General features: G+C 66.2%; 61 protein-coding genes (2 of these 61 only partly in view). 48 read left to right on the forward strand and 13 right to left on the reverse strand.

Annotated elements, in window-relative coordinates; translation table 11 throughout:
* Together BOS5A_RS06065 and BOS5A_RS06070 are read left to right on the forward strand one after the other, a co-directional pair.
* On the forward strand, positions 1–449 hold the 3' portion of the coding sequence (locus tag BOS5A_RS06065; protein WP_151954257.1) for a phosphatidylserine decarboxylase. The gene continues 292 nt to the left of window position 1, outside the view; only the last 449 of its 741 coding nucleotides appear in the window; its start codon lies beyond the left edge, outside the window; the stop codon is at positions 447–449.
* Positions 446–1,261, forward strand: a complete 816-nt coding sequence (locus tag BOS5A_RS06070) for a CDP-alcohol phosphatidyltransferase family protein (protein ID WP_151954258.1) — start codon at positions 446–448, stop codon at positions 1,259–1,261. Before BOS5A_RS06065 ends, BOS5A_RS06070 begins: the two co-directional genes overlap by 4 nt.
* Here the strand turns inward: BOS5A_RS06070 and BOS5A_RS06075 are convergent.
* Entirely contained in the window at positions 1,206–1,433 is a 228-nt protein-coding gene (locus BOS5A_RS06075; protein WP_151954259.1) for a hypothetical protein, read from the reverse strand. The genes BOS5A_RS06070 and BOS5A_RS06075 overlap by 56 nt on opposite strands.
* Positions 1,434–1,747: 314 nt before the next feature.
* On the opposite strand from BOS5A_RS06075, the gene rpsB reads away from it, so the two are divergent.
* From rpsB to BOS5A_RS06155, 16 genes are all read left to right on the forward strand, one after another.
* A complete protein-coding gene (rpsB, locus tag BOS5A_RS06080) occupies positions 1,748–2,572 on the forward strand; it encodes a 30S ribosomal protein S2 (protein ID WP_151954260.1) in 825 nt (274 codons plus the stop codon).
* 181 nt (positions 2,573–2,753) lie between these two features.
* Positions 2,754–3,692 (forward strand): translation elongation factor Ts, encoded by a 939-nt coding sequence (gene tsf / locus BOS5A_RS06085; protein WP_151954261.1) that lies wholly within the window; start codon positions 2,754–2,756, stop codon positions 3,690–3,692.
* A 155-nt stretch (positions 3,693–3,847) separates the two neighbouring features.
* Positions 3,848–4,594: a UMP kinase gene (pyrH, locus tag BOS5A_RS06090; RefSeq protein ID WP_151954262.1), complete on the forward strand. Its 747-nt coding sequence runs from the start codon at positions 3,848–3,850 to the stop codon at positions 4,592–4,594.
* Positions 4,581–5,138, forward strand: coding sequence for a ribosome recycling factor (gene frr / locus BOS5A_RS06095; protein WP_151954263.1), 558 nt, complete (start codon positions 4,581–4,583; stop codon positions 5,136–5,138). Before pyrH ends, frr begins: the two co-directional genes overlap by 14 nt.
* Positions 5,139–5,166: 28 nt before the next feature.
* On the forward strand, positions 5,167–5,904 hold the full coding sequence (locus BOS5A_RS06100; protein ID WP_151954264.1) for an isoprenyl transferase: 738 nt from the start codon (positions 5,167–5,169) through the stop codon (positions 5,902–5,904).
* Between the two features lie 50 nt (positions 5,905–5,954).
* Entirely contained in the window at positions 5,955–6,704 is a 750-nt protein-coding gene (locus BOS5A_RS06105; RefSeq protein ID WP_151954542.1) for a phosphatidate cytidylyltransferase, read from the forward strand.
* Positions 6,701–7,858 (forward strand): 1-deoxy-D-xylulose-5-phosphate reductoisomerase, encoded by a 1,158-nt coding sequence (locus BOS5A_RS06110; RefSeq protein ID WP_151954265.1) that lies wholly within the window; start codon positions 6,701–6,703, stop codon positions 7,856–7,858. The genes BOS5A_RS06105 and BOS5A_RS06110 overlap by 4 nt, the downstream gene beginning before the upstream one ends.
* A complete protein-coding gene (gene rseP, locus BOS5A_RS06115) occupies positions 7,855–8,988 on the forward strand; it encodes an RIP metalloprotease RseP (protein WP_151954266.1) in 1,134 nt (377 codons plus the stop codon). The genes BOS5A_RS06110 and rseP overlap by 4 nt, the downstream gene beginning before the upstream one ends.
* A gap of 61 nt (positions 8,989–9,049) precedes the next feature.
* Positions 9,050–11,812 (forward strand): outer membrane protein assembly factor BamA, encoded by a 2,763-nt coding sequence (bamA, locus tag BOS5A_RS06120; protein WP_151954267.1) that lies wholly within the window; start codon positions 9,050–9,052, stop codon positions 11,810–11,812.
* Positions 11,812–12,465, forward strand: a complete 654-nt coding sequence (locus BOS5A_RS06125; protein WP_151954268.1) for an OmpH family outer membrane protein — start codon at positions 11,812–11,814, stop codon at positions 12,463–12,465. Before bamA ends, BOS5A_RS06125 begins: the two co-directional genes overlap by 1 nt.
* Positions 12,462–12,941: a 3-hydroxyacyl-ACP dehydratase FabZ gene (fabZ, locus tag BOS5A_RS06130; protein ID WP_267903814.1), complete on the forward strand. Its 480-nt coding sequence runs from the start codon at positions 12,462–12,464 to the stop codon at positions 12,939–12,941. Before BOS5A_RS06125 ends, fabZ begins: the two co-directional genes overlap by 4 nt.
* A gap of 94 nt (positions 12,942–13,035) precedes the next feature.
* The gene (gene rpmE, locus BOS5A_RS06135) at positions 13,036–13,266 is read left to right on the forward strand and encodes a 50S ribosomal protein L31 (protein WP_151954269.1); all 231 of its coding nucleotides are present in this window, start codon (positions 13,036–13,038) and stop codon (positions 13,264–13,266) included.
* Positions 13,267–13,789: 523 nt separating this feature from the next.
* Positions 13,790–15,040, forward strand: coding sequence for a lipoprotein-releasing ABC transporter permease subunit (locus BOS5A_RS06140; protein ID WP_151954270.1), 1,251 nt, complete (start codon positions 13,790–13,792; stop codon positions 15,038–15,040).
* On the forward strand, positions 15,033–15,758 hold the full coding sequence (locus BOS5A_RS06145; protein ID WP_151954271.1) for an ABC transporter ATP-binding protein: 726 nt from the start codon (positions 15,033–15,035) through the stop codon (positions 15,756–15,758). The genes BOS5A_RS06140 and BOS5A_RS06145 overlap by 8 nt, the downstream gene beginning before the upstream one ends.
* Entirely contained in the window at positions 15,755–16,348 is a 594-nt protein-coding gene (locus BOS5A_RS06150; RefSeq protein WP_151954272.1) for a GNAT family N-acetyltransferase, read from the forward strand. Before BOS5A_RS06145 ends, BOS5A_RS06150 begins: the two co-directional genes overlap by 4 nt.
* On the forward strand, positions 16,345–16,824 hold the full coding sequence (locus BOS5A_RS06155; protein ID WP_151954273.1) for a glutathione peroxidase: 480 nt from the start codon (positions 16,345–16,347) through the stop codon (positions 16,822–16,824). Before BOS5A_RS06150 ends, BOS5A_RS06155 begins: the two co-directional genes overlap by 4 nt.
* Before the next feature lie 22 nt (positions 16,825–16,846).
* Here the strand turns inward: BOS5A_RS06155 and bfr are convergent, their stop codons facing one another.
* From bfr to BOS5A_RS06190, 7 genes are all read right to left on the reverse strand, one after another.
* Positions 16,847–17,335: a bacterioferritin gene (gene bfr, locus BOS5A_RS06160; protein ID WP_151954274.1), complete on the reverse strand. Its 489-nt coding sequence runs from the start codon at positions 17,333–17,335 to the stop codon at positions 16,847–16,849.
* A 33-nt stretch (positions 17,336–17,368) separates the two neighbouring features.
* Positions 17,369–17,539: a (2Fe-2S)-binding protein gene (locus BOS5A_RS06165; protein WP_151954275.1), complete on the reverse strand. Its 171-nt coding sequence runs from the start codon at positions 17,537–17,539 to the stop codon at positions 17,369–17,371.
* Between the two features lie 56 nt (positions 17,540–17,595).
* Entirely contained in the window at positions 17,596–18,831 is a 1,236-nt protein-coding gene (locus BOS5A_RS06170; protein WP_151954276.1) for a DUF418 domain-containing protein, read from the reverse strand.
* A gap of 25 nt (positions 18,832–18,856) precedes the next feature.
* A complete protein-coding gene (locus BOS5A_RS06175; protein WP_151954277.1) occupies positions 18,857–19,336 on the reverse strand; it encodes a hypothetical protein in 480 nt (159 codons plus the stop codon).
* A gap of 207 nt (positions 19,337–19,543) precedes the next feature.
* Positions 19,544–20,092: a 30S ribosomal protein S9 gene (gene rpsI, locus BOS5A_RS06180; protein WP_151954278.1), complete on the reverse strand. Its 549-nt coding sequence runs from the start codon at positions 20,090–20,092 to the stop codon at positions 19,544–19,546.
* A gap of 3 nt (positions 20,093–20,095) precedes the next feature.
* Complete coding sequence (gene rplM, locus BOS5A_RS06185; RefSeq protein ID WP_151954279.1) at positions 20,096–20,575, reverse strand: 50S ribosomal protein L13; 480 nt, start codon at positions 20,573–20,575, stop codon at positions 20,096–20,098.
* 116 nt (positions 20,576–20,691) lie between these two features.
* Positions 20,692–21,744, reverse strand: coding sequence for a COX15/CtaA family protein (locus BOS5A_RS06190; protein ID WP_151954544.1), 1,053 nt, complete (start codon positions 21,742–21,744; stop codon positions 20,692–20,694).
* Positions 21,745–21,931: 187 nt separating this feature from the next.
* Here BOS5A_RS06190 and BOS5A_RS06195 point away from each other — a divergent pair, with 187 nt between their 5' ends.
* From BOS5A_RS06195 to BOS5A_RS06225, 7 genes are all read left to right on the forward strand, one after another.
* Positions 21,932–24,130: a S9 family peptidase gene (locus BOS5A_RS06195; protein WP_442800502.1), complete on the forward strand. Its 2,199-nt coding sequence runs from the start codon at positions 21,932–21,934 to the stop codon at positions 24,128–24,130.
* 209 nt (positions 24,131–24,339) lie between these two features.
* On the forward strand, positions 24,340–25,368 hold the full coding sequence (locus BOS5A_RS06200) for an aspartate-semialdehyde dehydrogenase (RefSeq protein ID WP_151954281.1): 1,029 nt from the start codon (positions 24,340–24,342) through the stop codon (positions 25,366–25,368).
* Between the two features lies 1 nt (position 25,369).
* Positions 25,370–25,810 carry a GFA family protein gene (locus tag BOS5A_RS06205; RefSeq protein ID WP_151954282.1) on the forward strand — a complete coding sequence of 147 codons (441 nt, stop codon included), beginning with the start codon at positions 25,370–25,372 and terminating at the stop codon, positions 25,808–25,810.
* Between the two features lie 79 nt (positions 25,811–25,889).
* Positions 25,890–26,609 (forward strand): CoA transferase subunit A, encoded by a 720-nt coding sequence (locus BOS5A_RS06210; protein ID WP_151954283.1) that lies wholly within the window; start codon positions 25,890–25,892, stop codon positions 26,607–26,609.
* Positions 26,606–27,682, forward strand: a complete 1,077-nt coding sequence (locus tag BOS5A_RS06215; protein ID WP_234419224.1) for an HAD family acid phosphatase — start codon at positions 26,606–26,608, stop codon at positions 27,680–27,682. The genes BOS5A_RS06210 and BOS5A_RS06215 overlap by 4 nt, the downstream gene beginning before the upstream one ends.
* A 13-nt stretch (positions 27,683–27,695) precedes the next feature.
* A complete protein-coding gene (locus BOS5A_RS06220; RefSeq protein ID WP_151954284.1) occupies positions 27,696–28,331 on the forward strand; it encodes a CoA transferase subunit B in 636 nt (211 codons plus the stop codon).
* Positions 28,331–29,242, forward strand: coding sequence for an alpha/beta hydrolase (locus tag BOS5A_RS06225; RefSeq protein WP_151954285.1), 912 nt, complete (start codon positions 28,331–28,333; stop codon positions 29,240–29,242). Before BOS5A_RS06220 ends, BOS5A_RS06225 begins: the two co-directional genes overlap by 1 nt.
* On the opposite strand, the gene BOS5A_RS06230 is transcribed toward BOS5A_RS06225, so the two are convergent.
* On the reverse strand, positions 29,187–30,428 hold the full coding sequence (locus BOS5A_RS06230; RefSeq protein WP_151954286.1) for an MFS transporter: 1,242 nt from the start codon (positions 30,426–30,428) through the stop codon (positions 29,187–29,189). The genes BOS5A_RS06225 and BOS5A_RS06230 overlap by 56 nt on opposite strands.
* Positions 30,429–30,577: 149 nt before the next feature.
* Between BOS5A_RS06230 and leuC the strand changes: the two genes are divergently transcribed.
* The 13 genes from leuC to BOS5A_RS06295 all read left to right on the forward strand — a co-directional run bounded on the left by leuC (position 30,578) and on the right by BOS5A_RS06295 (position 41,347).
* Entirely contained in the window at positions 30,578–32,008 is a 1,431-nt protein-coding gene (gene leuC, locus BOS5A_RS06235) for a 3-isopropylmalate dehydratase large subunit (RefSeq protein ID WP_151954287.1), read from the forward strand.
* A 148-nt stretch (positions 32,009–32,156) separates the two neighbouring features.
* A complete protein-coding gene (gene leuD / locus BOS5A_RS06240; protein WP_151954288.1) occupies positions 32,157–32,786 on the forward strand; it encodes a 3-isopropylmalate dehydratase small subunit in 630 nt (209 codons plus the stop codon).
* Positions 32,749–33,750 carry an NADPH:quinone oxidoreductase family protein gene (locus BOS5A_RS06245; protein WP_199857232.1) on the forward strand — a complete coding sequence of 334 codons (1,002 nt, stop codon included), beginning with the start codon at positions 32,749–32,751 and terminating at the stop codon, positions 33,748–33,750. Before leuD ends, BOS5A_RS06245 begins: the two co-directional genes overlap by 38 nt.
* A gap of 70 nt (positions 33,751–33,820) precedes the next feature.
* A complete protein-coding gene (locus BOS5A_RS06250; protein WP_151954289.1) occupies positions 33,821–34,144 on the forward strand; it encodes a DUF1476 domain-containing protein in 324 nt (107 codons plus the stop codon).
* 6 nt (positions 34,145–34,150) lie between these two features.
* Entirely contained in the window at positions 34,151–34,384 is a 234-nt protein-coding gene (locus BOS5A_RS06255) for a BolA/IbaG family iron-sulfur metabolism protein (RefSeq protein WP_151954290.1), read from the forward strand.
* 29 nt (positions 34,385–34,413) lie between these two features.
* On the forward strand, positions 34,414–34,740 hold the full coding sequence (gene grxD, locus BOS5A_RS06260; protein WP_151954291.1) for a Grx4 family monothiol glutaredoxin: 327 nt from the start codon (positions 34,414–34,416) through the stop codon (positions 34,738–34,740).
* Between the two features lie 15 nt (positions 34,741–34,755).
* Positions 34,756–36,042 carry a glycosyltransferase gene (locus BOS5A_RS06265; protein ID WP_151954292.1) on the forward strand — a complete coding sequence of 429 codons (1,287 nt, stop codon included), beginning with the start codon at positions 34,756–34,758 and terminating at the stop codon, positions 36,040–36,042.
* A 237-nt stretch (positions 36,043–36,279) separates the two neighbouring features.
* Entirely contained in the window at positions 36,280–36,648 is a 369-nt protein-coding gene (locus BOS5A_RS06270) for a BlaI/MecI/CopY family transcriptional regulator (protein ID WP_151954293.1), read from the forward strand.
* Positions 36,645–38,213, forward strand: a complete 1,569-nt coding sequence (locus tag BOS5A_RS06275; RefSeq protein ID WP_151954294.1) for a M56 family metallopeptidase — start codon at positions 36,645–36,647, stop codon at positions 38,211–38,213. Before BOS5A_RS06270 ends, BOS5A_RS06275 begins: the two co-directional genes overlap by 4 nt.
* A gap of 91 nt (positions 38,214–38,304) precedes the next feature.
* Positions 38,305–39,171 (forward strand): MBL fold metallo-hydrolase, encoded by an 867-nt coding sequence (locus BOS5A_RS06280; RefSeq protein WP_151954295.1) that lies wholly within the window; start codon positions 38,305–38,307, stop codon positions 39,169–39,171.
* The gene (locus BOS5A_RS06285) at positions 39,168–39,902 is read left to right on the forward strand and encodes a DUF4230 domain-containing protein (protein ID WP_151954296.1); all 735 of its coding nucleotides are present in this window, start codon (positions 39,168–39,170) and stop codon (positions 39,900–39,902) included. The genes BOS5A_RS06280 and BOS5A_RS06285 overlap by 4 nt, the downstream gene beginning before the upstream one ends.
* Entirely contained in the window at positions 39,899–40,900 is a 1,002-nt protein-coding gene (gene nadA, locus BOS5A_RS06290) for a quinolinate synthase NadA (protein WP_151954297.1), read from the forward strand. The genes BOS5A_RS06285 and nadA overlap by 4 nt, the downstream gene beginning before the upstream one ends.
* 48 nt (positions 40,901–40,948) lie before the next feature.
* On the forward strand, positions 40,949–41,347 hold the full coding sequence (locus BOS5A_RS06295; protein ID WP_151954298.1) for a (R)-mandelonitrile lyase: 399 nt from the start codon (positions 40,949–40,951) through the stop codon (positions 41,345–41,347).
* 18 nt (positions 41,348–41,365) lie between these two features.
* Here the strand turns inward: BOS5A_RS06295 and BOS5A_RS06300 are convergent, their stop codons facing one another.
* Genes BOS5A_RS06300 through BOS5A_RS06315 form a run of 4 tightly spaced genes read right to left on the reverse strand, consistent with a single transcriptional unit; the run spans position 41,366 to position 44,351 of the window.
* Positions 41,366–42,550: a thiolase family protein gene (locus BOS5A_RS06300; protein ID WP_151954299.1), complete on the reverse strand. Its 1,185-nt coding sequence runs from the start codon at positions 42,548–42,550 to the stop codon at positions 41,366–41,368.
* A 31-nt stretch (positions 42,551–42,581) separates the two neighbouring features.
* Entirely contained in the window at positions 42,582–43,385 is an 804-nt protein-coding gene (locus tag BOS5A_RS06305; RefSeq protein ID WP_151954300.1) for a hydrolase 1, exosortase A system-associated, read from the reverse strand.
* A complete protein-coding gene (locus tag BOS5A_RS06310) occupies positions 43,373–44,086 on the reverse strand; it encodes a hypothetical protein (protein WP_151954301.1) in 714 nt (237 codons plus the stop codon). Before BOS5A_RS06310 ends, BOS5A_RS06305 begins: the two co-directional genes overlap by 13 nt.
* Positions 44,087–44,093: 7 nt before the next feature.
* Positions 44,094–44,351 carry an acyl carrier protein gene (locus BOS5A_RS06315; RefSeq protein WP_199857233.1) on the reverse strand — a complete coding sequence of 86 codons (258 nt, stop codon included), beginning with the start codon at positions 44,349–44,351 and terminating at the stop codon, positions 44,094–44,096.
* A 63-nt stretch (positions 44,352–44,414) separates the two neighbouring features.
* On the opposite strand from BOS5A_RS06315, the gene BOS5A_RS06320 reads away from it, so the two are divergent.
* The 10 genes from BOS5A_RS06320 to BOS5A_RS06365 all read left to right on the forward strand — a co-directional run.
* Complete coding sequence (locus BOS5A_RS06320) at positions 44,415–45,950, forward strand: AMP-binding protein (protein WP_199857234.1); 1,536 nt, start codon at positions 44,415–44,417, stop codon at positions 45,948–45,950.
* The gene (locus tag BOS5A_RS06325) at positions 45,947–47,176 is read left to right on the forward strand and encodes a pyridoxal-dependent decarboxylase, exosortase A system-associated (protein WP_151954303.1); all 1,230 of its coding nucleotides are present in this window, start codon (positions 45,947–45,949) and stop codon (positions 47,174–47,176) included. The genes BOS5A_RS06320 and BOS5A_RS06325 overlap by 4 nt, the downstream gene beginning before the upstream one ends.
* Positions 47,177–47,277: 101 nt before the next feature.
* Complete coding sequence (locus BOS5A_RS06330) at positions 47,278–47,925, forward strand: XrtA/PEP-CTERM system exopolysaccharide export protein (RefSeq protein ID WP_151954304.1); 648 nt, start codon at positions 47,278–47,280, stop codon at positions 47,923–47,925.
* A 2-nt stretch (positions 47,926–47,927) separates the two neighbouring features.
* Entirely contained in the window at positions 47,928–49,436 is a 1,509-nt protein-coding gene (locus BOS5A_RS06335; protein ID WP_151954305.1) for an XrtA system polysaccharide chain length determinant, read from the forward strand.
* On the forward strand, positions 49,433–50,437 hold the full coding sequence (locus BOS5A_RS06340) for an AAA family ATPase (RefSeq protein ID WP_151954306.1): 1,005 nt from the start codon (positions 49,433–49,435) through the stop codon (positions 50,435–50,437). Before BOS5A_RS06335 ends, BOS5A_RS06340 begins: the two co-directional genes overlap by 4 nt.
* A 1-nt stretch (position 50,438) precedes the next feature.
* The gene (locus BOS5A_RS06345) at positions 50,439–52,097 is read left to right on the forward strand and encodes a hypothetical protein (RefSeq protein ID WP_234419225.1); all 1,659 of its coding nucleotides are present in this window, start codon (positions 50,439–50,441) and stop codon (positions 52,095–52,097) included.
* Positions 52,098–52,110: 13 nt separating this feature from the next.
* Entirely contained in the window at positions 52,111–53,142 is a 1,032-nt protein-coding gene (locus tag BOS5A_RS06350; protein WP_151954307.1) for an ExeA family protein, read from the forward strand.
* 1 nt (position 53,143) lies between these two features.
* A complete protein-coding gene (locus tag BOS5A_RS06355) occupies positions 53,144–53,995 on the forward strand; it encodes an XrtA system polysaccharide deacetylase (protein WP_151954308.1) in 852 nt (283 codons plus the stop codon).
* A gap of 2 nt (positions 53,996–53,997) precedes the next feature.
* Positions 53,998–55,029, forward strand: coding sequence for a FemAB family XrtA/PEP-CTERM system-associated protein (locus BOS5A_RS06360; protein ID WP_151954549.1), 1,032 nt, complete (start codon positions 53,998–54,000; stop codon positions 55,027–55,029).
* On the forward strand, positions 55,026–55,279 hold the start of the coding sequence (locus BOS5A_RS06365; protein ID WP_151954309.1) for a TIGR03087 family PEP-CTERM/XrtA system glycosyltransferase. 922 nt of this gene lie beyond the right edge of the window; the window shows 254 of its 1,176 coding nt (coding positions 1–254); it begins with the start codon at positions 55,026–55,028; its stop codon lies off the right edge, out of view. The genes BOS5A_RS06360 and BOS5A_RS06365 overlap by 4 nt, the downstream gene beginning before the upstream one ends.

A 55,279-nucleotide genomic window follows, 5' to 3' on the forward strand; every position in this document is an offset into this window, starting at 1 on the left:
AACTCGCCGGGCCCAATGGCCTCGGCGAAGGATCGCTGACCCGCGTCTCGGTGTTCATGTCGGTGTTCGACGTGCACATCAACCGTACTCCGATCGCGGGGACGATCACCCAGGTCGTCTATATTGCGGGCAAGTTCCTCAACGCCGATCTCGACAAGGCGAGCGAGGAGAATGAACGCCAGCATATCGTCGTCGAGGGGCATGACGGGCGCCGTGTCGGCTTTACCCAGATCGCCGGTCTCGTCGCGCGCCGGATCGTCGGGTTCGTGAAGCCGGGCGACATGGTCGCCAGCGGCCAGCGGATCGGCCTCATCCGCTTCGGCAGCCGCGTCGATGTCTACCTGCCCGAAGAGTTCGAGCCGCAAGTCGCACTCGGCCAGCGCGCGATCGCGGGTGAAACCGTGCTCGGCCGCATGGGCGGCAAGCCGGTTGCCGGCATCGCGCAATGATCCTGCCGGACGATCGCCGCGCTTTCCAGGTCTCGCGGCGAAATCCGCGCGGGCTTCCCCTGCGGGCGGTCGCGCCGAATGCGGTGACCGCGCTTGCCTTATGCTCGGGCCTGAGCGGCGTGCGCTTCGCGATCGGCGGCAAATGGGAGCTTGCGGTCACGATGGTGCTGGTAGCCGGCGTGCTCGACGGGCTGGACGGGCGAATCGCGCGAATGCTCCACGGCGAGAGTCGCTTCGGCGCGGAACTCGACTCGCTGTCCGACGCGATCTCCTTCGGCGTCGCGCCGGCGCTGATCCTCTATCTCTGGTCGCTCTCGACCCTGCCGCGTTTCGGCTGGATGGCGGCGCTGATGCTCGCGGTCTTCTGTGCGCTGCGCCTCGCCCGCTTCAACGCGCAGATCGATCGGACGGAACAGCCGCACAAATCGGCCGGCTTCCTGACCGGCGTTCCGGCACCGGCGGGCGCGGGGCTTGCGATGCTGCCGATGTTTCTGTCGTTCTGGACCGAAGAGCCGCTGCTGCGCAATCCGCTGATCGTGGCCCCCTGGACTGCAATCGTTGCGTGTCTCATGGTATCGAGCATCGCGACCTTTTCGTGGACCTCGATGCGGCTGCGCCAGAACATCCGCTTCGAGGCGATCGCGGTAATCGTGATCGTGGGCGCGGCACTGGTGTCGGCGCCCTGGCACACCTTTTCCCTGCTCAGTGTGCTCTACCTCATCACGATGCCGTTCAGCATCGCGAGTTATGCGCGGATCAGGCGGCCTCGCGCAGGACCGTCGCCGGCCGCGACACCGCCGCCCAGCGCCTGACAGCGATCCGGCGCTCGGCCAGCACCAGCCCCGAAAGCGGCTGGAAGGTCTGCGGCGCGCGCCCGAACAACGCATCGGTAATACGATCGAGTTTGGGCGCAACCGTGGACCAGATCGCATAGGCCGAAAGACCAAATGCCCCACCGAATGCAACGAAAGCCAGGATTGCCATTACGTTCGCCTCCCAAGGTCAATTCGCGACCCGAGTGAGCCGCAAACACTTCATCGCAGGACAGGTTCCCGATTCGATCCGCGGAGCGGCACGGATTTCCGCGCCATTCCCGAGAAGCCAGTCACCGCGTTCCCGCTGTGTTCCCGCTATATGTTCCATCTATGTTCCATCTGTCAAGCGCTTGCGGAATGCCTCGTCTTGCGCTAATGGCGCGCCCCTCAACCCCGCATGGGAAGCATCATAGCCCGGTGCGTCGGCGCGCAAGCGTCAGCGTCATCCGCTTCCCAGAGGCTCAACCGGAAGGATCTATCCCTATGGCGGCACCTGTCGTCTCCATGCAGCAGCTCATCGAAACGGGCGCGCACTTCGGCCATCAGACGCATCGCTGGAACCCGAAGATGAAGCCGTATCTGTTCGGCGACCGCAACGGTATCCACATCATCGACCTGTCGCAGACCGTGCCGCTCTTCGCGCGCGCGCTCGAATTCGTCAGCTCGACGGTCGCGTCCGGCGGGAAGGTCCTGTTCGTCGGGACGAAGCGCCAGGCGCAGGAACCGGTCGCCGACGCCGCGCGCCGCTCGGGCCAGCACTTTGTGAACCACCGCTGGCTGGGCGGCATGCTGACCAACTGGAAGACGATCTCGAACTCGATCAAGCGCCTCAAGACGCTCGAGGAGCAGCTTTCGGGCGACACGCACGGCCTGACCAAGAAGGAAGTGCTGAACCTGACGCGCGAGAAGGACAAGCTCGAGCTGTCGCTCGGCGGCATCCGCGATATGGGCGGCGTGCCCGACGTGATGTTCGTCATTGACGCGAACAAGGAAGAGCTGGCGATCAAGGAAGCCAACACGCTGGGTATCCCGGTCGTCGCGATCCTCGATTCGAACGTTTCGCCCGACGGCATCGCCTTCCCGGTTCCGGCGAACGACGACGCCGCGCGCGCCATCCGCCTGTATTGCGAGGCGATCGCGATCGCCGCGACCCGCGGTGGCCAGGAGCAGCAGCAGCGCCGCGGCGCCGATCTGGGTGCGGCGGTCGAGCCGGTCGCCGAGGAAGCGCTGAGCGTCGAGACGCCGGTGGCCGACGCCCCCCAGCAGGCCGAGATGGCCGCCGAGGCCGAGCGCCAGATCGACGCGTAAGACAAGAAGGGCTTCGACAAGCCATTTTCCGTTCGTGCTGAGCTTGTCGAAGGCTACCCTGAGCGTCTGCCTTGCAGGCAGTCGAAGGGCACTGTCTTTCTACTGCAACGTGCAGCGGAGAAAGGCGGCACTTCGACAGGCTCAGTGCGAACGGGCCATTTTGATACCAAAGGATTAGGACATGGCCGACATCACGGCAGCGATGGTCAAGGACCTGCGCGAGAAGAGCGGCGCGGGCATGATGGATTGCAAGAAGGCGCTGAACGAAACCGCCGGCGACATGGAAGCGGCGATGGACTGGCTTCGCACCAAGGGCCTCGCGGCTGCTGCCAAGAAGTCGAGCCGCACCGCGGCCGAGGGCCTGGTCGGCGTCGCCGTTTCGGGCACGAAGGGCGCGGCGGTCGAGGTCAATTCGGAAACCGACTTCGTCGCGAAGAACGACCAGTTCCAGCAGTTCGTCCGCGAAGTGACTCAGGTCGCGCTGGATGGCGCCGGCGATGTCGACGCGATCAAGGCTGCGACGCTGCCGAACGGCAAGACCGCCGAGGAGACGCTGACCGGTAACATCGCGACGATCGGCGAGAACCAGTCGATCCGGCGCGTGAAGCGCCTCGAAGTGTCGCAGGGCGCCGTCGTCGCCTATGTGCACAACAAGGCGGCGCCCGGCATGGGCAAGATCGGCGTGCTCGTCGCGCTCGAATCCGCCGCACCGGCCGACGCGCTCCAGGCGCTGGGCAACCAGCTGGCCATGCATATCGCGGCGGCGTTCCCGAAGGCACTGAACGAAGACGACCTCGACGAGACGGAGATCGAGCGCGAGCGCGCGATCGCGACCGAAAAGGCGTCGGAGAGCGGCAAGCCCGCCGACATCATCGCGAAGATGGTTGAGGGCGGCATCGCCAAGTTCCGAAAGGAGCACGCGCTGGTCAGCCAGCTGTTCGTCATGGACGGCAAGACCAAGATCAGCGACGTCGTCGCCAAGGCCGGCAAGGATGCCGGCGCCGAGATCAAGCTGGTCGATTATGTCCGCTTTCAGCTCGGCGAAGGCATCGAGAAGGAAGAGTCGGACTTCGCGGCCGAGGTCGCCGCCGCATCGGGCGTGCCGCAGCCGGTCGCCTGATCTCGCGGATCGACAAAGCGCCGCCGTCTGCCCTTGTGCAGGCGGCGGCGTTGTCGTGTCCGGCGACTATCTTTCCGGCATCCCCATCGCCGGGTTGCGACCGCTTGCCGTGCCGCCTAATGTCCGCGCCGCCCACCTCCCATACTCGGAATCGCATGACCTCCCCGCGCTACAAACGTATCCTGTTGAAATTGTCGGGCGAGGTGCTGATGGGCGCCGGCCAGTTCGGAATCGATCCCGCCACCTGCGACCGCGTCGCGCGTGAGATCAAGGCGGCGCGCGATGCGGGACATGAGCTGTGTATCGTCGTCGGCGGCGGCAACATCTTCCGCGGGCTGGCTGGTGCCGCGAAGGGCTTCGAGCGCGCGTCGGCCGACTATATGGGTATGCTGGCGACGATTATGAACGCGCTTGCGCTGCAGAATGCGCTCGAGCGTGCCGGCGTCGATACCCGGGTCCAGTCGGCGATCCCCATGGCGAGTGTGTGCGAGCCCTATATCCGCAGGCGCGCGCAGCGGCATCTGGAGAAGGGCCGCGTCGTGATCTTCGCGGCCGGCGTCGGCAGCCCCTTTTTCACGACCGATACGGGCGCCGCGCTTCGGGCAGCCGAAATGAATTGCGACGCGCTGTTCAAGGGCACGTCTGTCGACGGCGTCTATGATGCCGATCCCAAGAAGGTGCCCACCGCCAAGCGCTACGAGCGGCTGACCTTCGGCCGCGTCCTTGCCGACGATCTGAAGGTGATGGACGCCTCCGCCGTCGCGCTGTGCCGCGACAACAACGTGCCAATCGTCGTCTTCAACATCCGCGACGAGGGCAATCTTGCCGCCGTGCTCGACGGGCGCGGCGTTTCGACCATCGTCGAGAATACAACCGAGGAAGCTGCCAATGCCGGCCTATGACAAGTCCGATCTCGAACGCCGCATGGCCGGCGCGATCGAAGCGCTGAAGCACGATCTCGGCGGCCTGCGCACCGGCCGCGCCTCGACCGCGCTGCTCGATCCGGTGACGGTGGAGGTTTACGGCAGCCACATGCCGCTGACCCAGGTCGCGACCGTGTCTGCGCCCGAACCACGCATGCTGAGCGTGCAGGTGTGGGACAAGAGCAATATCGGCCCCGTCGAGAAGGCGATCCGGTCGGCGGGTCTCGGCCTGAATCCGATCAATGACGGCAATTCGCTGCGCCTGCCGATTCCCGACCTGACCGAGGAACGTCGAAAGGAACTCGCCAAGCTCGCGGGACAGTATGCGGAAAAGGCCAAGATCGCGGTGCGCAACGTCCGCCGCGACGGCATGGATGCGCTCAAGACCGACGAGAAGAAGGGCGTCTTCAGCGAGGACGAGCGCAAGCGCCACGAAACCGAGGTGCAGAAGCTGACCGACACCACGACCGCCGATATCGACACGGTCGCGGCGTCGAAGGAAAAGGAAATTCTGGGCAAGTGATCCACGCCTGGTGCCCCGCGGTGTCGCAATGAGCAGCGCGCCGGCCTTCGCGGCGGGGCAGGGCGGGGTGGCGTTGCCCCGCCACGTCGCGATCATCATGGACGGCAATGGCCGCTGGGCGAAGCGCCGGCATCTGCCGCGCGTCGCCGGCCACCGTGCCGGCGTGGAGGCGGTACGCAAGGTGTCGCGCGCGGCGCGCGCGCTCGGGATCGAGGCGCTGACGCTTTATGCATTCTCGTCGGAGAACTGGCGCCGCCCGGAAGAGGAAGTCGGCGATCTCATGGGATTGCTGCGGCTCTTCATCCGCAGCGATCTGGCCGAACTGGTGCGCGAGAATGTCCGCCTGCGCGTGATCGGCGACTATCGCCGGTTTCCGCACGATGTGGTGGCGCTGATCGACGACGCGATCGCGCGGACATCGGGCAATAGCGGTCCCATCCTCGCCATCGCGCTGAATTACGGCGCGCAGGCTGAACTGGTCGAGGCGACACGCCGGATCGCGGCGCGGGTGGCCGCGGGCGAAACCGACGCCACCGTCATCGATGCGGCGATGATCGAGGCCGAGCTGGAGACGCGTGCGCTTCCGCCGCTCGACCTGCTGATCCGCACGTCGGGAGAGCACAGGCTATCGAATTTCCTGCTGTGGCAGGCGGCTTATGCCGAATTGCTGTTCGTCGACACGCTCTGGCCCGATTTCGATGCCGAGGCGTTCGGCGTGGCGATCGAGGATTTCGGACGACGCCAGCGCCGGTTCGGTGGCCTGTGAGCGAAGCCGATCAGGCGAAACTGCGTACGCCGTCGAACCTGCGCCTGCGGATGATCGCGAGCGTCGGGATGATCGCGGTCGCCACGGCCGCGGTGGTGTTCGGCGGCATCGCGTTCTGGCTGCTCGCGGTCGTCGTCGCGATCCTGATGATGGCGGAATGGGCCGATCTCGTCGGCGCGAGCGCGGGGCACAAGCGCTTGGCGCAATATGCGCTGTCGGTGCCGCTGGCGATCATGGCACCGATCGCGGCCGGCCCCGATCCTTTCGCGCTAGGGCTGCTGGCGGGGGCTGCGTTCTTCGTCGTCATCGTGACGCGGCTGCCATGGCTGGCCGCCGGCGTCCTCTATTGCGGACTGCCGGTGCTCGCGCTGGTCCTCATCAACCGCCAGCATGAGGGACTCGCCTGGACGTTCTGGGCGATGGCGCTCGTCTGGGGTTGCGACATCGGTGCGTTCTTTGTCGGTCGCACCTTCGGCGGGCCAAAGCTGGCACCCCGGCTGAGCCCCAACAAGACATGGTCGGGGCTGATCGGCGGCGTCCTGCTCGCCTCGGTCGTCGGGGCGCTGATGCACTGGCGGTTCGGTCTGCCGCTGCGCATGACGCTGGCGACGCCGGGCCTTGCGGTGGTGGCGCAGGGCGGCGACCTGTTCGAAAGCTGGCTGAAACGGCGCGCGGGGGTGAAGGACAGCGGCACGATCCTGCCCGGTCATGGCGGCGTTCTTGACCGGCTCGACGGGCTCGTGCCGGTCGCACCGCTCGCCGCGCTCCTTGTCGTCCTGCCGCATTTCTATCCGTCATGAAGACGATCACGATCCTCGGTGCGACCGGTTCGGTCGGCACTTCGACGCTGGACCTGATCGAGCGGGCGCCGGACGATTTTCGGGTTCTCGCGCTGACCGCGAATTGCGATGTCGCGCGGCTTGCAGCGGCGGCGATCCGCACGCGGGCGCGGCGCGCGGTGGTTGCCGACGAAGCGTGCCTCGGGGATCTGCGCGCTGCACTGGCCGGAAGCGGGATCGAAGCGGCCGGCGGCGAGCAGGCGGTGATCGACGCCGCCGCCTTGGGCGCGGACGTTACGCTGGCGGCGATCGTAGGGTGCGCCGGGCTACGCCCGGTCATGGCGGCGATCGAGGGCGGCGGCACGATCGCACTCGCCAACAAGGAATCCCTGGTTTCGGCCGGCGAGGTGATGAACCACGCGCTCGCGAAATCCGGTGCGATCCTGCTGCCGGTCGATTCCGAGCACAGCGCGGTTTTTCAATGTCTCGACCGCACGATCCCGGCGCGTGTCGCGCGGATCATCCTGACCGCAAGCGGCGGGCCGTTTCGCGATCGATCGCTTGCCGAGATGGACGGCATCACGCCGGAACAGGCGGTGGCGCACCCCAATTGGTCGATGGGCGCCAAGATCTCGGTCGATTCTGCGACGATGATGAACAAGGGTCTCGAACTCATCGAGGCGTTTCACCTGTTTCCGGTCGAGGCGGCGCAGCTCGACGTCGTCGTTCACCGCCAGTCGGTGATCCATTCGATGGTCGAATATATCGATGGGTCCGTCATCGCGCAGCTTGGCACGCCGGACATGCGCACGCCGATTGCCTGCGCACTCGCCTGGCCCGACCGGATGGCGACGCCGGGCGAGCGGCTCGATCTGGTCAACGTCGGCCGGCTGGACTTCGAGGCGCCCGATCCGGTGCGCTTCCCTGCGCTCGCCCTGGCACGCGCCGCGATGGAGGCGGGCGGCGCGCGTCCCGCGATCCTGAACGCCGCGAACGAGGTCGCGGTCGCTGCGTTCCTCAAGGGGCGCGCGGGGTTCCTCGAAATTGCCGCAATCGTCAGCGATGTGCTGAACCGCTACGATCCGCCGGCGCCGGGCGATCTGGATTCGGTCCTTGCGATCGATGCCGAAGCCCGCGCCATCGCGGAAGAGCGTGTGAAGGATTGCGTCGCTTGATCCAGACCCCGGGCCTGTTGCTCACTCTGTTGGCTTTCATGCTCGTCGTCGGGCCGCTCGTGTTCGTTCACGAGCTCGGCCATTATTTCGCCGGCCGCTGGTTCGGGGTGAAAGCCGAAGCCTTTTCGATCGGTTTCGGCCGAGAGATCGCCGGGTGGACCGACAAACGCGGGACGCGGTGGAAGCTCGGCTGGATGCCGCTTGGTGGCTATGTCCGCTTCGCCGGCGACATGAACCCCGCGTCGCAGCCTTCGGCGGAGTGGCTGTCGCTGCCGGCCGAGGAGCGCCAGGCGACGTTCCAGGCAAAGCCGGTGTGGCAGCGCGCGATCATCGTCGCCGCCGGGCCGATCGTGAATTTTTTCGTCGCGGTGCTGATCCTTGCCGGCTTCGCGCTGGCGCTCGGCGATGCGCGCACCCCTACGCGTGTCGCGACGGTCGAGGCCGGCAGCGCCGCCGCGGCGGCCGGGCTGCGCCCCGGCGATACGATCACCGCGCTCGGTGGACGCAGCGTTGCGACCTTCGACGACATGGTGCGCTACATCCGCATCCGTCCTGCGGAGCGGATCCGCATCGATTACGTCCGCGCGGGCCAGCCGGCATCGACGCAGGCAGTGATCGGCGTCGACGAACAGGCCGACCGCTTCGGCAATCATTTCCGCGTCGGGCTGCTCGGCGTCGCGCGTCCGGATCAGGTCGTCGTGCCGGTGAGCCTGATCGAGGCACCGGTCGTCGCGGTGCGGCAGACGGGCGAGCTCGTCCGCTTCATGACCGATACGCTCGGCCAGATCATCAGCGGGCGCAGGTCGGTCAAGGAACTCAGCGGCCCGATCGGCATGGCGAAGGCGGCCGGGCAGCAGATGAGCATCAGCCCCGCGGCGTTCGTCTTCCTGATCGCGCTGGTGTCCATCAATCTGGGGTTCATCAATCTCCTGCCAGTCCCGATGCTCGATGGCGGTCATCTGCTGTTCTACGCGATCGAGGCGGTCCGGCGTCGTCCTGTCGGGCCGGAGGTGCAGGCGTGGGCGTTTCGGGGCGGGCTTGCGGCATTGCTCGCGCTGATGGTGTTCGTGACGTTCAACGATCTGGGGTCGCTGGGCTTGTGGAAAAACCTCGCCGGCTTGATCGGTTGAGGATAGTCGGGCAGGGCAAGCGCCCGCGACACCTTTCCGGTGCGCGGGTTCGGTTTTCGGGATGGTTCGGGTGACGGCTTTGAACGCTAAGACTTACGGCACGCGCGCAGCGGCGGCGCTACTGGGCTGCACGATGCTGGCCGGGCTGCCGCTATCGGCCGCCGCGCAAACCGCTTCACCTGCCACACCCAACGCGCCGGCCGCGGCGCAGGTTCCGGCCGCTGCGGTGCCGACGCAGCGCGTGATCAAGACGCTGCGCGTCGAAGGCTCGCAGCGGATCGAGCCCGAGACGGTGCTGTCCTATACGAAGCTGCGTGTCGGGCAGGCCTATACCAACGAGACGCTCGACCAGGCGGTCAAGGATCTCTACGCGAGCGAGCTGTTCGCCGACGTCCAGATCGCTGGTGTCGAAAGCGGCGACATCGTCCTGCGGGTGCGCGAGAACCCGATCATCAACCGCGTGATCTTCGAGGGCAACAAGCGCCTGAAAGAAGACAAGATCACCAAGGAAATCAAGCTCAAGCCGCGCCAGATCTTCACCCGCACCGCGGTGCGCGAGGACGTCGCGCGGATCATCGAGCTGTATCGCCGTCAGGGCCGCTTCGCAGCCTCGGTCGATCCCAAGATGGTCGCGCTCGACCAGAACCGCGTCGATGTGGTGTTCGAGATCGCGGAAGGGCCGAAATCCAAGGTCCAGCAGATCAACATCATCGGCAACGAGGTGTTCTCCGACGACAAGCTGCGCGGGCAGATGGCGACGAAGCAGGCGCGCTTCTTCCGCCTGCTTTCATCGAACACGTCCTACGATCAGGACCGCCTGGCCTACGATCAGCAGAAGCTGCGGCAATTCTACCTGACCGAAGGCTATGCCGATTTCCGCGTCACTTCAGCCGTCGCCGAGCTGACCCCGGACAAGAAGGACTTCATCATCACCTATGTGGTGGAAGAAGGCCCGCGCTACAAATTCGGCGACGTGACCGTGGACAGCGATATCCGCGATTTCGACAACAAGAAGCTCGCCGCCTCGCTCGGCATCAAGAAGGGCGACTGGTATAACGCAAAGCTCGTCGAGGACACCATCGACAGCCTGAGCCAGACCGCGGGCCTGTTCGGATACGCCTTCACCGAGGTGAACCCCGAATACCAGCGCGACCGCGAAACGCTGACGATGGGGATCAACTTCCACATCGCGCAGGCGCAGCGCAGCTATATCGAGCGGATCGACGTCGCCGGTAATACCCAGACGCAGGACAAGGTGATCCGCCGCGAGATCCGTCTGGCGGAGGGTGATGCGTTCAACAGCTTCCAGGTGAAGCGCTCGCAGGACCGCATCAACAGCCTCGGCTATTTCCAGGACAAGTTCGAGATCAAGCAGACGCCGGGTTCGTCGCCCGACCGCGTCATCCTTGATGCGACTGTCGAGGAAAAGCCGAGCGGCCAGCTTCAGCTTTCGGCCGGCTATTCGAGCCTCGAGCGGCTGATCCTGCAGGCGAGCATCACCCAGAGCAACTTCCGCGGCAAGGGCCAGGAAGCGCGCTTCTCGGTCAACTATTCCAGTTATTCGAAGTCGGTCGAACTCGGCTTTACGGAGCCGTATCTGTTCGATCGCAACGTCGCGGTCGGTGTCGATGTGTTCCGCCGCGACTACAACGCGTTCAACTATATCGGCAACGAACGCCAGACCAACTACAGCCAGGTTTCCACGGGCTTCCAGGTGCGTGCAGGCGTGCCGCTGACCGAATACTGGTCGCTGTCGGCGCGGTATGGCCTGTCCTATGACGAGGTCAGCCTTGCCGACTATCTGCTGACCAACGGCACGTGCGATCCCTTGAGCGTCGGGCGCTATCTCTGCGAGGCGCTGGGCAACCGCCTGACGTCGTCGGTCGGCTATTCGCTGATCTACGACAGCCTCAATTCGCGCCTGCGCCCGACGGCGGGGCAGCGGCTGTCGTTCAGCCAGGACTTTGCCGGGCTGGGCGGCGATGTGCGCTACATCCGCACCCGCTTCGAAGGCGCAAAATATTGGGGCGTCGGCGGCGGCTTCGTCCTGTCGGCCAAGGGTGAAGGCGGTTACATCAAGTCGCTCGAGGGCAGCCGCGGCCCGGGCATCGACAAGGTCCGCATCACCGATCGCTTCTACCTGGGCGAGCCGCAATTCGCGGGCTTCGACATTCGCGGCGTCGGCCCGCGCGTGCAGCGCCTGTTCTACACGACGGACGCGAACGGCAGGCAGGTGCTGAACACCGACCGCGACCAGATCGTCGACGATGCACTGGGCGGCAACGCCTATTATCTCGGCCGTCTGGAACTCGAAATCCCGCTCGGCTCCGGCGCGCGAGAGCTCGGTCTGCGGCCATCGGTCTACATCCAGGCGGGCAGCCTGTTCAGCATCACGCGGCCGCTACCGACGGTCGAAACCTGCTCGGCGACGGTCACGACGCGCTGCTTCCCGACCTCGACCGATGCGAACGGCAATGTCACCGTGCTGCCGCTGTTCACGCCTACGGTCAACAGTGCGGGCCAGGCGCTCTATAGCTACGCGCTGGCGGACGGGACGATCAACACCACGACCTGCGCGGCGGGTTTGCCGGACCCGAGCGGCGCGTGTAATGGCACGACCGCCAACACCGCGCTCGGCACCACGACGCAGCCGTTCCAGGAACGCTTCCTCGGCAACTCGGCGCGTCCGCGCCTGTCGATCGGCTTCGGCGTGAACTGGAACTCGCCGTTCGGGCCGCTGCGTATCGATATCGCCAAGGCGCTGCTCAGCCAGCCCGGAGATGACACCAAACTCGTGACTTTCAACGTAGGGACTCAATTCTGATGAAGAGCTTCAAGACCCTCGCGCTCGCCTTCGCGGTCGCGTCGCCCATCGCGCTTGTCGCCGGCACCGCCGTCGCGCAGGTTTCGGGTATCGCGATCGCCGATCCGGACGCCGCGATCGCCAACTCCAAGGCCTGGACCACCGCCCGCGGCCAGATCCAGACGACCTACAAGACGCAGATCGATCAGGCGGAAGCCCGCCGCAACGCGATCGCGGCGGAGCTGAACCCGCTCGTTCAGGCGTATCAGACGGCGGCCAGCCAGCCGAACGCCAACCAGGCGACGCTGCGCACCCAGGCGCAGACGATCCAGACCAGGGAGCAGGCCGGGCAGGCCGAGCTGCAGCGTCTGACAGCGCCCGCGAGCCGTGCGCAGGCCTATGCGATCGAGCAGATCCGCGCGAAGCTTCCCGACGCGGTCAGCGCGGCGGTGCGGGCCAAGAACGTCCAGCTGCTGCTGAGCCCGCAGGCCGCGCTCTTCGCCCAGCCAACGGCCGACATCACCGCGGCCGTCACGGCCGAGCTCGACCGCACGGTGCCGTCGGTCAGCACCGCGGTGCCCGCCAACTGGCAGCCCGGCCAGCAGGGCCAGGCGGCGGCCGCTCCGGCCGCGACCGCGCCGGCGACTCCGTCGAAGAAGCAGTCGGGCCGTTGACCGAAGCGGCGGAGGGAAGGGGCGCGATCGGCCCGCTCGATATCGGGCGGGTGATGGCGGCGCTTCCCCACCGCTACCCGATGCTGCTGGTCGATCGTGTCGAGGAGTTGATCCCCGACACGTCGATCGCGGCGATCAAGGCGGTGACGATCAACGAAGGTTTCTTCCAGGGACATTTCCCCGGTCGTCCGATCATGCCGGGCGTGCTGATCGTCGAGGCGATGGCGCAGGCGGCAGGGATCCTTGCGGTCGAAAGCCTCGGCCTCGCCGGGTCCGGCAAGCTCGTCTATTTCATGGCGATCGACGGGGCGAAGTTCCGCAAGCCGGTCGAGCCGGGTGTGCTGCTCCGGCTCGAGGTCGCATTCGTCCAGAAGCGGGCGAGCGTCTGCAAGTTTGCGGGCCGCGCGCTGATCGACGGGCAGCTGGCCGCAGAGGCGAACTTCACCGCGATGATCGCAGACCCGCCAACGGCGTGATCTAAGCCGAATATTGCCAATCGGGACGCGTCCGTGTAGGGGCGCGCCTTCCTTTCAGGCTGGTCGGAACCAGCCACACCCAGGAGCAATTCCCGTGAAGACCGATATCCACCCCGACTATCACATGATCAAGGTGCAGATGACCGACGGCACCGTGTACGAAACCCGCTCCACCTGGGGCAAGGAAGGCGACACGATGACGCTCGAAATCGACCCGCTGGCGCATCCGGCATGGACCGGCGGCCGCGGCACGATGCTCGACACCGGTGGTCAGGTCGCGCGCTTCAACAAGCGCTTCGGTGGCGGTCTCACGCTGCGCAAGTAACGCGGGCGTCGGGGTTTCCCGATCGGAACACAAATGGGCGTCGCACCGAACGGGTGCGGCGCCCTTTGTGTTTGGGGCGCTACATCATCGCCGTTAGGACCTCGGTTGCCGACAGAGGGAAAAGCTGTTCCTTCCGTTCGTGTCGAGCGAGGTAGAGACACCTGCCGCAGCGGCGGGCTGGTCCCTCGACTTCGCTCGGGATGGAACGGCTTGTCGTGAACGGGCTGAGCCTTGCAGCCTAAAAACACAAACGCCCGGGCCGTTTCCGACCCGGGCGCCTGCGTGACGATCGCTCGTCAGCCCCCTTGATGTGCTTCCGCCCGCACGCTCTTTTCGAGCGGGGCTGGAAGCTCCCCGAACCACGGCCGTTGCCTGTGTCTCAGCAAAGTCGTGCTAGGAAGTGTGACCCCAAAAGTCGATGGAAATGACGGCGGCGTCATGCGATTGCGGCAACCCTGTGGCGATTGCGCAACATGGGTGCGGCACGTTGCAAGCGGCGGCGGGCTTCCCTAGAGGCTGAGCCATGATTCTGTCGCGCTATGAACGGATGATCGCGCGGCGCTATCTCCTGCCGGGCAAGGGTGAACGCTTCATCGTGCTGGTGGCCGGGTTCAGCCTGGGCGCGGTGATGCTGGGCGTCGCGGCGCTCGTCATTGTCATGAGCGTCATGAACGGCTTTCGCGCCGAGCTGTTCGACAAGATCGTCGGGCTGAACGGGCATGCCGTGGTGCAGGGCGTCGGCGGACAGATTCCGGATTGGCGCCGCGTGGTAGCACAGGCGAAGGCGACGCCGGGGATCACGAGTGCGATCCCGCTCGTCGAGCAGCCGCTGATGTCGTCCTATAACGGCCGGGTCGAGGCGGTGATGGTGCGCGGCATGCGCGTGGAGGACATCCGTTCGAACAGCGCGATCAAGTCGAAGATTCTCGCCGGGTCGCTCGCCAGCCTGACCCCCGGCAGCAGCCGGATCGCGATCGGTGCGCGGCTGGCCGAGGCGCTGGGCGCAAGCGTCGGTTCCGAAATCTCGCTCATCAGCCCACAAGGGCAGACGACGCCCTTCGGCACCGTCCCGCGGATCGTGACCTATACGGTCGGCGCGATCTTCGAGATTGGTGTCTACGATTATGACAAGGCGTTCGTCATCATGCCGATGCAGGATGCGCAGACGCTGATGCTGATGGGCGACAATGTCGGGATGGTGGAGATCAACACGACCGATCCCGACCGTGTCGGCGAAATCCTGGCGCCGCTGGTGCGCGCGGTCGGGCCCGGCGCGATCCTGTCCGACTGGCGCCAGCAGAACGCCCAGCTCTTCGAGGCGCTGGCGGTCGAGCGCGTCGCGATGTTCACCGTGCTGTGCATCATCATTCTCGTCGCGGCATTCAACATCGCGTCGTCGCTCATCATGCTGGTGCGCGCCAAGACGCGCGACATCGCAATCCTTCGCACGATGGGTGCGACCCGCGGGGCGATGCTGCGTATCTTCATGACGGTCGGCACGACGATCGGTGTGCTCGGGATCATTTCCGGGCTGATCCTCGGGTTCGTCTTCCTGTTTTTCCGTCAGGCCGTGGTGAATTTCGTCCAGTTCGTGACGGGGCAGAATCTGTGGGACCCCTCGATCCGTTACCTGACTGAACTGCCGTCGAAGGCGAACCCGGTAGAGATCATTGCGATCGTCCTTATAACGCTGCTGATGACCTTCCTCGCGACGGTCTATCCGGCGTTCAAGGCGGCGAGCACCGATCCGGTTCAGGTGTTGCGCTATGAGTGATGCTCGCGTGGTGACGCATGGCCGTTCCGGCTTTGCCGAACCCACCGGCGCCGCAGTTCTGGAAACCCGCGGGCTGGCGCGCAGCTTCACCCAGGGTGGCGAGACGATCCACGTCCTGCGCGGGGTGGACCTATCGGTCGCGCCGGGCGAGATCGTCGCGCTGCTCGGGCCTTCGGGGTCGGGCAAATCGACGCTGTTGCAGGCGGTCGGGCTGCTCGAAGGCGGGTTCGAGGGATCGATCCGGATCGCGGGCGAGGAGGCGGCCCAGCTCGACGCGCACGGCCGCACTCGCGTGCGCCGCGATCAGCTCGGTTTCGTCTATCAGTTCCACCACCTGCTGCCCGATTTCAACGCGCTGGAGAATGTCGTGCTGCCCCAGCTCATCCGCGATGTGTCGCGCGAGGATTCGGAAGGACGCGCGGCCGACCTGTTGCGCACGCTGGGGCTGGGCCACCGGCTCACCCACCGTCCCGCGCAGCTTTCGGGCGGCGAGCAGCAGCGTGTTGCCGTGGCGCGCGCGCTCGCCAACCGGCCCGCGCTCGTGCTGGCCGACGAACCGACGGGCAACCTTGATGAGGCGACCGCAGACGTCGTGCTGGCTGAGTTCCTGCGGCTCGTCCGCGAGCAGGGATCGGCGACGCTGATCGCCACGCACAACGAGCGGCTGGCGGCGAAGATGGACCGCGTGGTGCGGCTCCACGAGGGTCATCTGCAATGAGCCTGTGGGACGCGGCGCCGACGCTTGCCGGCCGTCACGTCACGCTGCGCCCGCTGGAACGATCGGACCGCACAGCCCTTCTGGCGGCGTTCGACGCGGGGCTGGACGATGTGTTCGCGACCTTCATCCCGCGCGAAGCCACGATCGACGGCTGGTATGACCGGCTCGATAGCGAGGCGGCGGCAGGACGGGTTCGCGCGTTCACCGTCCTCGATGCGGACGGCAATGTCGCGGGAACCACGCGCTTCCTGCGGATGAACGCAGCGCACCGGCGGGTCGAGATCGGCGGGACCGTCTATGACAGACGCGTCCAGCGAACGGGGCTGAACACCGAGGCGAAACGCCTGCTTCTCGCCTACGCGTTCGACATGCTTGGTGCGGTCTGTGTGCAACTGCGCACCGATTTCCTCAATCACCGCTCGCGCGCCGCGATCGAACGGCTCGGCGCACGGATGGACGGAATCCTGCGCGGGCATATGCTGATGGACGGACATCGGCGCGACACGGTCGTCTACAGTATCCTTGATACGGAATGGCCGGGGGTGCGTCGCAACCTGGATTCGATGCTGGCGAGAGGGGCGGAGCGATGAACGCGATCACCGATTTCGAAGTCAAGGCGGCGGACGGCGGGCCAGCCTCGCTCGATACCTGGCGCGGCAAGGTGCTGCTGATCGTCAACACTGCCTCCAAATGCGGCTTCACTCCGCAATATGAGGGGCTGGAAGACCTTCACCGGGACCTAGGCCCGCGCGGGTTCGAGGTGCTGGCCTTTCCCTGCAACCAGTTCGGCGGGCAGGAACCGGGCGACGCGGCGGAAATCGCGAACTTCTGTTCGCTGACCTATGACGTGACCTTTCCGGTCTTTGCGAAGATCGACGTCAACGGCCCCGCCGCCGACCCGCTGTTCGAGCGGTTGAAGGCCGACGCGCCGGGGCTGCTCGGGTCGAAAGCGATCAAATGGAACTTCACCAAGTTCCTGATCGATCGCGAGGGGCAGGTGGTACGGCGCTACGCCCCGACGACGAAGCCCGAGGATATCGTCAAGGATATCGAGGCGTTGCTGTAGACGACCGAGCGGCCAAGCGCCGTCAGTCGCCCGCGTCCTTTTCCGAGGCAGAGTTGAGCTGGACGTAATTCTGGATGCCCATCCGGTCGATCATCTCGAACTGACGCTCCAGCGTATCGACATGCTCCTCCTCGCTGGCGAGGATCTTTGCGAACAGATCGCGGCTGACATAGTCGCGCACCGACTCGCAGTGGGCGACCGCGCCCTTTAGCTGCGCGACCGCCTCGACCTCGAGTGCAAGGTCGGCTTTCAGCACTTCCTCGACCGATTCGCCGATGCGCAGCCGGCCGAGCATCTGGAAATTGGGGAGCCCATCGAGGAAGAGGATGCGCTCCGCCAGCAGATCGGCGTGCTTCATCTCGTCGATCGATTCGCCATATTCGAACTGGGCCAGCTTCTTGACGCCCCAGTGATCGAGCATGCGAAAATGCAGGAAATACTGGTTGATCGCGGTCAGTTCGTTCTTCAGCGCCTCGTTCAGCAGCTCGATGACCTGCGCGTCGCCCTGCATGCTCGTCTCCCGATTGCTATAGAAACTGGAAGACTACGCGACCGTGCGCTCTTCGTCGATGATGGCGCGCGCAAAAGGAATGCACTGACCGCATTTCGGCTGCCGGCCGAGCGATCGATAGGCCTGACAGGCGGTTGCGGACCCGTTGCGCGCAGCCTCGCGGACCTGCTGTTCCCGGATCGCATTACACACGCAGACGACCATATCGCTCCCTCGCTGACGGGAGTTGAATAGCAGCTATTGAAAGTCACTCGCAAGTCCTAATTGCGAGCTTTTCGCATGGGGACGGCTTCGCGCCGCGCGAGAATGCGCCACACCCACTCGAGCGGACCGTAGCGATGGCCGGCGAGCCAGGGCTGCGACCATGCCAGCATCAGCAGCCAGACGGGCGGCGCGATGAGATACAAGGCAGCGCGAGGGATGGACCCGAACAGGCCAAGCCCCCAACCGGAGAAGATCGCGGTCATGACCAGTGTCGTGCCGAGGTAATTGGTGAAGGCGGTGCGGCCGACCGCGGCTATCCGGTTCGTGAGCCGCCCACCCCGTCGGCAAGCTAGCGCGAGCAATGCGGCATAACCGATCATCAGCACTGTTCGCGGGAGGACAGCAAGCCCGACCGAACCGAGGAATACCCAGCGTTGATCGAAGCCGTGACCGAGCGTTGCGGCGGCGAGCGCGATCGGGATCGGGAGGCCGATCAGCAGGCAGACGACCGCCCAGCGGCGATAGCGGGCGGCGGGCCAATCGCCCGTGAGGAGGCCCGAGCGCAGGCCGGCCATGCCGAGCAGCATCATTCCCAGCGTCTCCGGCCACAATTGCAGCGCGAACGCGATCGGGGTGGGGCTGTGCTGCCAGCGCCACACTGCCGCGGTCCAGAAGCCGCTGCGATTGGCGCCGATCTCTGCGGCGAGCGCCGCGGGGGGCGGCGTGCCGAATCCGTTGGCGATGCCGTTCCAGAGCGTGACCGCTTGCGGCGTATCGCGCGCGCCGCTCGCAAACACGCGTAGCGCCGCCTGTATGTCACCGAGGAATTGCCAGACGAGAAGCGCCAGTCCCGTGAAAACGAGCCAGCGCGTCGGCAGCCGCACGAACAGAAAAGCGAGCGCGCCGACGATCGCATAATGCGCGAGGATGTCCCCCCACCAGAAGAGATAGAGGTGCGCGCAGCCTATGACGAACAGCACCGCCATCCGTGAGAGGTGGATGTCGGCGGGATTCTCGCCTGTGGCACGCGCGCGCTCGATCACCAGCAGCGCCGATGCCCCGAACAACATCGTGAAAAGTCCGCGCAGCTTGCCCTCGACGAGAAGGAAGGTCGCGGCCCATGCGGCAATGTCCGCCGGAGCGCGGCCACCCCAGGCGGCGGGGGAGAAATAGGCGGCCTCGGGCAAGGCGAAGGCAGGGAGGTTGGCGAGGAGGATGCCCATCACCGCGACGCCGCGGATAAAGTCGAGCGTGACGATGCGGGCGTTACCGGACTCCGACGCGCAGGTCATGCAACCACGCGCGATTGGGTGCCGATCACGTCGCCCGCGTTGGTATGGCGGGATGCACTTTGGAAATTGATACCAGATGCGCGAGCCATAGCATCGCGGGCATTCCCTGTCGCATCTGCAACCCGTCGCTGCGCCCGTCGGCGATGGCATGGCGCAGGGGGGCGGCAAGCTGACGGCGGCGGAGATCCGCCAGTGCCTCGGTCGCCTCGCGCTCGCCGATCGCAAAGGCATTGGTCGAGAAGCTGACGAAGCCGGTTTGGATGAGATTTGCGGTCGTGGCGTCGTCGCGGTGCTCGGGCGGCAAATCGCTCAAAAGCGCATCGAAGGCGCCGAAGACATAGCCGCGAGAATAGGCGTCAGTCCAAAGCTGGCGTGCCGCAAGTTGCAGATGGTCGGTCGCGAACAGCAGCTGTGCGGCAAGATGCGCGCGCACCCGGCGCCCGTCCGCCTGAATTGCCGCGATCCGTGCCCGCGATTCCGTGCGCTTTCTGCCGAACCCCAGCACTCGCCTGCTCCCCAGTCTTCCTTCAATGCCTGACATTGGCGCCGGTCGCCCGCAATATGAAAAAGGGCGGCCCGTTGCGGGACCGCCCGATCGCATTTCGTACGGTGCGCCGTCACGGAGTAATCCGTGACGTCGAACGAGGCGACTTCGCCGCCCCGTCGGCCGGCGAGAGTGAGTCTCGGGATTGCCGCGCAATCCTGGACACACTCAGCGCTTGGAGAACTGGAAGCTGCGGCGGGCCTTTGCCCGGCCGTACTTCTTGCGCTCCACCGTGCGGCTGTCGCGGGTCAGGAAGCCTGCCGCCTTCACCGGCGCGCGCAGCACCGGCTCGTAGCGGGTGATCGCCTGGCTGATGCCGTGCTTCACCGCGCCGGCCTGACCCGACAGACCACCGCCCTTGACGGTGCAGATCACGTCATACTGACCCTCGCGCTCGGTGATGCCGAACACCTGGTTGATGACGAGGCGCAGCGTCGGGCGTGCGAAATACACTTCCTGGTCGCGGCCGTTGACCGTGATCTTGCCGGTGCCGGGCTTCAGCCAGACGCGGGCGACCGCATCCTTGCGGCGACCGGTGGCGTAAGCGCGACCCTGCTTGTCGAGGATCTGCTCGCGCAGCGGTGTGAACGCTTGCTGCTGGACGGGTGCCTGCTGCGCGGCATCATCGCCACCGGCAGAACCGGAGACGGCTTTCGAGGCTGGGGCTTCCGACGTCAGGTTCGCGAGATCGGAAAGCGACTGGCGGTTGTCTGTCATGTGTTACGCGCCCACCTTGTTCTTGCGGTTCATGCCCGCGATATCGAGGACTTCGGGGTTCTGGGCTTCGTGCGGATGCTCGGTGCCGGCGAAGATGCGCAGGTTGCGCATCTGCTGACGACCCAGCGGCCCGCGCGGGATCATCCGCTCGACGGCCTTTTCCAGCACGCGCTCGGGAAAGCGACCTTCGAGCATCTTGCCTGCGGTCACGCCCTTGATGCCGCCGGCATAGCCGGTGTGGCGGTAATAGACCTTGCCCTGCAGCTTGTTGCCGGTGAAGCGCACCTTGTCGGCGTTGATGACGATGACATTGTCACCGCAATCGACGTGCGGGGTGAAGCTGGTCTTGTGCTTGCCGCGCAGCACGTTCGCGATGATCGTCGCCGCACGACCGACCACCAGGCCTTCGGCATCGACGATGTGCCACTTCTTCTCCACCTCGTGCGGCTTGGCCGCCTTGGTGGTCTTCATGAGAGCCTTCATGGCTGTTCGACCTTTATGAAAACGCCAAGCGCCGCCTACGAGGGGCGACGCGATGGAGGCGCCAATGCTGGAGGCGCGTCAGAATGTCAAGCGAACCGCGGCTTTGCTGACGGGTATTATAATACCGCAGGGTGTTTGGCTTGCCCGATGGTATGTGCCGCGGTGACCGCCGCGATCAGCAGAAGGGCCGCGTTCGCCTGATGCGCGACTGCGATCTCGATCGCGACCCCCGACAGCAACGTCGCGATGCCGAGCGCGATCTGGAGGACGACGAGACCGATCACCACGCCGGCGACCCTCGACGTTCCGGCGCGACGCGCACAGATCGCGAGCCACACGAGTGCGCCTGCCACTGCGAAGGCGAGCCAGCGGTGAATGAACTGGACGGCGATCGGATTGTCGACGGCATTGCGCCATTCGGGCGTCATCATCGGCACGCCGGCCGGAAAGACCGCATCGCCCATGAGCGGCCAGCTGGCAAACGCATAGCCAGCGTCGAGCCCGGCGGTGAAGGCGCCATACATCAGCTGCGCGAAGAGAAGCCCGAGCGCCGCGATTGCGACCGGTTGCAGTCTTGCGGGGCGGGCTAGCGGATTGGCCGCGAGGCGGAGCAGGTCGAGCGCGGTCCAGACGATGCCGGAGAGAATGAACAGCGCGGTGAGGAGGTGGACCGCGAGGCGGACATGGCTGACGTCGGTGCGCACCGACAGGCCCGAGGCGACCATCCACCAGCCGATCGCGCCCTGCAGTCCGCCGAGCGCGAGAAGCGCGGTCAGGCGCCAGCCATAGCCTTTGGGAATGCGCTTGCGGACCGCGAACCCAATCAGGGGCAGGGCGAAGGCAAGGCCGATGACCCGGCCGAGCAGGCGGTGAACATATTCCCAGAAGAAGATCGCCTTGAACCCAGCGAGCGTCATGTCGGCGTTGAACGCTTTGTATTCGGGGATGCGCTGGTAGTTGGCGAATTCGGCCTGCCACTGCGATTGCGTCAGCGGCGGAATGATGCCGCTGATCGGCTTCCATTGCGTGATCGAAAGCCCGGACTCGGTGAGCCGTGTGATCCCGCCGACGACGACCATCGCGACGATGAGCGCCGCCACCAGGAACAGCCAGCGGGCGATTGCGCGCGGGCGCGCGGTCGAGGCGAAGGCCGGGCTCGTCATCAGCATGGTCGCGGCGTTACTCCACTCGCCGATCAAGGCCAAGCGTGGGCTTTACGCGGCCGTTCGCGCTCGCGATAACGCGCGCCGTATAACGGTGCGGCCGACCGGCCGAGTTGCCGATCAACGGAGATACGGGATGCGCGCATGGGTGGTGGGACTGGCTTTGGCGTCAGCGTCGGTGGGAAGCATGGCGATGGCCGCTGACAAGACGCCCGCAAAGGCCGCGCAGGCCCCGGCGGGCGTGCTGACTCTCGACCGCGTCTTCGGCAGCCCGGACCTGTCGGGCACGCAGCCGCGTGCGCTGCGGCTTTCCCCGGATGGCACCCTGCTGACCTCGCTTCGCCCGCGCGCCGACGAGAAGGAGCGCTTCGACCTGTGGGCGCGCGACACGCGCACCGGCGCCGAGAGGATGCTCGTCGATTCGAAGAAGGTCGGTAGCGGGGCGGAGTTGACCGAGGCGGAGAAGATGCAACGCGAGCGTGCGCGCATCGCGGGGTCGAAGGGAATCGTCGCCTATGACTGGGCGCCCGACGGCAAGTCGATCCTCGTCCCGCTCGATGGCGACCTCTATCTCGCATCGCTGACCGGCGCGGTGCAACGGCTGACGAATACGCCGGGCGGCGAACTCAACCCCGTCATCAGCCCGGCGGGCGGATTCGTCAGCTTCGTGCGTGACCAGAATCTGTGGGTCCAGCCACTGGCCGGCGGCGCGGCGCGCGCGGTGACGAACGGGGGCGGGGGCACCGTCCATTTCGGCGAGGCCGAGTTCGTCGCGCAGGAGGAAATGGACAGGCGCACCGGTTACTGGTGGTCGCCGAACGATCGGATGGTCGCCGTCGAGCGCTTCGACGAGGCGCCGGTGCACGTCTTCACGCGGGCCGCGATCGGCGCGTCGGGTACGAAGACGTTCGAGCAGCGCTATCCGGCGGCGGGAACGCCCAACGTGCTCGTCGATCTCTATGTCATGCGGCCCGACGGGACCGGGCAGGTCAAGGTCGACCTGGGCAAGGATCCCGACATCTATCTGGCGCGCGTCGACTGGTTGCCGGATGGCTCGGCGCTGATCGTCCAGCGCCAGTCGCGCGATCAACGGACGCTCGACGTTCTGAAGGTCGATCCTGCAACCGGCAAGAGCCAGGTGCTCTTCACCGAAAAGGCGGGCGCGAAGAGCTGGCTGAATCTTTCCGATGCGTATCACTGGATGAAGGACGGTAGCCTCATCTGGCGCTCCGAACGCGATGGCTTCGGACACATCTACCGCTGGAACAAGGGCAAGTGGACGCAGCTGACCAAAGGCCCCTGGGTCGTCACCGATCTCGTTGGCGTCGATGAAGCGAAGGGGCGGCTCTATGTTTCGGGCAACAAGGACGACGTGCTGGAGCAGCAACTCTACGCGGTCGACATCGCGAAGCCCGGCGTCGCGACGCGACTGACCGAGCGCGGCTGGTGGAATGGCGCGACCATGGACGGGGCGGCGAGCCGGATCATCGTCTCGCGCTCCAATCCGAAGCAGCCGGGGCAGGTGTATCTCGCGGACACCAGCGGCAAGCGGCTGGAATGGATCAACGAGAACGCGGTGGTCCCGGGGCACCCTTATTATCCATATCTTGCCAGCCATCAGGAAACGAAGTTCGGGACGCTGAAAGCGGCGGACGGATCGACACTCTATTGGGAGATGGTCACGCCGAAGATGGAGGCGGGAAAGCGCTATCCGGTGTTCTTCGAACATTATGGCGGCCCCGGCACCGGCCAGCAGGTGACGCGCGGGTGGCAGGGGGTGCTGCCGCAATATCTCGTCAGCCAAGGCTGGGTCTATTTCAAGATCGACAATCGCGGGTCGTATAATCGCGGCAAGGCGTTCGAGGACCAGATCTGGCACGCGATGGGCACCGTCGAGGTCGCCGATCAGCTGGCGGGCGCCAACTATCTGAAGTCGCTGCCGTTCGTCGATCCGGCGAAGATCGCGACCTATGGCTGGTCCTATGGCGGCTATATGTCGCTGAAGATGCTGGAGAAGACGCCGGGGGTATATGCGGCAGCGGTTTCGGGCGCGCCGGTGACCGACTGGCAGCTTTACGACACGCATTATACCGAGCGGTATCTGGGCGATCCGGCGAAGGACCCGAAGAGCTATGCGTCGTCGACCGCCTGGGCGGAGGCGAGCAAGATCAAGGACCCGCTGCTGATCGTCCACGGCATGTCTGACGACAACGTCTTCCTCGACAACTCGCTGAAGGCGGTGGCCGAGATGCAGAAGACCGACACGCCGTTCGAGATGATGTTCTACCCCGGCTATACCCACCGCGTGGGCGGGCCGGGGATCAGCCAGCACCTGTGGGGGACCATTCTGGAGTTTCTGGATCGTGAGGTGAAGAACAAGCCGGCGAAATAGTCAGCCCTTACACAAGTTGCCCAATGTGCTCCCGCGAAGGCGGGAGCCCAGTCTGGATCCCCGCCTTCGCGGGGATACATTCAGAGGCATAGGGCGCAGTAGATAACCCGACTTGTTCCTTGGACCACCGTGTTGCAAGAGCCGCGACGACGGTGCTTGTCCCGCGGTGGATGCCGGAACAAGTTCGGCATGACGGTTGGAGGCATATGATGGGTTACCGGGTCGTGGTCGCAGGCGCGACGGGCAATGTCGGGCGCGAGATGGTCAACATCCTCGCCGAGCGCGAGTTTCCCGCCGACGAGATCGCGCTGCTCGCCTCATCGCGCAGCCAGGGCGACGAGATCGAATATGGCGATACGGGCCGGATGCTGAAGGTCCAGAATATCGAGCATTTCGACCCCGCCGGCTGGGACATCGCGCTGTTCGCGATCGGCTCCGAAGCGACGAAGGTCTATGCGCCGAAATTCGCTGCGGCCGGCTGCACGGTGATCGACAATTCGTCGCTCTACCGGATGGACCCGGATGTGCCGCTGATCGTGCCGGAGGTGAACCCCGACGCGATCGACGGCTACCGCGCCAAGAATATCATCGCGAACCCCAATTGCTCGACCGCGCAGATGGTCGTCGCGCTGAAGCCGCTGCACGATGCCGCAACGATCAGGCGGGTCGTCGTCGCGACCTATCAGTCGGTGTCGGGCGCGGGGAAGCAGGGGATGGACGAGCTGTTCGAGCAGAGCCGCAACATCTTCGTCGGCGACCCCGCGACCCCGCAGAAGTTCACCAAGCAGATCGCGTTCAACGTCATTCCCCACATCGACAGCTTCCTCGACGACGGATCGACCAAGGAAGAGTGGAAGATGGTCGTGGAGACCAAGAAGATCATGGGCGCGAAGATCAAGGTCACCGCGACGTGCGTGCGCGTGCCGGTGTTCGTCGGGCATAGCGAAGCGATCAACATCGAGTTCGAGGACGAGATCAGCGCCGCGAGGGCCAAGAGCATCCTGCGCGAGGCACCGGGGATCATGCTCGTCGACGCCCATGAGGACGGCGGCTACGTGACCCCGATCGAATGCGTCGGCGAGTTCGCGACCTATGTCAGCCGCGTGCGCGAGGACCCGACCGTCGATAACGGCCTGTCGCTGTGGTGCGTGAGCGACAATCTGCGCAAAGGCGCTGCGCTGAACGCGGTGCAGATCGCGGAACTGCTGGGACGGCGGTATCTGAAGAAGGCGGCTTGAGGTGACTGTCGCGGGCGGATGCCGGTGCGGTGCGGTCCGCTACGAACTGGCGGTCGATGCCCTGCCGCCGGTCTATGCCTGCCACTGCCACCAGTGCCAGCGCTGGACGGGAAGCGCCTTCAGCCTCCAAGCGCTCGTGCCGGAGCAGGCATTGTCGATCAGCGGTCCTGTAGAAGTCTACGAGAAGACGACGGACGACCGCACCTCGACCCAGCGGATTTGCGGCACCTGCCGTTCGCGCCTCTACAACACGAACACCCGTCGGCCCGGTGTTGCCGTTGTCCGGGCCGGAACACTCGATGATTCCGAGCGTCTGGATTGTCGCGCGCACATCTACATCGCCTATAAACAGGACTGGGTGATCCTGCCCGATGGCATCCCGACATTTGAAGAGGCGGCGCCGGCGGCCGAATTCCTGACCATCCTGACGCGCTCCTGGTGAACCTGAATACCTATTCAACTTGGGTTGACCAGCCCCGTCGCGGCGTCCTAAGCGCGCGAGCGATCAGGAGAGATTTGCCATGCAGAAGCTGTATCCCAACGCCGCGGCCGCGCTCGACGGGTTGCTTTTCGATGGGATGACGATCTGCGCAGGCGGATTCGGGCTTTGCGGCATTCCCGAGCGGCTGATCGACGCGATCCGCGATGCCGGAACGAAGCAGTTGACGATCGCGAGCAACAACGCCGGGATCGACGGCGAGGGCCTCGGCAAGCTGCTGCGCACGCGACAGGTAAAGAAGATGATCTCCAGCTATGTCGGCGAGAACAAGGAGTTCGAGCGGCAGTATCTGGCGGGCGAACTCGAGGTCGAGTTCTGTCCGCAGGGAACCCTGGCCGAGCGCTGCCGCGCCGGCGGCGCGGGAATCCCGGGCTTTTACACCAGGACCGGGGTCGGCACGCAGGTGGCCGAGGGCAAGGAGGTCAAATCCTTCGACGGCGAGGACTATATCCTCGAACGCGGCATCCGCGCCGATCTGGCGATCATCAAGGGCTGGAAGGCGGATGAGAGCGGCAATCTGATTTTCCGCAAGACGGCGCGCAACTTCAACCAGCCGATGGCGACCGCGGGCAAGGTCTGTGTCGCCGAGGTCGAAGAGGTCGTGGCGGTCGGCCGCCTCGATCCCGACTGCATCCATCTGCCGGGCATCTATGTGAAGCGGATGATCGTGGGGGCACCTTACGACAAGAAGATCGAGTTCCGCACCGTGCGCGAGCGAGCGCCCGAACGGGTGGGGGCGTGAGCCGGACCGCGTCGATCGCGCTGCTGCTGGGCGCGGCCTCGCTGACCGGCGGCTGCGTCGCGGCAGCGATTCCCGTCGCGGCGGGCGGGGTCATCGCGAAGAACAAGATCGGCAAGCGGGACCGTGACGCACCGCGCAAGCCGACCCGCGAGGAACGCCGGGCAGCGGCGGCGCTACCGGCACTGGGCGGCACTGCGCAGCCGGGCCAGATTTATCGCGGCAACCTGCCGCCGCCTTCGGGTGTTGCGGCAGCTCCTGCGCCGGCTTCAGCGCGCGGCCCCTCAGTGCCCGCGGGGATGCAGTATCTCTACGGCTCGGGCGAGGCGACGGCGGCGAGCCTGCAGGCCTATCTCGCGCTCAACGACTGGATGGTCGCGAAGGCGACCGCCCGGCGCATCGGCGACAAGGTCGATTCGGTCGTGCTTGCGCCCGGCGCGACGCTCGCCAGCCCGCGTTTCCTGCCGTGCGGGGACAAGCCGCTGGCGGTGGTGCTCGACGTCGACGAAACGTCGCTGCTGAACCTCGGTTACGAGGCCGACGACAGCCAGCGCGGCACGGGATATGATGCGCAGCGCTGGGATGCGTGGGAGAAGACCGGGGGGAACGCCGTAGCGGCGGTGCCGGGCGTCCTGGAAGCCAAGGCCGTCGCGGATTCGGTAGGGGTGACCTTCGTCTACAATTCCAATCGCGCAGCGGCGAATGCCGGGCAGACGGCGGCGACCTTGACCCGCGCCGGCCTTGGCCCCGCTGCGCATGGCAGCACGCTCTGGTTGCAGGGCGATGTAGGCGGCGGCAGCGGCAAGGACGCGCGCCGCGCCGCGATCGCGGACAAATACTGCGTTATCGCGATGGTCGGCGATCAGCTCGGCGATTTCAGCGACCTGTTCAACGCGCCCGGCGAAGGCCCCCAGGCGCGGCGCGCGTTCGCAGCGTCGAAGGCCCTGAAGACGATCTGGGGACATGGCTGGTTCGTCCTGCCCAACCCGGTCTACGGCACCGCGCTGAAGGGCGGGCTCGACGACGTTTTCCCGGCGGACAAGCGTTGGTCCCCGACCGCCGCTGCGACGAAGTAAGAAGGAACGAGATATGGCTTGGGATCGCAACCAGATGGCGGCGCGCGCCGCGAAGGAACTGCGCGACGGCTTTTACGTGAATCTGGGCATCGGCATCCCGACGCTCGTCGCGAACAACATTCCGGACGGCATGACGGTGACGCTGCAGTCGGAGAACGGGATGCTCGGCATCGGGCCGTTTCCCTATGACGACGAGGTCGACCCCGATCTCATCAACGCCGGCAAGCAGACGATCAGCGAGCTGCCGCAATCGGCATATTTCTCCAGCGCCGACAGCTTCGCGATGATCCGCGGCGGGCATATCGACCTGACCGTGCTCGGCGCGATGGAAGTCGCCGAGAATGGAGATATCGCGAACTGGATGATCCCCGGCAAGATGATCAAGGGCATGGGCGGCGCGATGGATCTCGTCGCGGGGGTGAAGAAGATCATCGTCGTGATGGAGCACACGTCCAAGAACGGCGACCCGAAGTTCATCCCGGCCTGCACCCTGCCGCTGACCGGCAAGAATGTGGTCGACATGATCGTGACCGATCTCGCGGTGTTTCAGCGCCCCGATCATGCGAGTCCGTTCCGGCTCATCGAGCTGGCACCCGGGGTGACGGCGGACGAGGTCGCCGCAAAGACGACGGCGCATTACCAGGCCTGATGCGCCAGCTGGCGATCATCGCGGCGGTGATCGCCATTCTGGTCGGCGCGACCGCCTATTCGGCGGGGCCGGGGATGCTGAGTCTCCTCGACGGCCTGATGGGCGGCGGGCGCGGGACGGCGCGGGTCGGGACCGGCATCGCGTTCGGGACGCACGGGCAGAAGCTGGACGTGTGGCGGCCATCGGGCGGGCCGCGCACAAATCTGCCGGTGTTGATCTTCTGGTATGGCGGCGGGTGGGCGCACGGGACGCGGGACGAATATGCGTTCGCGGCGCGGGCCTATGCGAAGAACGGGTTCGTCGTCGTGATGCCCGACTATCGCAAGGTGCCGGAGGTGCGGTTTCCCGCGTTTCTTCAGGACGGCGCGGAAGCGGTAAGGTGGACGCGCGATCATATCGCGGAGTTCGGTGGTGACCGCGACACGCTAGCCGTCGCGGGGCATTCGGCGGGCGCCTATACGGTCGCGATGCTGGCGCTCGACCAGCGCTGGCTGCGTGCCGAGGGCGTCGATCCGGGGATTATCAAGGCAGCGGTCGGGCTGTGCGGGCCGTATGACTTTTACCCCTTCACAGCCAAGCGCGCGATCGATGCGTTTCAGGGCGCGGCCGATCCGGTGACGACGCAGCCCATCCACTTCGCCCGCGCCGACGCGCCGCCGATGCTGCTCGTGTCCGCGGGAAACGACACGCAGGTCAAAGCGCACAACGCGAACAATCTGACCGCACGACTGAAGGCGCTGGGCGCGCCGGTTACGCATATCGACTACCCGGGCCTCAGCCACGAGAATGTCGCGATGGCGCTATCCAAGCCCTTCCGCGGCAAGGCGCCGGTGCTCGCCAACAGCGTCGCGTTCATCAAGGCCGCGCTGGCGCGTGCGCCGTCTCCGGCATCGCAAGCCAATACAAGATAAATGCCGCCGCGCCGATCGCGGCGAGCGTCAGGAACGCCGGCGTGTAGCCAGCCCAGACGATGATCCCGCCCGCCACCGTCGTGCTCAGCGCACCGCCGAGGCCCTGAATCGTCGCCGCCACGCCTTGCGCCGCGTTGAATCGCCCGGTGCCGCGCATGATCGCGGCGATCACCACCGGGAACAGCGCCCCGAAAATGCCCGCGCCGATGCCGTCGAGCAGCTGGACGCCGAGCAGCCAGATCGGCGCGTCCGACAGCGTGTAGAGGATGCCGCGCGCGACGAGCACTGCGAACCCGAACAGCATGATCGGCTTGTGACCCCACGCATCGGCATAGCGCCCGACGACGATCGCGGTCGGCACCATCACCAGTTGCGCGCCGACGATGCACGCAGCGACCAGCGACGTCGCCTGCCCGCTGCCGACGCTCTTCGCGAGCGCCTGGCCGACCGATGGCAGCATCGCGGCGTTGGCGAGGTGGAAGAGGAAGGCGCTGCCTGCGAAGACGGCGAGCGCGGGAGAACGGCGGAGCGTGCCGATAAATGAGGTATCGGCCGCCTTGGCCGCCTCGCCTTCGGGACAACCGCGCGCGACGTCGTGGTCTATCGCGCGCGGATCGATGCGCAGGATCGCGACGATGCTGAGCGCGGCGAGTGCGCCCATCAGCCAGAAGACGACGACCGGCCCGAGTTTCCATGCGAGCAGCCCGGCGAGTGCTGCGGATATGGCGTTGCCGGCATGGTTCCAAGCCTCGTTCCGGCCGACACGCCGGGTAAACATGCGCGGGCCGACGATGCCGAGCGTGATCGCCGCAATGCCCGGCGCGAAGACGGCACCTGCGACCGCGGCGATGGACTGGCTGAGCGTGACCGCGGTGAAGCCGCTGACTGCAGGCAGCGCCACCGAAGCCAGTGTGACGGCGAGCGCTGCTGCAACCAGGAGCGCGCGCTTTGCCCGGATTCGATCGACGAGAACGCCCGCCGGTGTCGTCGCGAGCAACCCCGCGATACCGGCGATCGTCATGACCAGCCCGGCGGTCGCCTCGTTCCAGCCATGGGTCGGCCCGCGCACCGAAACGAGGTAGATGGCCAGATAGGGGCCAAGCCCGTCGCGTACATCGGCCAGAAAGAAGTTCGTCGCGTCGAGCGCGCGCCGGCTGGCCTGGGGGGGTGGGTGCGGCGCGTGCATGATGTGGTTCCATCGAAAGCCTCGCGTCCAACGCCGCTCCGCAACGATGGGTCCGGATCGATTATGATCTATGAGATAGTCCCGGCTGCCCGCGCAATAAACGGAGCGCGTGACTTTGCGTGCGTGAAACAATCCGCTAGGGCGAGCCAATGGCCAGTCGACCGCTCACCCTGTACGAAAAAATCTGGGCCGCTCATGTGGTGGAGCGGCGCGAGGACGGCACCTGCCTGATCTATATCGATCGTCACCTCGTCCATGAAGTGACGAGTCCGCAGGCGTTCGAGGGGCTGCGCGTTGCCGGGCGCAGAGTGCGGCGGCCCAATCTGACGCTGGCGGTGCCCGACCATAATCTGCCGACAACCGCGCGTGTCGATGCAGCGGGGCGCGAGCTGCCGATCGCCGACCGCGAGAGCGCAGCGCAACTGGAGGCACTGCGGCACAACGTTGCCGAATTCGAAGTGCCCTATATCGACGCGCTCGCGGCCGAGCAGGGGATCGTCCATGTCGTCGGGCCGGAGCAGGGTTTTACGCTGCCGGGGACCACTTTGGTCTGCGGCGACAGCCATACATCGGCACACGGCGCGCTTGGGGCGCTCGCCTTCGGAATCGGGACTAGCGAGGTCGAGCATGTGCTCGCAACGCAGACGCTGCTGCTGACCCAGTCGAGGACGATGGAGGTGCGCGTCGACGGCACGCTGGGGTTCGGGGTGAGCCCCAAGGACGTCATTCTCGCGATCATCGGCAAGATCGGCGCGTCGGGCGGCACCGGCTATGTCATCGAATATACCGGCGAGGTCATTCGCAAGATGTCGATCGAGGGGCGGCTGACGGTCGCCAACATGTCGATTGAGGGCGGCGCGCGGGCCGGGCTGATCGCGCCCGATGAGACGACCTTTGCCTATCTGAAAGGCCGCCCGATGGCGCCGAAGGGCGCCGATTGGGACAAGGCGGTCGCGTGGTGGCGCACGCTGCCGAGCGACGCTGGCGCGCGCTACGACCGCACGGTGACGCTGGATGCGAGCGAGATCGCGCCGTCACTCACTTGGGGAACCAGCCCCGAAGACGTCGTGCCGATCACCGGGAGCGTGCCTGATCCGGAGAGTTTCGCCGATCCTGCCAAGCAGGCGGCGGCGCGCAAGTCACTCGACTATATGGGCCTGACGCCGGGGATGCGGATGGAGGATGTGGGTGTGCAACACGTCTTTATCGGCAGTTGCACCAACAGCCGGATCGAGGATCTTCGCGCAGCGGCGCGGGTGGCTGACGGGCGTCATGTGGCGGACGGGGTGCGCGCGCTCGTCGTGCCGGGGTCCGGGCTGGTGAAACGACAGGCCGAAGCGGAAGGGCTGGATCGCATTTTCACCTCGGCAGGGTTCGAGTGGCGCGAGCCAGGGTGCTCGATGTGCCTGGCGATGAATCCGGATAAGGTGCCGCCGGGCGAACGCTGCGCTTCCACCTCGAATCGAAATTTTGTAGGACGGCAGGGACCGGGGGCGCGGACCCACCTGGTTTCGCCCGCAATGGCTGCCGCGGCGGCGGTCACGGGGCGGTTGAGCGATGTCCGCACGTTGATGCGTTAACCATAAAAGGGGTCGGGGCACATGAAGCGGATACTTATCTTGCTGGTGGCAGGATCCATCGTAAGCGGCATCGCCGCCTATGCGGCGATCGCGCGGCCGGCGGAGACCATCGCGCGGCGCTGATGCGCTGCCCATCCAAGGACGACGAATGCAGCCTGCCACCACCGTGTCGGGGCGCGCCTATCCGTGGGGCGCCAAGAATGTCGACACCGACGTCATCATCCCCGCGCACTGGCTGAAGACGATCGCGCGGTCGGGGCTTGGCAAGGGCGCGTTCGAGACGGTGCGAGCGCAGGAGGGCAACATCTTCAACGATCCGCGCTACGCGGGTGCGCCGATCCTGATCGCGGGCGACAATTTCGGTTGCGGATCGAGCCGCGAGCATGCCGCCTGGGCGCTCGCCGATATGGGGGTGAAGGCGGTGATCGCGCCGTCCTTTTCCGACATCTTTTCGGGCAACGCCTTCAAGAACGGCATCGTCGCGGTCGTGCTGCCGCAGGATCAGGTCGACCGGTTGCTGGAGGTCGCGCGTGACCATCCTGTGACGATCGATCTGGAGACGATGACCGTGACGACGCCGTTCCAGGACCGCTTCGTCTTCGAACTCGACGCGTTTCGGCGGCAATGCCTGATGGAAGGGCTGGACGAAGTGGGGCTGACGCTGGCAAGGGATACCGCGATTTCGAATTACGAGGCGATCGCCGACGAGCATCGCCCGTGGATCAGCGGAGGAAGCCGGAATGCGAGCGTTGTTGTCGAAGGCGCCGGGCGGACCTGAAACACTAACCATCGACGAAATGCCCGATCCGGTGGCGGGGGCGGGCGAGGTCGTGGTCGCGGTGAAGGCGTGCGCGATCAACTATCCCGATGTGCTGGTGATCGAGGACAAATACCAGTTCCGCCCGCAGCGGCCTTTCGCGCCGGGCGGGGAGATATCGGGCGTTGTCGAAAGCGTTGGCGAGGGCGTGACGGAGTTTGCACCGGGCGACCGCGTGATGTGCAACACATCGATGAACGGCCTGTCCGAGCGCGTCGTCGTGCGCGAGGCGGCGCTGTACCGCCTGCCCGACGGACGGACGTTCGAGGAAGGCGCGTCGCTATTGCTGACGTATGGCACGACGATCCATGCGTTGATCGATCGCGGGCATCTGAAAGAGGGCGATACGCTGCTGGTGCTCGGCGCGGCCGGCGGCGTTGGTCTGGCGGCGATCGAACTGGGCAAGGCGTTCGGCGCACGCGTCGTCGCCGCGGTATCGTCCGACGAGAAGGCGGCGGCCGCGCGCGAGGCGGGGGCGGACGAAACGATCGTCTATGCCCGTGCGCCCTTCGACAAGGATCAGTCGAAGGCGCTGGCCGAGCAGTTCAAGGCGGCGGCCGGCAAGGAAGGGTATCAGGTCATCTACGATCCCGTCGGCGGCGATTATGCCGAACCGGCGCTGCGGTCGATCGGCTGGGAAGGACGGTATCTCGTCGTCGGCTTCCCGGCCGGCATCCCGAAGCTACCGCTCAACCTGACCTTGCTGAAGAGCTGTGATGTGTGCGGGGTGTTCTGGGGCGCGTTCGCGGCGCGCGATCCGGAAGGAAACCGCGCACATATCGATCACCTTTTCCGGCTCTGGGCGGACGGCAAGATCGCCCCGCGGGTGACCGAGGTGTTTCCGTTCAACCGCGGCGGCGATGCGATCGCCAAGATGGCGGCGCGCGGCGCCATCGGGAAGCTGGTGGTGCGGGTTGCCGATTGATTCCCATTGATCCGTTGCGCGGGGTGACGGTGCGCTCTATCTCGCTGGTGAAACGAACTCTGGAGCGAGCATGACCACCTTCGACGACCGCGAACGCGCCTTTGAGACCAAGTTCGCGCGCGACGAGGAAATGGCCTTTCGCGTCACCGCGCGCCGCAACCGCCTGCTCGGCCAGTGGGCGGCCGGGCTGATGAAGCTGACGCCAGAAGAAGCGGACGCTTATGCGAAGGCGGTCGTCCACGCCGAGTTCGAGGAAGCGGGCGACGAGGACGTGATCCGCAAGCTCGTGGGCGATCTGACCGCGGCCGGTGTCGATATCGACGATGCGCGGGTGCGCGTGGCGCTTGACGAGCAGATGGTCGAGGCGCGCCGTCAGCTCATGCAGTCGGAGTAACCCAAGGTGCCGATGGCTGCCGAGGACATCTCCGACCTGATCCGCGCGGGGATCCCCGATGCGGTGGTCGAAATCACCGATCTGGCCGGTGACGGCGACCATTATGCCGCAAAGGTGACGAGCGCGTCGTTCGCCGGCATGCCGCGCGTGCGCCAGCATCAGGCGGTCTACGCGGCGCTTGGCGGGCGGATGGGCGGCGTTCTCCACGCATTGCAACTGACGACCGTCGTCCCGAAATAGCGGGTTCGCACGACACAGGAATTCTCGACATGACCGACGACGCACAGGCCCGCATCGCAGAGGTGGTGAAAGCCAACCCGGTGGTGTTGTTCATGAAGGGCACGCCGCTGTTTCCGCAGTGCGGCTTTTCGAGCCGCGCGACCGCCATTCTCCAGCATCTGAACGTCGCGTTCGAAAGCGTCGACGTGCTGCAGGATCAGGGCATCCGCCAGGGCATCAAGGCCTATTCGGATTGGCCGACGATCCCGCAACTCTATGTGAACGGGGAGTTCATCGGCGGTTCGGACATCATGATGGAAATGTACGAAAGCGGCGAGCTCGCGCAACTTTTCGAAGGGGCAGACGTCTCCCGCTGAGGACCGGGAGATGTCATGCTGTACGATGATGGCACGCGCCGCGCCGAGGACGGCCGACCGCTGATCCTCTGCGACCTGACGCAGAGCTGGTCCCCGACCGGCGGCGGCGGGATCAGCACCTATCTGAAGGAAAAGCGGCGCTGGGTGCTGGAAAACACCTCGCATCATCTGCTGCAGATCGTGCCGGGCCCTGAGGATCGGGTGACGATCGATGGCCGTCATATCTTTGCCGAGGTCGGCGCAGACCCGGTGCGCGGCAGCCCGAACTACCGCTTCATCCTGCGCACCAGCATCGTCCGCGAGCTGCTGGCGACCTATCGGCCCGACGTGATCGAATCGCTGTGCCCATGGGTCTTGCCGTGGACCGCAATCAACCACCGCAAGGCGTTCCCCGATACGGCGTTGGTTGCCGGCTATCGCACCGACTTCCCCAACGCGCACGTCTACCGGGTGGGGCGCGACCTGTTCGGTGATGCGATCGCGCGGGGCTTTCGCTGGCTGAGCTATGGCTATGCCGAGATCACCTATCGCGAGTTCGATCATGTCTATACGCTGGGTGAGCCGGCCCGGCGGGCGCTCGCCATGCGCGGAATCGACCGGACGAGCGTGCTGCCGCTCGGCACCGACACCGCACTGTTCTCGCCGCGGATCGGCGACCCGCATTACCGCCGGTCGTTGGGGCTAGGCGGTGATGGGCCGCTGCTGATCTACGCGGGCCGGATCGACAACGAGAAGCGTGCCGATCGGCTGGTTGCGATGTTTCGCCGCCTGCCGGCGGACTTCGGCGCGGCGATGGTCATGATCGGCGACGGCAAGCTGCGCGACGAATTGATGCGCGAGGCTGCCGACCTGCCGATCGCCTTTCCCGGCTTCGAACGGAACCGCGCCGAACTCGCCAAGGCGCTCGCCTCGTCAGACATCTACGTCTCGGCGATGGCGGACGAGACGTTCGGCATCTCGATCATCGAGGCGCAGGCGGCGGGGTTGCCGGTCGTCGGCGTCGCGTCGGGCGCGATGCCGGATCGCGTGCCGCAGGGTCTGGGCTATCTCGGCCCCGTCGATGACGTGGCGGCGATGGCGGCGAATGTGGAACGGATATGGTGCGGCGATCACCGCGCGATGTCGGTGGTCGCGCGACAGCACGTCATCGACAATTTCGGCTGGAACCGCACATTTCGCACGCTGCTGGAGGAAGTCTATCCTGCCGCGATGCGCGCGGCGCAGAGGCGGGGCGAAAGGGCTGACCGGGTGCGGGCGGGCCGACGCGAGATACGGACCATAGCGTCGAACCCGCCCTGCTGAAGCGATTGCGGCTTCAGATGGCAATAAGCAGACGGCGTGCCAGGATTCCCCAGCGCCGCTTTTGCGCGGGTGCCGACGGTTAACGGCCATCACGATCGATGCGCCGCTGTAAGAAAAGCCGACATGTCTCGTCATGCCGCAGAGGCTCAGGGCGCATGGATGGCAGCGCATTTGCACCACCATTGACTACGCGCGTAATCAATGCGACTACATACGTAGTCAAATGGGGAGCGAGTCGTGGCGGAGCGCATTAGCGAAGCGGAGCATGCGGTCATGGAGGTGCTCTGGAACGAGTCGCCGTTAACCGCGCAGGATGTGGCCGAACGCGTCGATCCCGACCGCGGATGGAGCGCCAACACCGTCAAGACGCTGCTCGGCCGGTTGCTCGCCAAGGCCGCCATCGCGCACGAGGAGGACGGGCGCCGGTATCTCTATCGCCCCGTCGTCGCGCGCGAGGATTATGTCAGCGGGGAATCACGCCGGCTGATCGATCGGCTCTTCGGCGGCAAGCTGACCCCGCTGGTCGCACATCTGGCCGAGCGCGACGAGATTTCGAACGACGACATCGTCGAGATCGAAGCGCTGCTCAAGGCGCTGAAACAATGAGCGCGCTGTCGCTCGGCTGGGCGGTCGAGGCGTTGATCGCATCGACGGTCCTGATGCTGCTGGTGCTTGCCATCCGGGCGCCGGCGCGGCGCAGCTTTGGCGCGCAGATCGCCTATGCCTTGTGGGCGCTCCCGGTGCTGCGGTTGGCGTTGCCGCCGCTTCCCGAGAACTGGCGTCATGCTGTCGCCACGCCGATCGCCGAGGTCGGTCAGCAGGTCACGATTTTGATCGTGCCCGCACAGGCCGCGACGTCGGCCGCGCCCACGATCGCCTGGGGTGCCATCCTCGCGGCATGCTGGGCCGTGGGTGCGGTCGCGTTCCTGGGCTGGCACCTGCTGTCCTACGCGCGCTTCTGTCGTCGCGTTCTCGAACGGGCGGACGCGATCGACCGCGTGGGACGCGTGACGATCCTTGCCACCGACGCGGCATCCGGACCGCTCGCCTTCGGGATCGCGCGACGGTTTGTCGCCTTCCCGCGCGACTTCACCGCCCGCTATGATGACGGCGAACGCGCGCTGGCCCTCGCGCACGAGCTCGGCCATCACCAGCGCGGCGATCTGATCGCGAACTGGGTCGCTTTGGCGGTGCTGGCGCTTCACTGGTTCAATCCGCTCGCATGGATCGCCTACCGTGCCTTTCGTGCCGACCAGGAAATGGCGAACGACGCGCGGGTGCTCGCCCATCTCGGTGGGACGGAGCGCCACGCCTATGCCTGCGCCATCGTCAAGTCGGCGCATGGCGGCGCCGTGGCCGCCGCGTGCCATCTGCACACGATCAACGATCTGAAAGGGAGACTGAAGATGCTGGGTCTACACCGTGCCTCGCGCACGCGGCTGCTCGTCGGCAGCGTTGCGGTCGGATCGATGACCGTTCTCGGGCTGGGGTTCACCGCGTCGGGTACGCAGGCGGCCGAAGCCGTGCGCGCCAAGGTCGAAACCGCGACCGGCGTCGATCTCGTCGCCGCGATGCCGCTCGCAGCGCCCGTGCCGATCACCCGCAGCGAAACCACGAGCCAGACGGTCGATGTGACCAGGCACGGCAAGCATCGCCGCGTCGTCATCGTGAAGGACGGCAAGACCCAGACCTATGACGGCGCGGAGGCGGACGCGTATCTGGCCGCCAACCCGGATCTGGTCCCGCCGACACCGCCGGTTCCTCCCGCACCACCCGCGCCGGGTGTGGCGCCGCTGCCGCCGGTCCCGCCCGCGCCACCGCGCGTGCCCGAAGCTTATGCGGACATCCCGCAAATCTCCTCACGCAATTGTTCCGGGCGCGACGGCGGGGGGAGCCGCGAAGTCGTCATCCACCGGAAGGACGGCGACAAGCGGATGATGGTCATCTGCACCAATCGGATCGAGAAGATGGCGGCCGAGAGCGCCGAGATGGCAGCGAACAGCAAGGATATGCAGCGCCATGCGCTCGAAAGCGCGCTTGCCGGGCTCACCAGCGCCCGGGCGAGCATCACCGCGAACCGCGACATGAGCGAAGCACAGCGCCGCGAGGCACTGGCGGGGATCGATACGAGCCTTGCTGAGATCCAGGCCGATATCGCACGCGGCGATTGAGCGCGAAGTAACGGGACGCCGCCGGGGCTGGCGACGCGGTAAACGTGGCTGGCCCCTTGCCTTGCGCGCAGCCAGCCGCCATTTCGCCCATATGGCCGCTACAAGCGATCCGCCGATCGGCATTCCCATCCTGCTCGAGCCGATGGTGACGCGCGTGCTCGCGCCCAATCCGTCGCCCTACACCTTCACCGGCACGCAGACGCATATCGTCGGCACGCGAGACGTGGCCGTCATCGATCCAGGGCCGGCGGACACCGCGCATGTGGACGCATTGCTTGCTGTTATCGACGGGCGACGGGTGTCGGCGATCGTCATCACCCATCATCACCGCGATCACAGCCCGGCAGCAGTCTCGCTCAAGGCCGCCACCGGCGCGCCGATCGTCGGCGCGGCGCCGTTTCACCTGAGCGACGATGGTCCGCAGGTCGATGCTGCGTTCGACCCGGATTATGTCCCCGACCTTGTGCTGGCGGAAGGCGACGCGGTCGCAGGCGAGGGGTGGACGCTGGAGGCGATCGCGACGCCGGGGCACACCTCGAATCATCTCGCCTTTGCGCTTCTCGAGACGAAGGCGGTGTTCTCCGGCGATCACGTGATGGGCTGGTCGACGAGCGTCGTTTCCCCTCCCGATGGCGACATGACGGCGTATATGGCGAGCCTGGAAAAGCTGATGAAGCGCGATGACCGCGTCTATTATCCGGGGCATGGCGAGGCGGTGGAGAAGCCGCAGCGGCTGGTGCGCGGCATGCTGGGCCACCGCAAACAGCGCGAGGGGCAGATCCTTCGGCTACTGGCCGCCGGGCCACAACCGGTCGCGGCGATGGTGGAGCGGATGTATGTCGGCATCGACGCGCGGCTGTTTCCCGCCGCTGAACGATCGGTCCTCGCGCACCTGATCGACCTCGAACGCCGCGGGCTCGCCTCGGTCGGCGACGACGCCTGGCGCGCAGCGGCATGACCGATCTCGTGCCCCCGCGCGACCGACAGGCCGTCAAGCTCGTCGTTGCGGTCGTTCTGGCCTTTGGCATCCTCGCGCTCGGGGCGATCGGCTATCGAACCTATGTGCAGCGCTACACCGTCTCGACCCGCGAGGACCTGACGGGTGAGAAGGACAGCAGCGTCGTTGCCGGCGTCGTCACCGCAACCTTGTTCAAGGCGGGAGACCTGCGTGTAAGCCGGCTGACGGGCGTGGTGCAGGGGGTCGGTCGCGACGTGCGCGGCTTCGGCATGCTGCAATCGCAGCGGGTCGTGAAATCACCGTTCGAGGTCGATTATTTCATCGATCTTTCAGGGCTTGGCGCCAGGGACTTCCACTACGATGCGAAGACGAACACCCTGCTCGTCCGCGCGCCGGGTATCCGTATCGGTCGCCCCGATATCGACGAATCGCGCACGACTCTGGACAATACGGATGGCCTGTTCGTAACCCGAGCCGCGATGGCCGCGATGCAAAAGCAGGTGGCGACGAGCGCGATGCGCGTCGCGAGCGAGGATGCGAAGAAGCCGGAGAACCTCGCGAAGGCGCGCGAAAGCGGCCGCACCGCGATTGCGCGGCTTTTCGGCGCGCCGCTGCGCGCGGCCGGCATCGAGGCGACGGTGAAGGTGCGCTTCGCCGACGATCCTGTCAGGAATGACGAGCAGTGGGATATGTCCCGATCGCTCGAGGAAGTGCTAGGAAACGCAAAATGACACAGCAGCCGACCAACCTTGCCGGGCTGGACTTGCGCGCCGAGATCGATCGCTTGCGGCGCGAGCGTAACGCGGTGATCCTCGCGCATTATTATCAGAAACCCGAAATCCAGGACCTCGCCGATTTCGTCGGCGACAGCCTTGATCTCAGCCGCAAGGCGCAGGCGACCGACGCCGATGTCATCGCCTTTTGCGGCGTGCGCTTCATGGCGGAAACGGCGAAGATCCTGTCGCCCGAAAAGATCGTCGTGCTGCCCGACATGGATGCCGGCTGCAGCCTGGAAGACAGCTGCCAGCCCGAAGAGTTCGCGGCGTTCCGCGCGAAGCATCCCGATCACATCGCGCTGACCTACATCAACTGCTCGGCTGCGGTGAAGGCACTGAGCGACATCATCGTCACTTCGTCGTCTGCCGAAAAGATCATCAGCCAATTGCCGAAGGACCAGAAGATCATCTTTGGACCCGATCGCAATCTTGGCGGCTATCTCGTTAGAAAGACGGGACGGGACATGCTGCTATGGCCGGGCGTGTGCATCGTCCACGAGGCGTTCTCGGAAACAGAGCTGCTAAAGCTCAAGGCGAAGCATCCCGGTGCGCCGATCGCCGCCCACCCGGAATGTCCGCCGCTCATCCTCGACCATGCCGACTATATCGGATCAACGAGCGGCATCCTCGCCTTTGCGAACGACTTCCCCGGCGACACGCTGATCGTCGCGACCGAGCCGCACATCATCCATCAGATGGAAAAGGCGCTGCCGGGCAAGACCTTCATCGGTGCGCCGGGCGCCGACGGCAACTGCAACTGCAACATCTGCCCGTATATGGCGCTCAACACGATGGAGAAGCTTTACGTCGCGTTGCGTGATCTGGAGCCGCGCATCGAGATCGAGGAAGGTCTGCGGCTGAAGGCTAAGACGAGCCTCGATGCGATGCTGGCGATGGCGTCGGCCACGGTCGGGCAGGGCGATCTCGGGCCGGCGAAGGTGACGGGCGACTGATCCGAACGCCGCGCTGACGCGTTATCGGTGCTCACCAAGGAGCAGATTATGGATATCATGCGCAGCGGTTCGGTCGAATCCGGAGAGGGGCCAGCGGACTATTTCACGGGCCGCGTCCGTGTCGACATGCGGTTCCAACGCGAAGACCCGGCGCGGATCGGCGGCGCGATCGTCACGTTCGAGCCGGGCGCGCGGACGGCGTGGCACACCCATCCGCTCGGCCAGACGCTGATCGTGACGGCGGGGCTGGGATTGGTGCAGCGCGATGGCGGGGCCATCGAGCAAATCCGTCCGGGCGACATCATCTGGTTCGCGCCGGACGAAAAGCACTGGCATGGTGCGACCGCGACGACAGGAATGACGCACATCGCCATCGCCGAAGCAAAGGGCGGCAAGGCGGTCGACTGGATGGAAAAGGTCAGCGACGATCAATATCGCGGGCGCTGATCGCCGCTGACCGGGCGGTCAATCGATCAGTTCGAGCGCAACCGCGGTCGCTTCACCGCCGCCGATGCACAGGCTCGCTACGCCGCGCTTCAGCCCGCGGTTCTGTAGCGCCGCGATGAGCGTCGCCATGATCCGCGCGCCCGAGGCGCCGATCGGATGGCCGAGCGCCGTTGCGCCGCCATTCACGTTCACCTTGGCGTGATCGATGCCGAGATCCCGCATCGCAATCATCGAGACGCAGGCAAAGGCTTCGTTGACCTCGAACAGATCGACATCGTCCACCGACCAGCCGGCGCGCGCGAGCACCTTCTTCACCGCATCCACCGGAGCCGTCGTGAATTTCGCGGGTTCATGGGCATGCGCTGCGGTGGCAACGATGCGCGCCAAGGGCTTCAATCCCTTGGACTTTGCGACATCCTCGCGCGCCATGACGAGCGCCGCCGCACCGTCCGAGATCGACGAGGCATTGGCGGCGGTGATCGTCCCGTCCTTCGCGAACGCGGGCTTCAGCGTCGGGATCTTGGCCGGATCGCCCTTCAACGGTTGCTCGTCGCGATCGACCGTTTCGGTGCCCTTGCGCCCGCTGATCTCGACCGGCACGATCTCCCGGTCGAACGCACCCGAGGTCTGCGCGTCCTTGGCACGGGTGAGCGACGCGATTGCATAATCGTCCTGCGCGGCGCGGGTGAATTGATACTCGCCCGCCGTTTCCTCGGCGAAACTGCCCATCGCGCGGCCGGGTTCATAGGCATCCTCGAGACCGTCGAGGAACATCGAGTCCATGATCCGGTCATGCCCGATGCGCGCGCCGCCCCGGTGCTTCTGGAGCAGATACGGCGCGTTGGTCATGCTTTCCATGCCGCCAGCGACCAGCATGTCGACGGACCCCGCCGCAAGCGCCTCAGCGCCCATGATCGCGGCCTGCATGCCGGAACCGCACATCTTGTTGACGGTCGTTGCCTCGACAGACTTCGGCAATCCCGCCTTCAGCGCCGCCTGCCGCGCCGGTGCCTGGCCGAGGCCGGCGGGCAGGACGCAGCCCATGTAAATGCGTTCGATGTCCTCACCCGACACGCCCGCGCGCTCCACCGCCGCCTTGACCGCCGTAGCGCCTAGATCGGTCGCGCTCGCGCCCGAGAGGCTGCCCTGAAACGATCCCATCGGGGTGCGGGCATAGGAAAGGATGACGACGGGGTCGGCCATGAAAAGCTCCGATTGAAAGGTTGCCGCCGATCTAGGCGCGCTGGCCTGCCTTTTCCAGCGCGGTGATGATCGCGGCGGTGAGCGCTTCTGCTTCGGACGGGCGGGCGAAACTGTGCGAGTGCCCCGCGATGCGGATGATCCGCGCGCGGTCGCGGATGGAAGCGAAGGCTGGCGTCGAGAGCGCGGTTTCGAAGGCGATTGCGGTCGCATCGCCCCTCGTCAGGATAATTGTCGTCGGGCGGTTCGCCTCGTCCAACGCGGCCGCGAAGTCGTCTGCCAAATCCTGCGCGTGAGAGGAAAGTATCGATCCCAACCCTCTGCGTAGTTTGCCGAAACTCACGCCACCCGTCAGCAGTCGGCCGACCGACTTCGGCTCGCGCAGTTTCTCGGCGTAGCGTGCGCGGATGGCGCTTGCCGGGGGCAGATCGTCATCACCCGCTTCGACAAAGGGGTTGGCGAGAATGAAGGCGTCGATGCCGATTTCCGCGCCGAACATCGCCAACGCCGTTGCGGCATCGCAAAGTCCGAACCCGACGATGCGGGTGACCTCGCTCGCCTCGCTCCGAAACGCGTTCAGCGCAGCGGCAATGTCCTCCACTGAACTGCCATAGCCGGTATTCTCCCCCGTCGAATCACCGATCCCCCGGCGATCGAAGCGGAACACGGGGAAGCCGGCTTCCGCGATCGAATCCGCGAGCATCGCCATGCCGCGGTGCGCGCCGCTGCGGATTTCATCGCCGCCCGACACGATCAGCAGCCCGGTCTGCCCCTCTGCAGTGTCGAGCGTGCCGACGAGCGTATCGTCGCCCACGGAGAAGGCGATCAGCCTTCGCATTGTTCGACCCAGCGGGTGATGTCGGTCGCGACGGCGCCGATGAGATCGCGATCCTCTTCAGGCCGCGCGCGCCGCCACAGCGCGGTGCCGGTCAACCGCATCTGCGCGGCTCGGGCATCGGTTCCTGGCCGCGCGACCCGATCCGCGGTGCGCGGCATCGCGGCCTTGAGATCGTCGATGAGCCAGCGCGAGAGGATGTTGCCGGCAAGCTCGACCGGCGGCCCCGGCGGGCGGATCGCTTCCGGGTTGAACGCCTCGTCATTCTCCTCGGCAGAAAGCTGGCGGATGCGGACGAGGTCGCGGATCAGGTCGCCGCCCGGCACTGGCGCGAAGTGATAGCGCCCCGCGGTAAGGCACTCGCCGTCGAGCAGGGTGCCCCCGCGGATCGCGAAGAGGTGCGGCTTGCCGAGCGAGGCAGCTGCCGTCGCGAGCGCCGTGCGCCATTTCGCCACCGCGCAATGCTCCGTCTTCCAGACGCTCTCGCCCTGTCCGGGAAGATCGGGAAGGACGCTCGCCACACCGCGGTGCGCCAGCTCGCGCATCAGCGCGATCGTCCAGCCGCGAAGGCGATTGGCTTCCTCGAAGAGCGCGGGCGCGATGAGGACGGTGCCCAGCATGCCGCGTTCCGGCCCGAGCCGCAGCAGCGCCTCGCGCCCGCCCGCCCAGTGATAATAATCGATGCGCGGTGCCGGTTCGGCCATGCGCGCGTCAGACCAGCGCCTTGCCGGCCGCGAATTCGGTCAGCGCGCCGAAGGTTTCGAGCATGTCGCCATCGACCTCGTCGTCCTCGATGACGATGCCGAGCCGGTCTTCGAGCTCGGTCAGCACCCCCGCCACAGCCATGGAATCAAGTTCGGGCAGGGCGCCGAACAAGGGCGTCGTGGCGTCGAACGCAGCGACACGCGCTGCATCCAGCCCAAGCACGTCGCGCAGCACCGCCCGCACCGTCGTGTCGATCTGTCCCATACCCTCCGGGATCACGCGCAACGCCCCTCCACCCAACTTCTGATCTCGCCCTATAAGCGGGGGATGAAATCCGCAACGGCTTGGCGCTATGGAAAGCGGGTGGAAGCCATACCTGTCCCGAAACCGATCGACCACGTGGCCGAAGGCGCGAGCGATGCGCCGGCGCTGATCCTGCGCGATCGGACGCTGACCTACGCTGATCTGGAAGACGCCGTCGCGCGCATGGCCGGCTGGCTTGCGGCGCGCGCCTTGCCTGAGGGAGCAAGGGTAGCGACGTGGCTGCCGAAGACGCTGGAAGCGTGCGTCATGCCGCTCGCCGCACCACGGGCGGGGCTGGTGCACGTTCCGATCAATCCGCTGCTGAAGCGTGTGCAAGTGGCCCATATCCTGCGCGACAGCGGCGCGTCGCTGCTGCTGACCCAGCCGGCGCGGGCGGCGACGCTCGAGTCTGGCGACGTTCTTCCGGGCGTCCCGGTTGCGATCGAGGCCGGGATGGGGGGTGCGATTTCACGATCCCAGGCGGATACGGATACGCTGGCGGCGATCCTCTACACCTCCGGATCGACCGGGCAGCCCAAGGGGGTGATGCTGAGCCACACCAACCTCTGGCTGGGTGCGAAATCCGTCGCGCAATATCTTGAACTCACAACTCAAGACCGCGTGCTCGGCGTCCTCCCGCTCAGCTTCGACTATGGGCAGAACCAGCTTTTTTCCACATGGGCGGCGGGCGGTGCGGTCGCGCCGATCGACTATCTGACCGCGCGTGATGTGGTGAAGGCGGTCGAGCGGGTGGGCGCTACGACGCTCGCGGGGGTGCCGCCGCTCTGGACCCAATTGCTGGAAGCGGACTGGCCTGCCGAAACCGCTGCGCGGCTGCGCCGGCTGACGAATTCGGGCGGTGCGCTGACGGTGCGGATGGTTCGCGACCTGCGCGCGCGCTTCCCGCAAGCCGATCTCTATCCGATGTATGGTCTGACCGAGGCGTTTCGTTCGACCTATCTGCCGCCCGCGCTCGTCGATGCGCGCCCGGATTCGATCGGGCGAGCGATCCCGTTTGCCGAGATCTTGGTCGTGCGCGCCGACGGATTACGTGCGGCGGCGGGAGAGCCGGGAGAATTGGTTCATGCGGGGCCGCTCGTCGCGCAAGGCTATTGGCAGGATGCGGAGCGCACCGCGAAGCGCTTTCGTCCGGCACCAGCGTTCTCGGCCCTTGGCGGCACCGCCGTATGGTCCGGCGACACGGTCGTGGCCGACGCGCAAGGGCTGCTGCGCTTCGTCGGGCGCGACGACGAGATGATCAAGAGCGCGGGTAACCGGATCAGCCCGACCGAGATCGAGGATGCAGTGACCGCGGGCGACGAGGCGCGCGAAGCGGTCGCGACCGGAGTTCCGGATACTCGACTGGGACAGGCGATCGTCGTGACGCTCGCGGGGGATGCCGCGAGCGAGCCGGGCTTGCGGTCGCGGCTCCAGCGCATCCTGCCCAACTTCATGCAGCCTGCGCGCTATCGCTGGGTGGACGCGTTGCCGCGCAATGCGAACGGCAAGATCGACCGCGCCGCGATAAATGCGGCGGTTCTGGAGCAGATGACGTCATGAAACCGATGGGGCCGCTGCCGCCGGAATTTGCCGCCCAGACGGGCGTGTTGCGCGTTGGAGGGCGCGACCTCGAGGCACTGGTCGCAGAGGCGGGGACGACGCCGTTCTTCTTTTATGACCTGGGCATCGCTGCGGCGCGCGTCGCGCGGTTTCGCGCGGCATTTCCGGGGATCGACCTGCACTATGCGATGAAGGCGAACCCACACCCGGCCGTCGTCGCGGGTATGGCGACCATGGTCGATGGGCTGGATGTCGCGTCCGGGGGCGAGATGGACCTCGCGCTACGATCGAAGCCGGCGGGCGCGATCAGCTTTGCCGGACCGGGGAAGCGCGACGCGGAGCTCGGTGCCGCGATTGCCGCGGGCGTGACGCTCAATGTGGAGTCGGAAGGCGAAACCGAACGCGCGCTTGCCATCGCGGCGCGGATCGGCGTGGCGCCGCTGCTTGCGGTGCGCGTGAACCCCGACATGGAATTGCGCGGATCGGGTATGAAGATGGGCGGGCGGCCGTCGCCCTTCGGCGTCGATGAGGCGCGCGTGCCCGCGCTCGTCCGAAGCATCATCGATGCTGGCGCCGACTGGCGGGGGCTACACGTCTATGCCGGCTCGCAGGCGTTGGACGCGCAAGCGATCGTGGACACGCAGGCCGAGACGCTGGCGCTTGCCGGTCGCATTGCACAGGCGGTCGGCGTTACGCCGCGCCTCGTTAATCTGGGTGGCGGCTTCGGCATTCCCTACTTTGCAGGCGACACGCCGCCCGACATAGAGCGCGTTGGGAGAAGCCTTCGGGAAGCTACTGATAATGCCGCACATTCCCTCACTGGCACACGCTTTGCCATCGAATTGGGGCGGTGGCTGGTCGCCGAGGCAGGGGTCTATCTGACGCGTGTCGTCGATCGTAAGGAAAGCCGCGGCGAAACCTTTCTCGTCGTCGATGGCGGCCTGCATCACCAGCTTGCGGCGAGCGGTAATTTCGGCACCGTCGTGCGTCGCAACTATCCGGTCGCGGTCGCGCACCGGATGGGCGAGCCGGCGAGCGAAACGGTCTCGGTCGTCGGATGCCTTTGCACCCCGCTCGATCGCCTGGCCGACCGCGTGGCGCTGCCACGGGCCGATGCGGGTGACGTCATCGTGATCTTCCTTGCGGGAGCTTACGGCGCGACCGCGAGCCCGATGGCCTTTCTCGGCCACCCGCCAGCGGCCGAGATCGTTCTGCCGCCGTCCTAAACGCTATCTTCACCTCTTTGCCCGATAGCCGGCGCTGAAATTGCGCGGGTTTCGGGCGTCGAAAGGCGTCCAATCCGACTCGCGCCGATGGAGGTCGGTTGATGCGTTTTCGGCACGGTTCCAGGGGTCTGATCGCGGCCGCGCTCGCCTCTTCGGCGCTGATGGGATGTGCGGGGAGCGGCGGCGATCGCCCCGCGCTGCCCCCCGCCGATTTCGTCGGCACCAAGGAGCAGCCGGGCGAGCAGTACAAGATCGGCCCGCTCGATCAGCTCAACATCTTCGTGTGGCGCAACCCGGAACTGTCGGCGAAGGTTCAGGTGCGCCCCGATGGCCGGATCACGACCCCGCTGGTCAACGACATGCCGGCGACGGGCAAGACGCCCGCGCAGCTTAGCGAAGACATGCGCCTGGCGCTCGCCGAATATATCAAGGACCCGATCGTCTCCGTCATCGTAGAGAATTTCTCGGGCACCTACAGCCAGCAGGTGCGTATCGTCGGCGCGACCGAGAAGCCGGCTTCGCTGCCCTACCGCGCCAACATGACGCTGCTCGACGCGATGATCGCGGTGGGTGGGCTGAACCAGTATGCCGCGGGCAACAAGGCGCGGCTCGTTCGCTATGATCCGAAGACGGGCACGCAGAAGGAATATGACCTCAAGATTTCCAAGCTGCTCAAGGACGGCGACGCCAGCGCGAACGTGAAGCTGGAGCCGGGCGACGTCATCATCATCCCCGAAAGCATGTTCTGAGCATGGGCGGGATGTACGACGAATCGCGGATCGCCCTCCACGCGGTCTGGACACGCCGCTGGTTGGGGCTGGCGGTGGCATGGGGCGTGTGCGTGCTCGGCTGGCTCGTCGTCTCGCAGATGCCGAGCAAGTATGAGTCGCGCGCCCGCGTTCAGGTGCAACTCCGCTCGATGCTGCCGCCGGGGGTTGCCGGGCAGAATCCCGGCGACGACGTCGATACGATCCGCCAGACGATGACCTCGGCGGTGAACCTCGAAAAGGTTGTGCGCGGGACCGATCTGGCCACGACCGCGTCGAGCGACCGCGAGATCGCAGATCGGGTGTCCGGTTTGCAGCAGAACATCAAGGTCGTCGCACAGCAGAACAACCTGTTCGAGATCACGACGACCAGCGGATCGCCCAAGCTCGCGCGCGACATCACTCAGAAGCTGATCGACATCTTCGTCGAGCAGAACCTGTCCGACGACCGCAGCGAGAACAGCCAGACGCTCGCCTTTCTCGACCAGCAGCTCGCCCAGCGGCAGAAGCAGCTGCAGGATGCCGAGGCGAAGCGCGCCGATTTCCAGAACCGCTATCTCGGCTCGCTTCCCGGCACCGGCTCGGTCGCCGACCGGATGGGGGCGTCGCGTACCCAAATGGCACAGGTCGACAGCGACTTGGCGGCTGCGCAGTCGGCGCTCGCCGCGGTATCGGGGCAAATGGCCGGAACGCCCAGGACGATCGCAGGCGCGGGCATCGCACCAGGCGTTGGCCCGGCGCGCGCGCGCGTCCTCGCCATTCAGGGTCAGCTCGCCGATGCGCGGTCGCGCGGCTATACCGATGCGCATCCCGATGTGATCGCGCTGAAGGCGCAGCTTGCCGCCGCCAATGCCGCCGCGCGGGGTGAACCGGCGGGCGCCGATGCTGGCGGCACACCGAACCCGACCTATCTTTCGCTCCAGTCGATCCAGGCCGATCGTCAGGCGGCGGTCGCATCGCTGATGGCGCGCAAGCGGCAGTTGCAGGGCGATCTGGACCAGCTCACCGCCAAGCTCTCCGACGACCCGACGGTCGCCGCCGAGCAGGGGCAGATCGATCGCAGCTATCAGGTACTGAAGGACCAGTACGACCAGCTCCTCGCCCAGCGCGAGCAGACGAGCCTGCGCGGACAGGCGGCGACGCAGACCGATTCGGTGAAGTTCAGCGTCATCGATCCGCCGACGTCCCCGCGCACGCCCACCGCGCCCAACCGGCCGCTTCTGCTGACCGGGGTGCTTTTTGCGGGGCTCGCGGCGGGCATCGGCGCGGCGTTCGCGATGTCGAAGCTGCAGACGACGTTTCCGACCGCGGACCGGCTGGAAAAGGCATCGGGCATGCCGGTCATCGGCCAGATCGGCGAGATGCTGACCCAGGCGCAGGATACCGAACGGCGCCAACGCTTCAAATATTTCGCCGGGGCCGCGGCGGCGCTGGTGGCGAGCTGGGTGCTGTTGCTCGGTGTCGAGATGCTGCAGCGGGGGATGGCCGCATGACGAACGCTGCCCGCCAATCCTCGCTGATCGAACGCGCGGCCGAGGTCTATGATTTCGGCAAGCATTTGCGCGGAACCACCGATAGCGGATATGCCGCCAATCCTCCCCTTCAAGGGGAGGGGGACCATGCGCAGCATGGTGGAGGGGTATCCCCCGATCGAAAGAGCGATACCCCTTCGTCAGGCGCTGACACGCCTGCCACCTCCCCTTCCAGGGGAGGATTTGGGATCGACGATCCCGCCATGCCCGAATGGTTTGCCGCACCCGTTGGGGTCGCGGCGATCGACCGGGCGATGCTGGCGCAAAAGGGGATGCTCGTCCCCGGTGCACCGATCGGGGCGCTGGCCGAGGAGTTTCGGCTGGTGAAGCGCCAGCTGCTGCTGACCGCGAAGACCGTTGCATCGGGGCCGCTCGGCGACCGCGCGCGCACGATCCTCGTCGGCTCGGGCAAGCCCGGCGACGGCAAGACCTTCTGCGCGATCAACCTCGCGCTGTCGCTCGCGGCGGAGCGGGACACCAACGTGCTGCTGGTCGATGGCGACTTCGCGAAGCCCGATGTCATGAAGACGCTGGGGCAGGACGATTCCACCGGGTTCCTGGACGCGCTGGGCGACGATGGGCTCGATCCCGAGAGCTGCGTCGTCGCGACCGACGTGCCGCATCTGTCGCTGATGCCGTCCGGCAAGCGCACCAATCACGATACCGAACTGCTCGCGAGTGCACGCACGGGGGCGGTGATCGACCGTTTGCTGGCGGCCGATCCGCGACGGATCATCATCTTCGATACCCCGCCGGCGCTCGCGGCGTCGCCCGCGTCGGTGATGGCGTTGCAGGTGGGGCAGGTGATGCTCGTCGTCCGCGCCGACCGGACGACCGAGGGCGATGTGGCGAAGGCGGTCGGGCTGCTCGATCGGTGCGAGCATATCTCGCTGGTGCTGAACGCGGTGTCCTACGCGCCCGGCGATGGCCGGTTCGGCAGCTATTACGGGCAGGAGAGGTAATGTGATCCGGCTTTCGACCGCGCTGTTCTGCGCCGCCGCGGCACTGACGGCGACGCCCGTCGCTGCGCAGGATGCGGGTGCCGCTGGCGCGCGCGATGGCCGTGCGGTCTATGTTTCGCCTTACGTTGAACTGAGCCAGACCTTGCTCGCCGATCTCAGCAACGACGATACGCTGACCTATACCCAGCTGGCTGCGGGTGTGGACGCCGGCGTCGCGACGCGGCGGGCGCAGGGTCAGGTGAGCTATCGCTATGAACGCCGCTTCGCCTGGAACGACAATCTGTCCGACGACAGCATTCACTCCGGACTGCTGCGCGGCGCGTATCGGCTGACGCGCGACCTGACGATCGAGGGCGGAGCGCTCGCGACCCGTGCGCGCTCCGACATTCGCGGTGCGGCGCCGGGAACGTTCGGCGGCGACCTGCCCAACGTCACCCAGGTCTACTCCGCCTATATCGGCCCGACGCTGTCGACGCGGGCCGGCCCGGTCGAGATCGGCGCGGCGTATCGCTTCGGCTATACCAAGGTGGAGGTGCCGAACGTGCCCGGGCTTGCTCCCGGCCTGCCACGGCTCGATTATTACGACGATTCGACGGGCCATGTCGCACAGGTGAGCGCGGGCGTGGCGGCGGGCAGCGTTTTGCCGGTCGGCGTCACGCTGAGTGCCGCCTGGGACCGCGAGGATGCGAGCCAGCTCGACCAGCGGTATGAAGGCAAATATGTCCGCGGCGACGTGCTTTATCCGGTGTCGCGCACGCTCGCGGTGCGCGGCGGCGTCGGCTACGAGAAGATCGAGGCGAGCCAGCGCGACGCGCTTGTCGATGCGACGGGCACGCCGGTCACCGATGGCAATGGCCGCTTCATCACCGATCCCACCTCTCCCCGCCGCATCGCCTACAATACCGACGGGCTGATCTATGACGCGGGCGTCGTCTGGCGCCCGAACCGCCGTTTCGAGCTCCAGGCCAATGCCGGCTATCGCTATGGCGGCGAAATCTATACCGGTTCGCTGACCTATCAGATGACACGCGACATGGGGTTGCAGGTCGTCGTGTATGACGGGATCGAGACGTTCGGTCGCCAGCTTCGCGACGGCCTTCGCTCACTGCCGACCAGCTTCATGACCGGGCTCAATCCCTTCGGCGGCCAGTTCGGTGGCTGCGTTTTCGGGGCCAATCCCGGCGCGGCGGCTTCGTCGGGCGGCGGCGCAGGCGGCTGCCTGAACGACGCGTTCCAGTCGATCTCCACGTCCAGCTATCGTGCCCGCGGCGTCGATGCGGTTTGGGCGGTGACACGCGGGCCGCAGAGCTTCGGGGTCGGCGCTGGCTATACCAACCGCCGCCTCTACGCGCCGCGCGCCGCGCCGGGGCTGACCGTGTTCGGGGTGGAGGACGAAGGCTATTACGGCCAGGTCTTCTACGCGCGCCAGCTCGACCGCGTGTCGTCGTTCGACACCAACGTCTACGTCAATTATTTCGAAAGCGGGCTTGCCGGCTATAACGGCAACGGGACGCTGGGCGCGGGCGCAAACGCGGCCTATTCGCGCAGCTTCGGCCGGCTGGGCACGATTGCCGCGCTCGGGCTCTATTCCTACGATCAGCAGGGCTTTGACAGCGACCTGTCGCTCCAGGCACTGCTCGGCGCGCGCTATCAGTTCTGAGGGCAAGGCGGATATGTACGACACTCATTTCGGCCTGACGGATCGCCCGTTCCAGCTGACGCCCGATGCGCGTTTCTGGTTCGACACCGCGACCCACAGGAAGGCGATGGCCTATCTCGGCTACGGCCTGGCGCAGGGTGAGGGCTTCATCGTCATCACCGGCGATATCGGTGCGGGCAAGACCACACTTGTCGGGCATCTGATGGGCGCGATCGACACCGCGTCGCTGCATCCGATCCAGATCGTCTCGACCGCGGTCGAGGCGGAGGACCTGCTCCGGGTGGTCGCAGCGGGGCTGAAGCTGGAGGCGGCGGGCAGGACCAAGGCCGACCTGCTGGCGATGATCGAGCGCGGGCTTCATGCCATCGCGCGGTCGGGCCGACGCACGCTGCTGATCGTCGACGAGGCGCAGGCGCTGCCGGTGTCGGCGCTGGAGGAGCTGCGCATGCTCTCCAACTTCCAGGCCGGCGGGCATGCGATGCTCCAGATCTTCCTGCTCGGTCAGCCGGAGTTTCGCGATCGGCTCTACGGCACCGATGCGCTGGAGCAGCTGCGCCAGCGAGTCATCGCGGTTCATCATCTCGACCCGATGGGTGTCGACGAGGTCGCGAGCTATATCGGGCACCGCCTGAGCGTCGCCGGATGGCAGGGGCGGCCGGATTTCGCGGAGGATGCCTTTCCTCTGCTCCACCGCTCGTCGGACGGCGTGCCGCGGCGGCTCAACCAGCTGATGGGGCGTGTGCTGCTCCATGCGGCGATCACAGGAGCTGACGTGATCGACGGCGCGCTTGTGTCCACCGTGGTGGCCGATGCGCAGTCCGAGACGCCGGCGGTCAAGCCGGTCGCCACGGTCGTGCCGGTCACTGCATCTATTCCTGCTGTGACCTTCGATCTGTCGCCCATCGAGACGCGCGTCGCGCAGCTCGAGGCGCGGATCGAGGAGCAGGACGCGGCACTCCGCCGCGTGCTGAGGCTGCTGGTGGACTGGGTCGAAGCAAGCGAAACCTACCATCAGCCGGAGGCGGTGCGCGGCGCCGCTGCGTGATATGAAAAGGCCCGTTCTCAACGGCCTGTCGGTCGACGTGGAGGAATGGTTTCAGGTCGGCGCGTTCGAACGCACGATCGATCGCGCCGATTGGGACGGCATCGCCACCCGGGTCGAATATAACACCGGCAAGGTCCTCGATCTCTTCGGCGAGAGCGGGGTCAAGGCGACGTTCTTTACGCTCGGCTGGGTCGCCCACCGTTACCCTGCATTGATCCGCCGGATCGTCGCGGAGGGTCACGAAATCGCGAGCCACGGCTGGGACCACGCGCGCGTCTTCACGATGGACGCCGAAACCTTCCGCGCCGATCTGGCAAAAACGCGCGCCGCGCTGGAGGATGCGAGCGGCGCGCGCGTGACCGGCTACCGCGCGCCCAGCTTCTCGATCGACGCGCGCACACCCTGGGCACACCGCGTGCTTGCCGAGGAAGGCTATACCTATTCGTCGAGCGTCGCGCCGATCCGGCACGACCATTATGGCTGGCGGGACTCGCCGCGCTATGCATGGCGTCCGGTCGAAGGGGCGGAGTTGATCGAGTTGCCGGTGACCGTGGCGGAGATCGCCGGGCGGCGGCTGGCGACGGGGGGCGGGTTCTTCCGGCTGCTCCCCGCGGCGCTCACCGATTATGCGGTGCGGCAGGTCAACGCTGACGGCGGGCGACCGGCGATCTTTTATTTTCATCCGTGGGAGGTCGATCCCGATCAGCCGCGTGTCGGTGCCGCGCCGCTGCGATCGAGGGTGCGCCATTATTCGCGGCTCGGCGCGATGGCGGGGAAGCTGCGCGGACTTGCGGCGCGCCATCATTGGGGGCGGATCGACGCGGTCGCCGCGATCGAGGCGGCGCGCGTGTGACGATGGCGCTCGTTCAGGCCCCGATCGGTGTGCGTGAGGCGAATTTGCGCGACGACGCGGCGCGGATCGACGCGTTCGTGCGTGCCCAGCCGGAGGCGACACCGTTCCATCTGCCGGGTTGGTCGATCGCGGTGGAGCGGGGCTGCCGGCAGCGTGCGCGGTATCTGGTGGCCGAACACGCAGACGGCGCGATCGCGGGGGTGCTGCCGCTGACCGAGATGCGCTCGCGGCTATTCGGGCGAGCGCTCGTCTCGACCGCGTTCGGGGTCGATGGCGGAATCCTCGGCGACCCAGCGACAAACGCGCCGCTTGCTGCCGGCGCCTGGGCGCTTGCGGAGCGACTCGGCATCGGGTCGGTCGAACTGCGCGGTGGCGCGGTGCCCGATGGCTGGACCGCAGATGCGGGAAGCTATCTCGGCTTTGCACGTGATCTGGCCGCGGATGAGGACGCGGAACTGCTCGCCATCCCGCGCAAGCAGCGCGCGGAGGTGCGGCGCGCGCTTGGTTTCGACCTGGAAGTCGAGGCCGGAACGCTGGCCGAGCATTATGCAGTCTATGCGGAATCGGTGCGGAACCTCGGCACGCCCGTCTTCCCGCGGGCACTGCTTCGATCCGTTGCCGAAGTCATCGATGCGGATATCCTGACCGTTCGTCATCGGGGTCGCGCGGTTGCCAGCGTCCTGAGCCTGTATTTCAACGGCACGGTCTATCCTTACTGGGGCGGCGGCACCGCGGCGGCGCGGGCGCTCCGCGCCAACGACCGCATGTATTTCGCGCTCATGGCGCATGCGCGGAAAAGGGGGTGCACGCGGTTCGACTTCGGACGATCGAAGGTCGGCACCGGCGCCGCGGCGTTCAAGAAGAATTGGGGGTTCGCCGGGCAACCGCTTGTCTATGCACGCAAGAGCGATGGGCCGGCGCGCGAGATCAACCCGCTCAATCCCAAATATGCGCTGATGGTGCGGACATGGCAGAAGCTGCCCCTGTGGGTCGCGAACCTCGCCGGACCACCGATTTCGCGGGGGTTGGGATGAAGGACATCCTGTTCCTCGCCCACCGCGCACCGTTCCCCCCCGATCGCGGGGACCGGATTCGCAGCTACAACATCTTCCGATATCTGGCGGCACGGGCGCGCGTGCATCTGGTCGCGTTCGTCGACGATGCGCGCGATCTTGCGGTTTGCGATGCCGACCGGGCGATGCTGGCCGATTGCCGGCTATTCGTTCGCACGAAGCCGACCTGGCGGGCGGCCGGGGAAGCGCTTGCGCGCGGCGAGCCGGTTTC

Source organism: Sphingomonas sp. EC-HK361 (assembly GCF_902498785.1).
GTDB lineage: Bacteria > Pseudomonadota > Alphaproteobacteria > Sphingomonadales > Sphingomonadaceae > Sphingomonas.

What these genes read in the sequence shown, in the direction of transcription:
- BOS5A_RS06310 (WP_151954301.1), bottom strand. Translation starts at nt 44,086, where the DNA reads ATGGCCGAACCGGCACCGCGCATCGATTATTATCACTGGGCGGGCGGG.
- BOS5A_RS06355 (WP_151954308.1), top strand. Translation starts at nt 53,144, where the DNA reads ATGAAAAGGCCCGTTCTCAACGGCCTGTCGGTCGACGTGGAGGAATGG.
- leuD (WP_151954288.1), top strand. Translation starts at nt 32,157, where the DNA reads ATGCAGCCTGCCACCACCGTGTCGGGGCGCGCCTATCCGTGGGGCGCC.
- BOS5A_RS06230 (WP_151954286.1), bottom strand. Translation starts at nt 30,428, where the DNA reads ATGCACGCGCCGCACCCACCCCCCCAGGCCAGCCGGCGCGCGCTCGAC.
- BOS5A_RS06280 (WP_151954295.1), top strand. Translation starts at nt 38,305, where the DNA reads ATGGCCGCTACAAGCGATCCGCCGATCGGCATTCCCATCCTGCTCGAG.
- BOS5A_RS06150 (WP_151954272.1), top strand. Translation starts at nt 15,755, where the DNA reads ATGAGCCTGTGGGACGCGGCGCCGACGCTTGCCGGCCGTCACGTCACG.
- BOS5A_RS06285 (WP_151954296.1), top strand. Translation starts at nt 39,168, where the DNA reads ATGACCGATCTCGTGCCCCCGCGCGACCGACAGGCCGTCAAGCTCGTC.
- BOS5A_RS06250 (WP_151954289.1), top strand. Translation starts at nt 33,821, where the DNA reads ATGACCACCTTCGACGACCGCGAACGCGCCTTTGAGACCAAGTTCGCG.
- BOS5A_RS06245 (WP_199857232.1), top strand. Translation starts at nt 32,749, where the DNA reads ATGCGAGCGTTGTTGTCGAAGGCGCCGGGCGGACCTGAAACACTAACC.
- leuC (WP_151954287.1), top strand. Translation starts at nt 30,578, where the DNA reads ATGGCCAGTCGACCGCTCACCCTGTACGAAAAAATCTGGGCCGCTCAT.
- BOS5A_RS06140 (WP_151954270.1), top strand. Translation starts at nt 13,790, where the DNA reads ATGATTCTGTCGCGCTATGAACGGATGATCGCGCGGCGCTATCTCCTG.
- BOS5A_RS06195 (WP_442800502.1), top strand. Translation starts at nt 21,932, where the DNA reads ATGGCCGCTGACAAGACGCCCGCAAAGGCCGCGCAGGCCCCGGCGGGC.
- BOS5A_RS06350 (WP_151954307.1), top strand. Translation starts at nt 52,111, where the DNA reads ATGTACGACACTCATTTCGGCCTGACGGATCGCCCGTTCCAGCTGACG.
- rpsI (WP_151954278.1), bottom strand. Translation starts at nt 20,092, where the DNA reads ATGACAGACAACCGCCAGTCGCTTTCCGATCTCGCGAACCTGACGTCG.
- BOS5A_RS06170 (WP_151954276.1), bottom strand. Translation starts at nt 18,831, where the DNA reads ATGACCTGCGCGTCGGAGTCCGGTAACGCCCGCATCGTCACGCTCGAC.
- BOS5A_RS06100 (WP_151954264.1), top strand. Translation starts at nt 5,167, where the DNA reads ATGAGCAGCGCGCCGGCCTTCGCGGCGGGGCAGGGCGGGGTGGCGTTG.
- pyrH (WP_151954262.1), top strand. Translation starts at nt 3,848, where the DNA reads ATGACCTCCCCGCGCTACAAACGTATCCTGTTGAAATTGTCGGGCGAG.
- BOS5A_RS06110 (WP_151954265.1), top strand. Translation starts at nt 6,701, where the DNA reads ATGAAGACGATCACGATCCTCGGTGCGACCGGTTCGGTCGGCACTTCG.
- bfr (WP_151954274.1), bottom strand. Translation starts at nt 17,335, where the DNA reads ATGCAGGGCGACGCGCAGGTCATCGAGCTGCTGAACGAGGCGCTGAAG.
- nadA (WP_151954297.1), top strand. Translation starts at nt 39,899, where the DNA reads ATGACACAGCAGCCGACCAACCTTGCCGGGCTGGACTTGCGCGCCGAG.
- BOS5A_RS06210 (WP_151954283.1), top strand. Translation starts at nt 25,890, where the DNA reads ATGCAGAAGCTGTATCCCAACGCCGCGGCCGCGCTCGACGGGTTGCTT.
- BOS5A_RS06155 (WP_151954273.1), top strand. Translation starts at nt 16,345, where the DNA reads ATGAACGCGATCACCGATTTCGAAGTCAAGGCGGCGGACGGCGGGCCA.
- rplM (WP_151954279.1), bottom strand. Translation starts at nt 20,575, where the DNA reads ATGAAGGCTCTCATGAAGACCACCAAGGCGGCCAAGCCGCACGAGGTG.
- grxD (WP_151954291.1), top strand. Translation starts at nt 34,414, where the DNA reads ATGACCGACGACGCACAGGCCCGCATCGCAGAGGTGGTGAAAGCCAAC.
- BOS5A_RS06305 (WP_151954300.1), bottom strand. Translation starts at nt 43,385, where the DNA reads ATGCGAAGGCTGATCGCCTTCTCCGTGGGCGACGATACGCTCGTCGGC.
- bamA (WP_151954267.1), top strand. Translation starts at nt 9,050, where the DNA reads ATGGTTCGGGTGACGGCTTTGAACGCTAAGACTTACGGCACGCGCGCA.
- BOS5A_RS06315 (WP_199857233.1), bottom strand. Translation starts at nt 44,351, where the DNA reads ATGGGACAGATCGACACGACGGTGCGGGCGGTGCTGCGCGACGTGCTT.
- BOS5A_RS06330 (WP_151954304.1), top strand. Translation starts at nt 47,278, where the DNA reads ATGCGTTTTCGGCACGGTTCCAGGGGTCTGATCGCGGCCGCGCTCGCC.
- rpsB (WP_151954260.1), top strand. Translation starts at nt 1,748, where the DNA reads ATGGCGGCACCTGTCGTCTCCATGCAGCAGCTCATCGAAACGGGCGCG.
- BOS5A_RS06190 (WP_151954544.1), bottom strand. Translation starts at nt 21,744, where the DNA reads ATGCTGATGACGAGCCCGGCCTTCGCCTCGACCGCGCGCCCGCGCGCA.
- BOS5A_RS06295 (WP_151954298.1), top strand. Translation starts at nt 40,949, where the DNA reads ATGGATATCATGCGCAGCGGTTCGGTCGAATCCGGAGAGGGGCCAGCG.
- BOS5A_RS06105 (WP_151954542.1), top strand. Translation starts at nt 5,955, where the DNA reads ATGATCGCGAGCGTCGGGATGATCGCGGTCGCCACGGCCGCGGTGGTG.
- BOS5A_RS06335 (WP_151954305.1), top strand. Translation starts at nt 47,928, where the DNA reads ATGGGCGGGATGTACGACGAATCGCGGATCGCCCTCCACGCGGTCTGG.
- BOS5A_RS06265 (WP_151954292.1), top strand. Translation starts at nt 34,756, where the DNA reads ATGCTGTACGATGATGGCACGCGCCGCGCCGAGGACGGCCGACCGCTG.
- frr (WP_151954263.1), top strand. Translation starts at nt 4,581, where the DNA reads ATGCCGGCCTATGACAAGTCCGATCTCGAACGCCGCATGGCCGGCGCG.
- BOS5A_RS06145 (WP_151954271.1), top strand. Translation starts at nt 15,033, where the DNA reads ATGAGTGATGCTCGCGTGGTGACGCATGGCCGTTCCGGCTTTGCCGAA.
- tsf (WP_151954261.1), top strand. Translation starts at nt 2,754, where the DNA reads ATGGCCGACATCACGGCAGCGATGGTCAAGGACCTGCGCGAGAAGAGC.
- BOS5A_RS06225 (WP_151954285.1), top strand. Translation starts at nt 28,331, where the DNA reads ATGCGCCAGCTGGCGATCATCGCGGCGGTGATCGCCATTCTGGTCGGC.
- BOS5A_RS06125 (WP_151954268.1), top strand. Translation starts at nt 11,812, where the DNA reads ATGAAGAGCTTCAAGACCCTCGCGCTCGCCTTCGCGGTCGCGTCGCCC.
- BOS5A_RS06340 (WP_151954306.1), top strand. Translation starts at nt 49,433, where the DNA reads ATGACGAACGCTGCCCGCCAATCCTCGCTGATCGAACGCGCGGCCGAG.
- BOS5A_RS06070 (WP_151954258.1), top strand. Translation starts at nt 446, where the DNA reads ATGATCCTGCCGGACGATCGCCGCGCTTTCCAGGTCTCGCGGCGAAAT.
- BOS5A_RS06360 (WP_151954549.1), top strand. Translation starts at nt 53,998, where the DNA reads ATGGCGCTCGTTCAGGCCCCGATCGGTGTGCGTGAGGCGAATTTGCGC.
- BOS5A_RS06220 (WP_151954284.1), top strand. Translation starts at nt 27,696, where the DNA reads ATGGCTTGGGATCGCAACCAGATGGCGGCGCGCGCCGCGAAGGAACTG.
- BOS5A_RS06320 (WP_199857234.1), top strand. Translation starts at nt 44,415, where the DNA reads ATGAAATCCGCAACGGCTTGGCGCTATGGAAAGCGGGTGGAAGCCATA.
- BOS5A_RS06325 (WP_151954303.1), top strand. Translation starts at nt 45,947, where the DNA reads ATGAAACCGATGGGGCCGCTGCCGCCGGAATTTGCCGCCCAGACGGGC.
- BOS5A_RS06275 (WP_151954294.1), top strand. Translation starts at nt 36,645, where the DNA reads ATGAGCGCGCTGTCGCTCGGCTGGGCGGTCGAGGCGTTGATCGCATCG.
- BOS5A_RS06200 (WP_151954281.1), top strand. Translation starts at nt 24,340, where the DNA reads ATGGGTTACCGGGTCGTGGTCGCAGGCGCGACGGGCAATGTCGGGCGC.
- BOS5A_RS06300 (WP_151954299.1), bottom strand. Translation starts at nt 42,550, where the DNA reads ATGGCCGACCCCGTCGTCATCCTTTCCTATGCCCGCACCCCGATGGGA.
- BOS5A_RS06075 (WP_151954259.1), bottom strand. Translation starts at nt 1,433, where the DNA reads ATGGCAATCCTGGCTTTCGTTGCATTCGGTGGGGCATTTGGTCTTTCG.
- BOS5A_RS06165 (WP_151954275.1), bottom strand. Translation starts at nt 17,539, where the DNA reads ATGGTCGTCTGCGTGTGTAATGCGATCCGGGAACAGCAGGTCCGCGAG.